This is a genomic window from Mesorhizobium sp. LCM 4576 (genome assembly GCF_001854815.1).
In the GTDB taxonomy this organism is placed as follows: Bacteria; Pseudomonadota; Alphaproteobacteria; order Rhizobiales; family Rhizobiaceae; genus Mesorhizobium; species Mesorhizobium plurifarium.
Genome location: NZ_MDDT01000043.1, coordinates 1 through 57,671 on the forward strand (window position 1 = coordinate 1; position 57,671 = coordinate 57,671).

The 57,671-nt window shown below is 60.2% G+C and carries 45 protein-coding genes and 2 pseudogenes (1 of these 47 running past the window's edge); 23 read left to right on the forward strand and 24 right to left on the reverse strand.

Annotated features, from left to right (window positions below; genetic code table 11):
• Window positions 1-424 precede the first annotated feature (424 nt).
• The gene (locus LCM4576_RS36365) at window positions 425-712 is read left to right on the forward strand and encodes a type II toxin-antitoxin system Phd/YefM family antitoxin (protein WP_131803280.1); all 288 of its coding nucleotides are present in this window, start codon (window positions 425-427) and stop codon (window positions 710-712) included.
• Between the two features lie 328 nt (window positions 713-1,040).
• Complete coding sequence (locus LCM4576_RS22860; RefSeq protein WP_131803281.1) at window positions 1,041-1,400, forward strand: hypothetical protein; 360 nt, start codon at window positions 1,041-1,043, stop codon at window positions 1,398-1,400.
• A gap of 291 nt (window positions 1,401-1,691) precedes the next feature.
• Here LCM4576_RS22860 and LCM4576_RS22865 read toward each other — a convergent pair whose 3' ends face one another.
• A complete protein-coding gene (locus tag LCM4576_RS22865) occupies window positions 1,692-5,090 on the reverse strand; it encodes a TM0106 family RecB-like putative nuclease (protein WP_071034832.1) in 3,399 nt (1,132 codons plus the stop codon).
• A gap of 540 nt (window positions 5,091-5,630) precedes the next feature.
• On the opposite strand from LCM4576_RS22865, the gene LCM4576_RS22870 reads away from it, so the two are divergent.
• The 4 genes from LCM4576_RS22870 to LCM4576_RS22885 all read left to right on the forward strand — a co-directional run bounded on the left by LCM4576_RS22870 (window position 5,631) and on the right by LCM4576_RS22885 (window position 13,260).
• Window positions 5,631-7,751, forward strand: a complete 2,121-nt coding sequence (locus LCM4576_RS22870; protein ID WP_083361473.1) for a TerB N-terminal domain-containing protein — start codon at window positions 5,631-5,633, stop codon at window positions 7,749-7,751.
• Window positions 7,748-9,067 carry an ATP-binding protein gene (locus LCM4576_RS22875; RefSeq protein ID WP_071034773.1) on the forward strand — a complete coding sequence of 440 codons (1,320 nt, stop codon included), beginning with the start codon at window positions 7,748-7,750 and terminating at the stop codon, window positions 9,065-9,067. Before LCM4576_RS22870 ends, LCM4576_RS22875 begins: the two co-directional genes overlap by 4 nt.
• The gene (locus LCM4576_RS22880) at window positions 9,039-11,270 is read left to right on the forward strand and encodes a DEAD/DEAH box helicase (protein ID WP_071034774.1); all 2,232 of its coding nucleotides are present in this window, start codon (window positions 9,039-9,041) and stop codon (window positions 11,268-11,270) included. The genes LCM4576_RS22875 and LCM4576_RS22880 overlap by 29 nt, the downstream gene beginning before the upstream one ends.
• 406 nt (window positions 11,271-11,676) lie before the next feature.
• Window positions 11,677-13,260: a hypothetical protein gene (locus tag LCM4576_RS22885; protein WP_131803282.1), complete on the forward strand. Its 1,584-nt coding sequence runs from the start codon at window positions 11,677-11,679 to the stop codon at window positions 13,258-13,260.
• A gap of 124 nt (window positions 13,261-13,384) precedes the next feature.
• Here the strand turns inward: LCM4576_RS22885 and LCM4576_RS22890 are convergent, their stop codons facing one another.
• The 6 genes from LCM4576_RS22890 to LCM4576_RS22915 form a co-directional block, all read right to left on the reverse strand.
• Complete coding sequence (locus LCM4576_RS22890) at window positions 13,385-13,930, reverse strand: hypothetical protein (RefSeq protein ID WP_071034776.1); 546 nt, start codon at window positions 13,928-13,930, stop codon at window positions 13,385-13,387.
• A gap of 135 nt (window positions 13,931-14,065) precedes the next feature.
• A complete protein-coding gene (locus tag LCM4576_RS22895; protein WP_071034777.1) occupies window positions 14,066-15,235 on the reverse strand; it encodes a hypothetical protein in 1,170 nt (389 codons plus the stop codon).
• 57 nt (window positions 15,236-15,292) lie between these two features.
• Window positions 15,293-17,314: a TniQ family protein gene (locus tag LCM4576_RS22900; RefSeq protein ID WP_157901226.1), complete on the reverse strand. Its 2,022-nt coding sequence runs from the start codon at window positions 17,312-17,314 to the stop codon at window positions 15,293-15,295.
• A gap of 2 nt (window positions 17,315-17,316) precedes the next feature.
• On the reverse strand, window positions 17,317-18,360 hold the full coding sequence (locus LCM4576_RS22905) for an ATP-binding protein (protein ID WP_071034779.1): 1,044 nt from the start codon (window positions 18,358-18,360) through the stop codon (window positions 17,317-17,319).
• The gene (locus tag LCM4576_RS22910; protein ID WP_131803283.1) at window positions 18,357-20,609 is read right to left on the reverse strand and encodes a hypothetical protein; all 2,253 of its coding nucleotides are present in this window, start codon (window positions 20,607-20,609) and stop codon (window positions 18,357-18,359) included. The genes LCM4576_RS22905 and LCM4576_RS22910 overlap by 4 nt, the downstream gene beginning before the upstream one ends.
• 56 nt (window positions 20,610-20,665) lie before the next feature.
• The gene (locus LCM4576_RS22915) at window positions 20,666-21,286 is read right to left on the reverse strand and encodes a hypothetical protein (protein ID WP_071034781.1); all 621 of its coding nucleotides are present in this window, start codon (window positions 21,284-21,286) and stop codon (window positions 20,666-20,668) included.
• Window positions 21,287-22,554: 1,268 nt separating this feature from the next.
• Here LCM4576_RS22915 and LCM4576_RS22920 point away from each other — a divergent pair.
• The 4 genes from LCM4576_RS22920 to LCM4576_RS22930 all read left to right on the forward strand — a co-directional run bounded on the left by LCM4576_RS22920 (window position 22,555) and on the right by LCM4576_RS22930 (window position 26,814).
• On the forward strand, window positions 22,555-23,250 hold the full coding sequence (locus LCM4576_RS22920) for a protein rhiA (protein ID WP_071034782.1): 696 nt from the start codon (window positions 22,555-22,557) through the stop codon (window positions 23,248-23,250).
• Window positions 23,251-23,334: 84 nt separating this feature from the next.
• Window positions 23,335-23,979 (forward strand): tail fiber protein, encoded by a 645-nt coding sequence (locus LCM4576_RS22925; RefSeq protein WP_244510884.1) that lies wholly within the window; start codon window positions 23,335-23,337, stop codon window positions 23,977-23,979.
• A gap of 77 nt (window positions 23,980-24,056) precedes the next feature.
• Complete coding sequence (locus tag LCM4576_RS37025; RefSeq protein ID WP_083361475.1) at window positions 24,057-24,503, forward strand: protein rhiC; 447 nt, start codon at window positions 24,057-24,059, stop codon at window positions 24,501-24,503.
• 898 nt (window positions 24,504-25,401) lie between these two features.
• The gene (locus LCM4576_RS22930; RefSeq protein WP_131803284.1) at window positions 25,402-26,814 is read left to right on the forward strand and encodes a BTAD domain-containing putative transcriptional regulator; all 1,413 of its coding nucleotides are present in this window, start codon (window positions 25,402-25,404) and stop codon (window positions 26,812-26,814) included.
• A gap of 581 nt (window positions 26,815-27,395) precedes the next feature.
• Here the strand turns inward: LCM4576_RS22930 and LCM4576_RS35075 are convergent.
• Window positions 27,396-27,674 carry a DUF3892 domain-containing protein gene (locus tag LCM4576_RS35075; protein ID WP_083361476.1) on the reverse strand — a complete coding sequence of 93 codons (279 nt, stop codon included), beginning with the start codon at window positions 27,672-27,674 and terminating at the stop codon, window positions 27,396-27,398.
• Between the two features lie 409 nt (window positions 27,675-28,083).
• On the opposite strand from LCM4576_RS35075, the gene LCM4576_RS36585 reads away from it, so the two are divergent.
• On the forward strand, window positions 28,084-28,221 hold the full coding sequence (locus LCM4576_RS36585; RefSeq protein ID WP_157901227.1) for a hypothetical protein: 138 nt from the start codon (window positions 28,084-28,086) through the stop codon (window positions 28,219-28,221).
• A 635-nt stretch (window positions 28,222-28,856) separates the two neighbouring features.
• Here LCM4576_RS36585 and LCM4576_RS22940 read toward each other — a convergent pair.
• Window positions 28,857-30,041 (reverse strand): Abi family protein, encoded by a 1,185-nt coding sequence (locus LCM4576_RS22940; protein ID WP_071034786.1) that lies wholly within the window; start codon window positions 30,039-30,041, stop codon window positions 28,857-28,859.
• A gap of 306 nt (window positions 30,042-30,347) precedes the next feature.
• Window positions 30,348-30,926: a nucleotidyltransferase domain-containing protein gene (locus LCM4576_RS22945; RefSeq protein WP_244510892.1), complete on the reverse strand. Its 579-nt coding sequence runs from the start codon at window positions 30,924-30,926 to the stop codon at window positions 30,348-30,350.
• 537 nt (window positions 30,927-31,463) lie between these two features.
• Between LCM4576_RS22945 and LCM4576_RS35080 the strand changes: the two genes are divergently transcribed.
• Window positions 31,464-32,072 (forward strand): type II toxin-antitoxin system PemK/MazF family toxin, encoded by a 609-nt coding sequence (locus LCM4576_RS35080; RefSeq protein ID WP_116397988.1) that lies wholly within the window; start codon window positions 31,464-31,466, stop codon window positions 32,070-32,072.
• A 398-nt stretch (window positions 32,073-32,470) separates the two neighbouring features.
• Window positions 32,471-32,860, forward strand: coding sequence for a hypothetical protein (locus LCM4576_RS22955; RefSeq protein ID WP_131803285.1), 390 nt, complete (start codon window positions 32,471-32,473; stop codon window positions 32,858-32,860).
• Between the two features lie 34 nt (window positions 32,861-32,894).
• Here LCM4576_RS22955 and LCM4576_RS22960 read toward each other — a convergent pair whose 3' ends face one another.
• Entirely contained in the window at window positions 32,895-34,853 is a 1,959-nt protein-coding gene (locus LCM4576_RS22960) for an AAA family ATPase (RefSeq protein WP_083361478.1), read from the reverse strand.
• A 626-nt stretch (window positions 34,854-35,479) separates the two neighbouring features.
• Here LCM4576_RS22960 and LCM4576_RS37255 point away from each other — a divergent pair.
• Together LCM4576_RS37255 and LCM4576_RS22965 are read left to right on the forward strand one after the other, a co-directional pair.
• A pseudogene (locus tag LCM4576_RS37255) lies at window positions 35,480-35,701 on the forward strand (IS481 family transposase); the annotation flags it as partial.
• Between the two features lie 190 nt (window positions 35,702-35,891).
• A complete protein-coding gene (locus tag LCM4576_RS22965) occupies window positions 35,892-36,128 on the forward strand; it encodes a DUF6471 domain-containing protein (protein WP_071034836.1) in 237 nt (78 codons plus the stop codon).
• Between the two features lie 18 nt (window positions 36,129-36,146).
• On the opposite strand, the gene LCM4576_RS22970 is transcribed toward LCM4576_RS22965, so the two are convergent.
• The 3 genes from LCM4576_RS22970 to LCM4576_RS22980 form a co-directional block, all read right to left on the reverse strand.
• Complete coding sequence (locus tag LCM4576_RS22970; RefSeq protein WP_071034789.1) at window positions 36,147-36,542, reverse strand: hypothetical protein; 396 nt, start codon at window positions 36,540-36,542, stop codon at window positions 36,147-36,149.
• The gene (locus LCM4576_RS22975) at window positions 36,543-37,145 is read right to left on the reverse strand and encodes a hypothetical protein (protein ID WP_071034790.1); all 603 of its coding nucleotides are present in this window, start codon (window positions 37,143-37,145) and stop codon (window positions 36,543-36,545) included.
• An 800-nt stretch (window positions 37,146-37,945) separates the two neighbouring features.
• Complete coding sequence (locus tag LCM4576_RS22980; protein WP_131803287.1) at window positions 37,946-38,419, reverse strand: hypothetical protein; 474 nt, start codon at window positions 38,417-38,419, stop codon at window positions 37,946-37,948.
• Between the two features lie 719 nt (window positions 38,420-39,138).
• Here LCM4576_RS22980 and LCM4576_RS37030 point away from each other — a divergent pair.
• Together LCM4576_RS37030 and LCM4576_RS22990 are read left to right on the forward strand one after the other, a co-directional pair.
• On the forward strand, window positions 39,139-39,354 hold the full coding sequence (locus tag LCM4576_RS37030; protein WP_071034792.1) for a hypothetical protein: 216 nt from the start codon (window positions 39,139-39,141) through the stop codon (window positions 39,352-39,354).
• Between the two features lie 145 nt (window positions 39,355-39,499).
• Entirely contained in the window at window positions 39,500-40,498 is a 999-nt protein-coding gene (locus LCM4576_RS22990; RefSeq protein WP_071034793.1) for a hypothetical protein, read from the forward strand.
• On the opposite strand, the gene LCM4576_RS37770 is transcribed toward LCM4576_RS22990, so the two are convergent.
• Window positions 40,475-41,080, reverse strand: coding sequence for a PIN domain-containing protein (locus LCM4576_RS37770; RefSeq protein WP_071034794.1), 606 nt, complete (start codon window positions 41,078-41,080; stop codon window positions 40,475-40,477). The genes LCM4576_RS22990 and LCM4576_RS37770 overlap by 24 nt on opposite strands.
• 116 nt (window positions 41,081-41,196) lie before the next feature.
• Here LCM4576_RS37770 and LCM4576_RS37775 point away from each other — a divergent pair, with 116 nt between their 5' ends.
• Window positions 41,197-41,427: a type II toxin-antitoxin system prevent-host-death family antitoxin gene (locus LCM4576_RS37775; RefSeq protein ID WP_071034795.1), complete on the forward strand. Its 231-nt coding sequence runs from the start codon at window positions 41,197-41,199 to the stop codon at window positions 41,425-41,427.
• 116 nt (window positions 41,428-41,543) lie between these two features.
• Here the strand turns inward: LCM4576_RS37775 and LCM4576_RS35970 are convergent.
• Window positions 41,544-41,702 (reverse strand): annotated as a pseudogene (locus LCM4576_RS35970) (adenosine kinase); the annotation flags it as partial.
• A gap of 576 nt (window positions 41,703-42,278) precedes the next feature.
• Here LCM4576_RS35970 and LCM4576_RS23010 point away from each other — a divergent pair.
• Window positions 42,279-42,491, forward strand: a complete 213-nt coding sequence (locus LCM4576_RS23010; RefSeq protein ID WP_071034797.1) for a cold-shock protein — start codon at window positions 42,279-42,281, stop codon at window positions 42,489-42,491.
• Between the two features lie 168 nt (window positions 42,492-42,659).
• Here the strand turns inward: LCM4576_RS23010 and LCM4576_RS23015 are convergent, their stop codons facing one another.
• Window positions 42,660-43,121 carry a MucR family transcriptional regulator gene (locus LCM4576_RS23015; protein ID WP_071034798.1) on the reverse strand — a complete coding sequence of 154 codons (462 nt, stop codon included), beginning with the start codon at window positions 43,119-43,121 and terminating at the stop codon, window positions 42,660-42,662.
• Between the two features lie 344 nt (window positions 43,122-43,465).
• Between LCM4576_RS23015 and LCM4576_RS23020 the strand changes: the two genes are divergently transcribed.
• Window positions 43,466-45,118 (forward strand): MFS transporter, encoded by a 1,653-nt coding sequence (locus LCM4576_RS23020; protein WP_071034799.1) that lies wholly within the window; start codon window positions 43,466-43,468, stop codon window positions 45,116-45,118.
• Window positions 45,119-45,407: 289 nt separating this feature from the next.
• On the opposite strand, the gene LCM4576_RS23025 is transcribed toward LCM4576_RS23020, so the two are convergent.
• The 6 genes from LCM4576_RS23025 to LCM4576_RS23050 form a co-directional block, all read right to left on the reverse strand.
• The gene (locus tag LCM4576_RS23025; RefSeq protein WP_071034837.1) at window positions 45,408-45,671 is read right to left on the reverse strand and encodes a DNA -binding domain-containing protein; all 264 of its coding nucleotides are present in this window, start codon (window positions 45,669-45,671) and stop codon (window positions 45,408-45,410) included.
• A 576-nt stretch (window positions 45,672-46,247) separates the two neighbouring features.
• Window positions 46,248-47,483 (reverse strand): O-antigen ligase, encoded by a 1,236-nt coding sequence (locus tag LCM4576_RS23030; RefSeq protein WP_244510885.1) that lies wholly within the window; start codon window positions 47,481-47,483, stop codon window positions 46,248-46,250.
• 259 nt (window positions 47,484-47,742) lie between these two features.
• Window positions 47,743-49,713 carry an asparagine synthase (glutamine-hydrolyzing) gene (asnB, locus tag LCM4576_RS23035; RefSeq protein ID WP_071034800.1) on the reverse strand — a complete coding sequence of 657 codons (1,971 nt, stop codon included), beginning with the start codon at window positions 49,711-49,713 and terminating at the stop codon, window positions 47,743-47,745.
• 87 nt (window positions 49,714-49,800) lie between these two features.
• A complete protein-coding gene (locus LCM4576_RS23040; protein ID WP_071034801.1) occupies window positions 49,801-50,595 on the reverse strand; it encodes a class I SAM-dependent methyltransferase in 795 nt (264 codons plus the stop codon).
• A 50-nt stretch (window positions 50,596-50,645) separates the two neighbouring features.
• Window positions 50,646-51,665, reverse strand: coding sequence for an NAD-dependent epimerase (locus LCM4576_RS23045; protein ID WP_198540303.1), 1,020 nt, complete (start codon window positions 51,663-51,665; stop codon window positions 50,646-50,648).
• 32 nt (window positions 51,666-51,697) lie between these two features.
• Window positions 51,698-52,975: a nucleotide sugar dehydrogenase gene (locus LCM4576_RS23050; protein WP_071034803.1), complete on the reverse strand. Its 1,278-nt coding sequence runs from the start codon at window positions 52,973-52,975 to the stop codon at window positions 51,698-51,700.
• Between the two features lie 236 nt (window positions 52,976-53,211).
• Here LCM4576_RS23050 and LCM4576_RS23055 point away from each other — a divergent pair, with 236 nt between their 5' ends.
• Both LCM4576_RS23055 and LCM4576_RS23060 read left to right on the forward strand, forming a co-directional pair.
• Window positions 53,212-54,342, forward strand: coding sequence for a glycosyltransferase family 4 protein (locus LCM4576_RS23055; protein ID WP_071034804.1), 1,131 nt, complete (start codon window positions 53,212-53,214; stop codon window positions 54,340-54,342).
• The gene (locus LCM4576_RS23060; RefSeq protein WP_071034805.1) at window positions 54,339-55,178 is read left to right on the forward strand and encodes a bifunctional 2-polyprenyl-6-hydroxyphenol methylase/3-demethylubiquinol 3-O-methyltransferase UbiG; all 840 of its coding nucleotides are present in this window, start codon (window positions 54,339-54,341) and stop codon (window positions 55,176-55,178) included. Before LCM4576_RS23055 ends, LCM4576_RS23060 begins: the two co-directional genes overlap by 4 nt.
• Here the strand turns inward: LCM4576_RS23060 and LCM4576_RS23065 are convergent.
• On the reverse strand, window positions 55,175-56,977 hold the full coding sequence (locus tag LCM4576_RS23065) for an ABC transporter ATP-binding protein (RefSeq protein ID WP_244510886.1): 1,803 nt from the start codon (window positions 56,975-56,977) through the stop codon (window positions 55,175-55,177). The genes LCM4576_RS23060 and LCM4576_RS23065 overlap by 4 nt on opposite strands.
• On the opposite strand from LCM4576_RS23065, the gene LCM4576_RS23070 reads away from it, so the two are divergent.
• On the forward strand, window positions 56,964-57,671 hold the 5' portion of the coding sequence (locus LCM4576_RS23070) for a hypothetical protein (RefSeq protein ID WP_131803288.1). Its footprint extends 315 nt past the window's final position; the window shows 708 of its 1,023 coding nt (coding positions 1-708); its start codon is at window positions 56,964-56,966; its stop codon lies off the right edge, out of view. The two genes, LCM4576_RS23065 and LCM4576_RS23070, sit on opposite strands and share 14 nt — an antisense overlap.

The window sequence follows — 57,671 nt, forward strand, 5'->3', positions numbered from 1 at the left end:
GAGGTCCATGACGGTGAGCGTCCGGCATTCCGGCGACAGCAGGAAATGCTGCCCTTTGGGTTGTTGTCTGGACTTCGCCACCGCTCAGTCCCTCCCTTGTTCGGACGGCGACTGAGCCGCGTATTTCCGAACCTCCGGACGGGACCGGGACGTGCATGACCGCCGCAGCAGGCTGCACGGCGATAAAGGCGACGGGGAATGGGATGGCGGTCATGTTCAGGCTCCAGGTTGCATGCGTACAGCGTCCGCGGCAGCCACTGGGCCACCGACGAAATCAAAGCTGTATGTGGGCCGTCCTGAACATGATCGGGCTCATACCCGGAAGCCAGGCAGGAGTCGATCGTCTCTTATGAGCGATGGTTAATTGCTTCCAATCTCGACAATTTCCTTATGTTACGTAACATACGGATAAAGGAGATGAATTATGGTTTCAGTTCCAGCCTCGGAAATTCAAAAGAACTTTGGAGAGTGGAATGACCGCGCGCTTCAAGCGCCTGTCCAGATTACAAAATACGGCAGAACGTCCACGTTCCTCGTATCAGGCCCGCTATTCAAGGCTATGTGGGCATCGTTTCGTCAAGCTCTTCCCGCCTCGGAGCTGTCGGCCACCGAGGTAGATTTGATCCTTGGATCGGAAATGGCAGCAGGCGAATCCTATAACTTGGATGACATCCCTGATTTAGAAACCGAGTTCTCAGGCCCAAAACTTTAGGCCCCTGGAATGAGAATTCCTGAAAATCCGCCTGTCGGATATGTGATCGCCTATGAATATTTGGGATGGCCGCTTGTCTGCATTGCATACCTGTTAGCGGCCCGTCAGTTGCCAGGCTGGGGATTGATGTTCGCACGGGAAGGATTCCGCTTGGCTGGGAAATGTTTTCCCGGCTTTCCTGGCCTCACTGCGGGTAGCGTCGAACGGTTTGTCGCTCAACGTGGTGGACATGTGGGACGGGACATGCCGCAGAGACCTTCAGGCATCGGTTGACGTCAGCAACCAGGCGCCGGACCCTGTCATCATAGGACGAGAAGGGGGAAGACCGATGGCTGGAAATGCCACTGCCGTTGTCGAGATATCCGAAGGGGATTTCCTTTCGTCAATGCAGCTTGCTGAAGCGATGGGCGACATGTCGTCCCTTGCAGGTATGTTCGGTGGCTACCGGAGACTTTCCAGATCATCGAACCCAGCCGTGCAAGCAGAACTCGCCCGGCTGAGAGCAGTCCTTGAAGCTGGGCAGAAAGTCGAGGAGCAGTATGGTGTTGGCAGCCTCCTCAAACTAAGCCATCCTGTAACTATTAAGTTCGCGACATTGCACGCAATCGACCCTGGTGCATTGGYCAATGCCGAGCGCTACCTGCAAGCATGCCTCAAGGGCCGAGACCAGAACCTTTTAGGCGTGTGACCCTCCAGGCGAATTCGAGAGCGTCTCCAAGGTCGCCCGTCACATACTTTTCTCCATCGGGGCCAAATACTATATATCCAATTCGTTTCGTGCCAACAACTATCGCAAAAAGTTTGCAGTCGCTCGGTACATCTTCATCTGTGACTGGGACTATTTTCGGATTTTCCGAAGAGTCGTTCTTCATTTTCAGTGCTACCCACATTCATTACTTCAATTTTCCCGTACGAGATTCGGCCGGATAGCCCAAGCGAAATGCTCAGCCTTGTCTCCTCGGTTGTTTCGCGGCCGAGGTTAAATTGGCCTCGCGAGCTCCAGATAGCGGCATAAGGCATTTGCAAGCTGTATTTGGCGTGGCGTCCGGCACTCGGCTTGGAAAAGCATTGGCGACGAAACCAGGACGCATACGCATTTCGCCCGGGATGTCGCCACATTCAAGCGGTTGAGGCTGTAAAGGAATTCCATGCCGCGCGGTGCATCGGCGGGGCTCGAGGTTGCTGTGGAATAGATGGCGATCGGCGCTTCCTGCCCCTGGAATTTGTCAACGGTCCCGACCCTCGCCCCGGGCAGGCGCTTCTGGATTTCGAAAACCTGCGCGTTGAACGGCGCAATGATGAGAATGTCGTCCAGCGTCAAAGGACGGAGATTTCCGTCGCGATCCGTCCAGGTGACGCGCGCCGCGATGACTTCGTTCACCAGACCCGCGATGGCCTCGGCCTCTTCCGGCGAATTGCTCTGGTTGCCGTCGTGCTCGACTGGCAACCACCGGAGGCCGGCTCCTGACACACGCGTGTCGCCGCCGATGAACTGGCGCTCCAGTCCTTGGCGAGGATGGAGTTCCCCCGCGTAAAAGAGCTCGGAGGTGAACCTGCAGATGTCGGGGTGTAGCCGCCACGTTTCGTCGAGGAACAGGCCGCGATCCGCCGGAATGGTTTGGGCGCCGTCTAGGATGTGATGGAGAGCGGACACGTCGCAGCCATCAGGGTGGCTGCCTTGGATTGGCTGGTCGAGCTGCTGGGGATCGCCCACGAGCACAACTGTCTTCGCTGCCTGGGAGATGGCGAGCACATTTGGAAGCGCCATCTGCGCGGCCTCGTCGACGAAGAGCACGTCGACCGCTTCATATGCGTCCGGCAGTGACCAGAGCCAGGCCGTTCCTCCTCCGACATGTACGTTCTGGCCGATCGCAGCGATGAGGTCTTCGCTCCGGYGGGCGAATGTCAACCGATGCTGTTCTTCTTCGTCATCGTCAGCCTTTTGACAGCACTGGAGATCGACCCCGAGTCCGTCCGCCTCCTCGATCACCTTGTCGAGGAGATTCCGGATGACCTTGTGGCTGTTCGCGGTGATCCCGACCGTCTTGCCCTGGCGGACGAGTGCGCAGATCATCTGCGCCGCCGTGAAAGTCTTCCCTGCACCTGGAGGTCCCTGGACGGGCAGCACGCCTTCGCCGAGATGCTCGGCCAGGCGCAGCGCGGCAGCTAGAGTGCTCTCGCCGGCTTCCCTGATGGAATGGCCGCCGATGGGAGGCGGTCGCCTCAACAGAAGATCCCGCGCGGCCCGGTATGGGCCAGGACCTTCGATCCCGTTTGCCACGACGTACTCGCTTATGCGGAGGAGCGCTTTCGCAATGACCTCAGCGCCGACGACCTTGTGGGCAAAAACTGCTTCGGGGTGTAGGCCCGCGCTATCCTGGCGCTTCTTTATATCGACGGTCCGCTCCTCGAGCGAAATTGCCGAGACTGATCCGAGCTTCTCGCCTCCGCAATTGCGAAGATCTTCGCCGCCGCGGAGGGAAGTCTCCTGCTTTGGGTAGCTGTAGCGATGGATGGGCGCCCGAGCCGTTCCGCCGGCTTCCCCGACGAACACAAGCCCCGACAGCCCCGCCMGTTCGTCGAGGAGCTCTTCGGCTGATACGGCCGCAAGGCGAAAGAGCTCCCACCAGGTCGCTTTGGCTTCCCGCCGATGCCAATCCAGCAAGTTGGCAAGCAGCCAACGCGCCTGCTGCTCTTCCGAGCGATCGGYAGGATCGTCAGGGATCCCTTGCAGAAGATGCTCGATAACGGGAGCGATGCGCRCAAGCCAGGCGGCGACGTTCTCGTTCGGGGCGCCGTCATCCCCGCGTGCGGGCCGTGGGATATCCACGCCGGCGGCGATGAAATCGGCCCGCCGATCCTCCAGCCATGAGCGGAGGGCAGCCGTCGAGAGGCAGTCATCCTCGTTGTAACCGCGCACGGCCACACGGGTTTCCTCGCTGATGGACGTGGCATCGCCGAGCTCGAGATTGGCCTGAAAATTCGTGAGCGCGCTGTTCGCCTCCGGGAGCGGCACTTGCCTTGCGAAGCCATAGAAAGGTTCAAGACGCTTGATGGAGTAGCTCTCGACGCTGGCGCGAATGGCATGGCGAACCACCGAATAGAGGTCGACGAAGAGCTCCGCGCGTAGCATCCGGTCAATTTCGTCTTCTCGCGTGCCGTACCTCCCCATCAAGCGCTTGAGGGCCGCTGGCTCATATGGCGCGTAATGGTAGATGTGCAGGTCCGGATGCATCTCCCAGCGCTCCATGACGAAATCGACGAACCGCTCGAAAGCCTGCCGTTCTTCAGCGCGGCTCAAAGCCCACTCGCCGCGATAAGCGTTTTCGCCATGATCGTCGCTGGACAGGTATCCGAAGAGATATTCGAGACCGTGCTCTCCTATGAATGGATCACCTTCGAAGTCTAGGAAGATGTCGCCGGCCGACGGTTCAGGGAGGCGCGCCAGTCCGAACCCCGGTTCGATCTCAAGCATTTCGAATTTGCGCTCTCCGGTTTCCCGCRCCTCCACCTGTACGCGCGCCTGTTCCCGAACGCGACGGTACGAGCCAAGCGACCCACGTTCGGGACGCCAGGAAAGGGGAAGGGGGAGCGCAGCGATGCCGGCCATCGTCGCGGCGCCGTGTTGYGCGAACTCGTTGATCTGGACTTTCGTGACGCTGGCGATCAGGGAGGGATGGTCGTCCTCTCGCCTCTTGTGATCGCACGCGTCATACCAGCGGCAAATGTCGCAGTGCGCGGTCGGGTCGGGATAGGTGGTCGGAGCATTCTCTTGCTCCAGCGACTGCTCGAAGCGACRCTTCGCCTGCCGATAGTAGGCTGCATAGTCGGCGAAGCGGAACGTCTGCGGCATGAAGTCAGACCAAGGCGCGACTACATGCATATGATCCGGCGCAAGACCTTGCGCGCGATCCAGCAGGTCCGAATAGAGGCAGAGCTGGAGCACCGTTCCCGCTTTGGTTTCCCGCGCGAGTTTGGTGTCGAGCACCTCGTACGACCAGGAGCCAAGGTTGCTTGGCTTCTCCACACGCCGCAGGATGTCGGCCCGACCGCCCCAACGGCCATGGCGCAACGCTCCCTGGACGATGACCTCGGTGCCCGCTGCCATCGACCGGAGGGTCGCCGCAACGGCTGCGTCAGAAACGTCGATCCCGTCGATCCGTGCTGCTTCCAATCCGCTGTCGATCAAATGCTGCACGAAGTTCCGTTCGTGGACGGCGCCGCGCTCCCGCAGAACCTCGAGCTGCGGGTCCCAATGGGAGGGCTTGGCGAGCTGTCCCTCCGCAACGGCCCGGTCAAGGACGCTTAGATGATGGCAACTCAGATGGCCTACCAAGTCACTCGCGCTAAGCCTAAGTTCGCCCGCAACCAGCTGCATAACCGTTTCCCCCATTGCTGCCGCGGAGCCTATTTCCATTCCCTGTCGTTAATAAACCCTAGCGGGAGAAACTTTCGCCACGTAACGGCGCACGGAAGCCGCAAGATAATGGGATGCGTGGTACTCGCGTGGCCGCCACGCAGCCCTATTGTCCGGCTCTCTTTGGYGGTGATGACCAAGGAAGGTGCTCTTCGTCATCGAAGTTGTTTGCCGTCGTCAGCAATCTTCATTCGAAGATTGTCCGATACCCTCAGACCATGCCATGATATCGACGTAAAATCCTGAGGGTCCGGGGGGACGACTATKGGCTGGTTCCTGATCGGCGCGGCGTTGGTTGCGTGGCTGATCTATCGGGGAAGCAAGCAAAATCTCGCGGAGGCGACACCACAGAGGTTGCGCCAACCTRCTGCGGAAAGGCTTGCTTCGAAGAACGATCGCGCTGACCCCCCGAAGCAGCCTTGGCAGGACCCTCGATCTCACCCCGACAGGCGTTTCACCGATGGAAGCAACCAGTGGGAACGGCGCCCGGTCACGGCTAGCATGCTCGCAGGCGATAGCGGCCGTCAGCCCAAGCTTCCGGCGAAATGGATAGCTTCTGGAGAAGGCGTTCGGGTGGCCGGAGTCTCAATCAACTCCGGCATGTTCTATCTCGGCGGATCCTTCGCCGGAAAACCCGGTGCAGAAAACTGCCTGGTTGATCCAACTTGTCAGGTCGGCTCCATAAGAGGTGACCCTGAAGGCAAGACGTTGCCTTATTGGCCATCATATCATTCGATCTCCCCGGGGGCGCGCCGGACCTATCTCGAATGGCTTGCAGGGGGCAGGAACGATCCTTCGATCGGCATAGGCTACATTTTCATATTCTTCTATGGCCTCGAACGTCGTCTCTTCATCGACGAGGCGAGGAACGAGGCGTCGGCGATGGCAGCGGAGGTCCGGCGCCTTCTCACGCTCCATGGCGAGAACTACTCCTTTAAGGGCTACGCGTCGAAGTTCCTGGACGTGGCGGATTTGATGGCGAACCCGGACATCTCCCGCCCGGCACTCTCGCCGGATCTGAGGAGCGGCTACGAGATGCCGCTGTCCGTAAGGCTGCATCTCGGACGAAAGCTGGGCYCCAAGCTTCCTTTCGACAGCACCGACGCGCTTCTGTGGGTATTGTCCCTTCCGGACACGCAGCTCCGCACGCCCGCATCCAGATGCTTCGAGGAACTCGCCGAACTCTGGCACGTGCGGTTCGCGTCGCGCTATCCGGACGGGCTGAAGGTCAATTCGCCGAGGACCAAGATCAAAGTCGAATACCGGGCGGCGAGCGGAGGCTTCGGGGRCAGGGTGGACCTGTCGGATAGCGAGCTCGGACCGCTTCCCGACGTCGCTGCCCTTTCCGCGCCAATCGATGGACTGAGAGACCTTCTCAACGCGTGCAGCGACGAACTAGCCGCCTACAGCCGTCTTCTTGGGAAGAAACCTGAGGCCAGGGATACCGTCGAGGCGGCTTTCCTGTTGCCCAAGGAGATCCTGACGTCCGGCTCTGGGACCGGAGCCGCGGCGCTCAAGCGCGTTGACGGTCTTTTTGGCGATCACAGGATCGCCGGGGTCAAGGTGGCGCGACTGGCGCAAGCCCTGGGAATGGAAATCCCGCCCAAGGGAAAGCTCGGCGCCGGCCTGTGCAACCAGATCGGCGCCTTGATGGACAAGCTGGATGTCGGCTTCGAGCCGGACCGCAGGTACGGCTCGCGCGGCCTGGAAGCCGACGGCTACATTCTGCTGTTCAAGGCGAAGGAAGGGGCTCCCGTGGACGGCGAGGCCTCCGCCTATGCTGCCGCCAGGGCGATGGTAGAGGTGGCGGCGCTGGCGGCCGTTTCCGACGGAAAGGTCGAGCCCAGCGAATTCGAATCGATCAAGGCGGACATCCGTTCGTTTCCCGGCGTGAGCGGCGTCGAGCGCGGCAGGCTGATGGCCTACGCCAGCACGCTTCTCAGGGACCCGGCGGCGCAGCAATCCGCCATCAAGAAACTGGGCAACATCGGTGCGGATGCCCGCGCCAGCGTTGTCCGGGCGGCCTTGTCGGCAGTCCTGGCGGATGGCCACGCGGCTCCTGACGAGGTCAAGTTCCTCGAGCGGCTGTACAAGGCGCTCGGCTACCCGGTGGACGATCTGTATTCCGCCCTCCATCGCGGGTCGGTCGCGTTGGACGAGCCCGTCGCCGTCGCTCCGGAGACGCGGGCAACCGGCGTTCCGATCCCCGCGCAGCCTCCTGCATCCCCCTCGGGCGGTGTCAGGATAGATCATGGTCGCCTGGAGCGGATCAAATCGGAGACCTCGGCCGTGTCCGAGCTTCTCGCGGGCATCTTCATCGAAGAGGAGCCGACAGCCTCTCCGCCTCAGGTCAGGGAACCTGTAGCTTCGGAAGGGAAGTTCGCCGGTCTSGATGGCGCTCATGCCACGTTACTGAGCCTTCTGGCCGAGAGCGGCGGACTTGACCGGCAGGCGTTCGAAGACGAGGCACGGAAGCTTCGGCTGTTGCCTGACGGAGCCATCGAAACGATAAACGAATGGGGCTTCGACAGGTTCGACGAACCATTAGTCGATGGCGACGAACGCGTTTCGGTCGCCGAGCATCTCAGGGACAAACTGCAACAGGTGAGGGTGGAAGCATGACGGCTTCGACGACTATCAAGACGCGCGACCGCGACGCCATTCTGCAGGCGCTCGCCGCCGGAGTGGTTCCCAAGACGGGACTTCGTCATGTGCAGGTCGGCCGTGCGGCCGAGGTGGGAGCGTTGGTCCGGGATATTGACCGCATCTGCGACGGTGGCGCGGCGATCCGTTTCGTGATCGGCGAATACGGGGCAGGCAAGACGTTCTTCCTAAACCTTGTGCGCTTGGTCGCGCTCGAGCGCAAATGCGTCACGATCCACGCCGATCTCGCGCCCGACCGCAGGATTCATGCGACGGCAGGCCAGGCGAGGGGACTCTATGCCGAAGCCGCCCGGAACATGGCGACGCGCAYGCGGCCCGACGGCGGCGCCCTGGCGAGCGTGGTCGAGYGCTTCGTGACGGACTGCATCCAGGAGGCGGGACAAGCGAGTGTACCTGTCGAGCGCATCATCGACCAGCGTCTCGCGCACCTGCAGGAACACGTCGGCGGCTATGACTACGCGACGGTGCTGAAGGCCTACTGGAAAGGAGGCGAGGAGGGCGACGAGGTCCTCAAGGCCTCGGCCCTCCGGTGGCTGCGAGGAGAGTACTCCACGAAGACAGAGGCGCGCCAGGCGCTTGGCGTCCGCAACATCATCGATGACGACAACGTCTATGATTCCCTCAAGCTGCTGGCAGCGTTCGTGAAGCTTGCAGGATACGCCGGACTGTTCGTCGTCTTCGACGAAATGGTGAACCTGTACAAGCTTCAGAGCGCCCAGGCTCGCAACCAGAATTTCGAGCAGGTCCTGYGCATGCTCAACGACGTGCTTCAGGGCAACTTCGGCGGCTTCGGTTTCGCGTTCGGCGGCACGCCGGAGTTCCTCATGGACACCCGCCGGGGCCTTTACAGCTACTCCGCCCTGCAGTCCCGCCTTTCCGAGAATGCGTTTGCGACGAACGGCCTGGTCGATCTTTCCGGTCCGGTGCTGCGCCTCAAAAGCCTCACGCCCGAGGACCTTCTGATCCTTCTTTCAAATATCCGAGYGGTGTTTGCGTCCGGCGACCCGGCCAAGAACCTCGTTCCGGACGAAGCCCTTCCAGCGTTCATGGAGCATTGCAACAAGCACGTCGGCGACGCCTACTTCAGGACGCCGCGGAACACGATAAAGGCGTTCGTGCAGTTTCTGGCAATCCTTGAGCAGAATCCTGGAACCGAATGGGCGAGCCTGGTGGGCCGCGTCGATATCGCGCCGGATGCCGAAAGCTCTTCGGCGGACGAGAGCGAGGGCGAAACCGCGGGTGGGGATGAGGATCTTGCCACCGTCAGGCTCTGAAGCGCCCTCCGGATTCGACAGGCTTCATGAAACGATCCGGCGCTGGATCTGGGAGCGTAAGTGGGAGGAACTTCGCGATGTGCAGGACAAGGCGATCGCCGCGATCCTGGGCGGCGGGAAYGACGTCCTGATCGCGGCCGCCACGGCGGCTGGGAAAACGGAAGCCGCCTTCTTGCCAATCCTGACGAAAGTGGCGGCGCGGATGGAGCCGGGAGTGTCGGTGCTCTACGTGAGCCCGCTCAAGGCGTTGATCAACGACCAGTTCCGGCGCCTGGACGACCTCTGCGAGCGAATGGAGATCGATGTCGTCCGATGGCATGGGGATGCGCCGCAAGGTGCCAAGCAGCGGACGAGACGCGATCCGCGCGGCGTGGTCCTGATAACTCCGGAATCCATTGAGGCGATGCTCCTGCGTCGTCCTGGCGATGCGAGGAGGATGCTGGGCACGTTGGACTTCATCGTCATCGATGAACTGCATGCCTTTCTGAGCGGGCCGCGCGGCCTCCACCTGGCGACCTTGCTGCGGCGGCTCGATGCCTTGTCCGTGGAACCAGCAAGGAGGATCGGGCTGTCGGCCACGATAGGCGACCTGTCCGTTGCCGCCGGCTGGCTGAACCCGGCATCGCCATCGTCCGTTTCGATCGTGGAGTCCTCGGCCGACGCTCCTGAGCTAAGGCTCCAGGTGCGGGCGTACGCGGATGGCGAGGACGCCGAAGAGATCGACGGGCTGGAGGCGGAGGAGAAGCCAGTCGCGCTCGACTTCATCGCCGACCATATGTTCGCGACGCTTCGCGGAGCGAACAACCTTGTATTCGCCGGGTCGCGTAGGCGCGTGGAAGCCCTGGCGGACAGATTGCGGACGCGATCCGAGAATGGCGGTGTTCCGAACGAGTTCTTTCCCCATCATGGCAGCCTCTCGAAGGAATTGCGCGAGGAGCTCGAAGACAGGCTGAAGCAGTCCAACCTGCCCACGACGGCGGTCGCGACGACGACGCTGGAACTCGGCATCGATATCGGATCGATCAAGTCCGTGGCCCAGGTCGGGGCGCCGCGATCCCTCGCGTCGCTTCGGCAACGTCTGGGACGCAGCGGCCGGCGGCGCGGCGTTCCTGCAATCCTTCGCATGTACGTGCGGGAACGAAATCTCGGACAGGATTCCGACCCACTCGATCATCTGAGGCTGGAGACGGTACGTGCAGTTGCCGCCGTGCGCCTGCTCGTCGCGAAGTTCGTCGAGCCACCTTCCGTCGTCGACGCCGTTGCGACGGTTGCRCTTCACCAGACGCTCGCTGTGATCGCACAGGAGGGCGGGCTGCGCGCTGATCGCCTTTTCGAGACGATATGCTCGGGCGGTCCGCTTTCCGTTTTGGGAAAGRGCGACTATGTCGATCTGCTGCGCGGCATGGCTTCGGCGGACAATCGGCTGCTGGAGCAGGCGCCTGATGGTACCGTCATGCTCGGTGAAATCGGGGAGCGGCTTACGGCTGGCCGCGACTTTTACGCCGTGTTCTCGACAGACGAGGAGTGGCGGATCGTCTGCGGCGGGCGAACGCTTGGCGCCATCCCGATCTCGAACCCGGTCGCCATCGGAGTGGTGATCGCGTTCGCGGGGCAGCGCTGGCGCATCGCATCGGTGGACGACCGCAGCAAGGTGCTCGAGGTCGAGCGGCATCGATCCGGAAAGATTCCTCAGTTCGACAACGTGATGAGCGAACCTGTCCACGACAGGCTCTCGGCCGAGATGCGAGCGGTCCTGGAAGGCGGYGACATTCCCGCTTATCTCGATGCGGCCGCCGCCGACTTTCTGCGCCAGGGAAGGGAGGCATATCTGGAGCTCGGACTGCGGCGAACCAGATTCCTGCCGGCAGGCAAGGATGCGCACGTTTTGACCTGGAGAGGCACCGAAGCCAATGCCGTTCTCGCCTTCACGATGGTTTCGGCAGGTCTTGAATGCGCGGCACACGAAGTGGGGGTGACAATTCTGGAGACTACGCCTGGAGAAGCCGAGGCGGTCCTTCGCCAGGTAGCTGAACGCCCACCGGATATTCAGTCCATTTCGGAGTTCGTCGAGAACCTCGAGACGGCGAGGTTTGACGGAATGGTCCCTGAGCGTCTGCTGAGACGGCTGTGGGCGAAAGCGCGAGGGAACATAGGCAACGAGATTGGAATGATCGCGAGGGGACTGTTGGATCAGCACGGCTGAACTCGGCCGCTCCAGAAAGAACGTCCAGAACCGATTCCTACCAATCGCTGTTGGAAGTGTGGTCATGTCCGGGATCGAGCGAGGTAACAGTGAGGAAATTGTGGGTGCTCGGCGCGAGACTACGATCACCCTGGCCGAATTGTTGTCTTGCACAGCGGACGGCAAGCGACTTGTCGCGGATCTCATCGACACAGGTTTGCCAGTCCATATCAATGATGTTGAATCAGGTCTTGCATGCCGATGCGGTTGCTCTGGTTGCGGCAGGCGCGTGGTCGCGCACAAGGGACCGCATAGGCGRCATTTCCAGCATGYGGCCGAAGCGGATAGGGCGACCTGTGGCTCCGCAGGCGAGACTGCGCTCCACAAGTTCGCCAAGCAGACACTTCAACGGGCACTCAAGTTGCGATTGGAGGAGCTGAAGGAGAGCGATGGACGGCATTCAGTTGTCGTAGTGAAAGAACAGGAATTCGAATTCGACGACGCCGTGCTTGAAAAGCGGGAAGGTGACATTGTCCCTGACGTGGTTTGCCGGAAGGGAGACCGTATTCTCTATGTCGAGTTCAAGGTTACGCACGGTTGTGGCTCGGAGAAGCTGGAGAAGCTAAGGCGCTTGGACGTGGGAGYGATTGAGATCGACCTTTCCCGTTACCGGGATTGCCCGCTGGCGGAGCTCGCCAATGCAATCCTGACTGAAGCGCCACGCCGCTGGCTTCACAATCCAAAGATTCCAGCTGCCAGGAACCGACTGGCGGAACTTGAGCGCGAGAGACTTACCGCCATCGATGGAAAGGCGCGAGAGCTGTTTGCAAAGCTACCGTCGATGCAGGGTTCGGCCGGCACGGTGGGCCGTTGGGAGGAGGCCGCAGCCCTGCGTGGCTTGGCGGACGCCGTTTCCCCGGGGCGACGGGCGATCGGATTCGCGGTGAGGGAACAGGAGTGGAAGTCCTTTGTCCTCCTGCAGTTCGGCCTGGTCGCGGGGAACGGCTTCACCGTCAAGGAAGCCTATACGGGCATCAAGAAAGAAGGCTGGGTCACGCCTCCTTTCGCATTCGTGAGCGACGAGGTCRCTGACGGACTGCGTCGCGTGGCCGGTGATATCGTGACCCCTTGGGAGGCATTGGCGGAATTCATTGAGAAGATGAAGAAGGCCGGCATGCTTATGGTGTCGGGTCCAGGTCGCAGGCTCCACGGCGGGCGGTTGCTCCGCACGATGATACGCTCCGCGATCGAGACAAGGGAACGTCCGGCTCGGCGGACAGAGGAATTGAATCAGCTCGTCGACCGAATCCTGGTGCGCGTCAGGAAGGCCCACAAGGCAAATTTCGATTTCCTCGCTTGGCTCGACTCGGACATTGGCGACGGAACAGTCCCGGCCGCCACTGTCGCCTCCGAAACTGAGGAGAGCTTCGATCTGCTGGTGGAGAGACTCTCCACCCTGAGCAAGGGCATGTCGTCGTATCCGCCTCACGTACCAGACGGCATGACGCTGGGGCTGCCGGTGCTCCACGAGGTTGCCGACAGGGAGAAGTCCCGGCGCGAATCCGAAGATCGCAGGGAACAGGAAGCGGCCGAAACGGCAAAACGAGAGGCTGACGACAGGGAGTCGAGGTTGCTCAGGCCAGCGACGGCCGCGATGGGCGCGGAGGYGGCCGGAAGATGGATGGATCTCTTCCGAGACGATCTTCACGGAGTGTCGCCTAGGGTGATGGCGCGCCGATCCGAGGCTGACTTCTGGAAAGCCGTCGATGCGCTCGACCGCTGGCGGGAAGCCGAACGGATTGAAATCGAGCGCGAAAACCTTAAGGCGGATTCGTTGGCGAAGCTTCGCAAGACCGCCCGCGCCGACTTCAAGAGGGACGACTACGCCGACCTTTGGATGCGGCAGCCCCACAAAGGCTTGAGCGGCACAAAGCCGGAAGAGTATTGCGTGGATGATGCTACGCTGGCTGCCTGCGTCGCCCTGTTGCCGGGTTCTCTTAGGCGCYGATGACGACAGTGGCCAATGCGTACGCGAACATGGGACGGCGTTGTCGATCGCGACAAGACTATTCGAACCGAGAGGCTGAGGCCGGTTCACGTTTCCAAAGCTTGCCGAGCGAGCGTTGGGCGGCCCTTCACATAGATATCTTCGCACGATGATCGCGCATTCGCCGGGCGGCTCTCTCCGCTTCAAGCCTTCTCAACAGAGCTTCCTTGCGCCTGTTGTTAGCGGCGATGTCCGCCTCGGTTTGGGTGATTGGGCGAGTAAGGTCGGCATCGTTGTAATACCGTCCCTCTTTGAATGGCGATCCCGGTGGCGCGAACTTCACCTTGTAGATGAGGAACCCCWTTAAGCTCTCGCCCGTAAGCCGCCTTATGTCGTCGGGGAGGTACACCTCCTTGTAGGYCTGCATGAAGTCGACGCCGTGCCTTTCGGCTGATGGCTCCGGCAGTTTCTTTATTGTGAGGTCGAGYTGGTCGGCTGGGACGCCGACTATGACCCGGTACGAATGCCGAGAGTTTGAGACCGTCAGCTCCCAGAAAGGCGGCAGCGCCGGATCGTAGTACTCGTTGCGGTGGAAGTGGACGATGAAGTTTGGGGTRTATCGCGTTCCCTGGCGCTCGTACGGCGCCATTGGATCGGTGTTGTCAAAGTCGTCCGAACTGTTCCGCATGCGCATGTTCGGCCTCCAGATTCTTCGAGGAAGAATCGGAATTGGCCATGCAAGCGTCAATCGAACGAGTTTCTCCGGGCTCATTTAGCCGCGTGCGCCAAAGCGGATCACTCAGACTTGCGCTAAGCGCTTGAAGCGCGGCTACCAAAGGTCCGGTTTGAACACCACTCCCTTCGGAAGTCCGGTCGCGGTGCCGTCCGAGGTGACAATGATAGCGGTTGGCTTCTCCTCGGTTGGCGCATCTTTGGAAGAAAACAGTGCACGGGCTTGGCCGACGCTTGCGCTCTCGTCGAGGATAGCGACGCGGCTCACGAGCGAGTTTTTAGTTAAGAATGTGCCCAGCGTCTCGCTCAGATCGGCAAGACCCAGGCCCGCGGCCTTCGCCAACCATCTTGCCATGTCGTCGCCCACGATAAGGGAAATGTTCCCCGCGGACTGGACGGCAACGAAATCCCGCCTCTTGCCTTTCATCGTGGACACAAGGTCGGCCACGGTCATATCTATGTCCTTCACGACATTCGGTTGGTGTGCGTAGTTCAGGATTGGTAGGCCAGCGTGCCTCGATGGTTGGGGTCTCGAGTGCCAGACACTAAGAAAGGTCGAGTGGTGGCGGACCCACTCCGATGTCGAGCGGCACCGGAAGCCGACGACGTCGACCGCATTGCGGTAGGTGTCCACCAGGMGCGGCAGATGAAAGATCGGCTCATGGTGCGCGATTCGATTGCGAAGGGCCTTTACCTCGACAAGGCTTCGCAGCACGTCTCTTCTGAAAATGTTGCCGGGAACTTTCGGGAACACCCGTCTAAGGGTTGGGTGCCAGTCGTTCTCGAACGCGCCGCCCATGCTAGCGACCCAAAAATCCAACGACAGGTTAGCAACGACATCGTTTGTGCGTATCAGTCCGAAAGACGGCAGGAACGCAAGGCCGGCGCCGCGGACCTGCCTATCGAACTCAGCCTCACTCATCCGATCCTTGAGCAGCCGCCACTTGCTTTTGTTCAAAGCACTTCCGATTTCGGTGTCTCGTCTCGAAAGGGAATCAACAAATGGCGGATGGAAAGCCCAGTTATCGGGAGCGCCGCAAAGATTGAAATGCTGGCAGATTGCATTTCTCAGGGTCACTTCCATAACGTGCAGGGGAAACTGCAGCGACTTCGCGACGCGGGCATTCCAGAGATAAATGTCCATCGCGAAATCGAAACGGAAGCCGGCCGCCGACAGGTATTTTCCGAGGCGCACCTCCGTTAGCGCTTCAGTCAGGCGATCACGAACGTCAGGTTCGTATTCATAAGGATATTGACTTTCAGCCATTTTCACTCCAAGTTGCTTTCATTAGCAGGCCCTCGTCGCCCATGTCCGTGAAAACGGTTATGCGCTTGTGGTGAGCTTCAGAGCCCCTGTGCCAGGCCTTGTGCCCGCCAGGGGTTTCGCTTTTTTGGGGATTGGTTTGTTGGTCTTCCCCAGTTTTCTAGTCAACTTCTGAACTGATGCCTTGTCGTAGGCCCAGGCGTCTGGGGTGCTGGCCTCGAACCGCTCAACGTCCTTTCTCTCGTAGAAGAAGGCACCGATAGTCTCCGGAACCAGGATCGGCATGATTCCGGCCAGCCGGAGAAGGGCACGGACCTTTTTGTGGTGCATGTTGGTCTTCTGGCAAAGTTCGCCCAGCGAGACGAAGCGCGACTTGAATGCCTCCGCGCTTTCCTGTGAGACGACCGGAATCATCCGCCTTGCGTCGGGGCTGAATTCCTCAACGAGCGTGAGGTGACCTGCCTCGATCAACCTGTTCACGACACGCTCATGTGTACCGKGGAGGAACGCCTCGGCCTCTGCCTTGGTGAGATTGGTGCGTGCTCCGCCCGAGCGCACGATCCGCGTCACCTCGTCGGCGTCGAGCAGCAACGCCATATAGTCGTTCCTCCCGGCGAGCCGTCCTTTCCAGGCGAGCTTTCCCGTGAAGATCATGTCCAGGAGGTCGGCAATGGTACAGGTGGAAGCGCGGCGCGCGCCTGTGACGTCAACCTGACGCTCCGTCGGCTCCGAAACCTCCTCGGCGCCGTCGAATAGTCGATCCCGCAATCGCTCCACATCGGCTTTCGAGAAACGGCGCTTCGCGTTCCGCCTGCTGCCTGTCCCGRCCAGCCCGACCAAGTGTCCGCGGGCGACCAGTTCCTTCAGGTGCAGCCGGGGAACGCCGAGCAACCGCTCGACTTCCGGCGCGGTGAGCGCGCCCTTCAAATCCGCGACGACGCGGCCGATCTCCTCGGACTTCACCAGGATCCGATGGTCCATCACCCCGGAATGATCGGCGGCCTCGTCGACGCCCATTCGCGTGAAAAGCCGTCGGATGCTCAAGGCATGCATTCCGGAATCGCGGGCTGCGGTCCGGACGGTGTGAACCCTGCGCTTCCCCGCGGCTTGGCCGAGGACATCAGTGCCCGGCTCGATCGGCATGGTCTCGAGCGCGAACCCGCGCACGGCGTCGCGCAGCTTGCCATAAGCCGGATCGTCAACGGTCTTCTGCAGGAGCCCGTATGCGTAGCCATACGTGTCGCGTGGTCCCCAGAAGCCTCGGGTCAAAGCTTGCCCGGCGTTGAGCCTTTCGAGGAGCGCGCGCAGGGAGTCCTCGCCGGCGCTGGCGACCTGAAATCCTTCGTCGGCAGCCAGCGCCCAGTCCGACGTCGAGAAGCGCGCGACCCGGACTTTCGGCGGGTGAAGCGACGACACGCCCAGCGCTTCGCAGAATGGAGCCGCGACGTGGAGCGGGAGGTCGTCGAGCCAGTTCGCGGGGGAACGCAGCCCGCGCAATCGGCCCTGAAGCCAAATCTGGAAAGGGGACGCGGCCGTGGCCACGGCCTGATCGGCGGCCTGCCGCAGGGCAGGGATCAGGCTTTCCATAGTGCCGCTGAAATCGAAGGGGGCGAAGGGCGTGCGAATGGGGTTTGTTGTCGCGAGGAAAACGTCATGTCGCGGACAGGAGCGGAAATGCGAAATGGTCCATTCAAGGCGAAGCCAAGGCCTGCTGGAGGCTGGCCCGTCATATCGGTCCATGTCCTCAAGGGCGCACCGCGGGCAGTACCGGAAATAGGTCCGGTTGACCGCCAGCCGCAAGAAGGACTCGCCAGCCACTTCGTACAGCTTCTCAGTCTTGCGCACGGGTGTGTATCGAAGCAGGCGCTCGGGATCCGCCCGGCCAAGGATGGCGACGTCCCGCACCGCCGAGGCGAGACCTAGGTCCAGATTTCGCTGCCGAATGCTCATGTYGCGAAGAAGGTCCTTCAGCGATCTGCCATTCAGCGCAGCGAGGCGGGACGCGAATCCGGCCGCAGGCTCCAGCTCCTCAAGCTGGTAAGCGAATCCAAGCGGCTCGAGAATCCAACCGTTCGTCCTCAAGATCACTCGTCCTCGATCAAGAAAAGGCCTGGCTCAAGGCTCTGCCAGTCGTCCACGAGGAACGGGTTCATGTGGTCGTATCCACGGGCCTGCGAATGGTCGATGTATGCATAGGCGAAGTGTTCGCGCGTAAGGGTAGATGCCTCCCTCAAGGCAGCCTGCTCGATCCCGGCGAGGACCACCTGTGCGATGCGCCCGTACCGATACCTGGCAACGTGGGCGATACGGTCTGGAAGGTCACTCCCGGTGACTGCGCGATGRCCGAGCCCCACCGCGTCGCACATGGCGGTGACAATGTTGAGGATCAGGATACGCTCCTCAGGAAGCGTGACGTCTGGAAGGTGCAAATGGCGTGACCGTCGCTCGACCTGTTCGTCGAGCCCGGCCAGCGCCGTGATGCCGGGYATTCCAGACATGAGAAAGCTCACCGGCCACGGCTTGTAGTTCATCACTCCCTTGATCGCCTTCCTGACRTTCTCCCGTTCCTTGTCCGATTCAGTCAGCTTCAGCAGATGCTGTGTCTCGTCGATGTGGATGAGCAGCTTCTTCCGCAGGTGCAATTGCTCGGGCAGGATGTCCCAGACCTCGCCCTGCTCTAATTTCCGAGTGATCTTGTATCCGGCCTGCTTCAAGATGTTCAGCCCCAGGAACTTGAGAGTCGAGGGTCCCATCAACGTATGGGTGACAACGGGGTCGATAAGGCCGTACGATCTCTGGATCGGAGCCAGGGTAGCGTTCTCTGCGAGCATGCGTTCGACGAGTACGGTCTTGCCGGCGCCGCTTTCCCCGGTGACGAACAAGACGCGCCMGTCGTCTCGTCGGCCCCTTTTTTTCGCGAGCATCATTGCCACAAAGCGGGAAAGAAGCTCCCTGGCGCCCTGGTCGCGTCCGCACGGGACATAGACGCTCTTGGCCAGTTCGAGGGCCGCTTTGACGCGCTTCTCCTCATCGGTCATGCGTTCGGAAACTGCGTCGAGAAAATCGTCGTCGGACGCAGCATCACTCCATTCCGGTTCTGGATCGATGTGTTTCGTGGCCCGCGTCATTTTCCTTCTCCACCATAGAGGTTCAAGCTTCCGCCGAACGGCTTGGGTTTCGACGCGGCGTTGCGATCCTGCGATGTGCGGGATTTCTGGTTCGAGTCGTCTCGCTTTCCCCGGCGCCTGGTCGCCGTCGCGACGAGTTCGCCCGGCTGGCCGCCGTCCGCATCTTCGGTCGCATACTGGTCAGGRCCAAGCGCAGCCTGGGCGGCGAAGCGGATCCGCTTCTCCAGCATATCCAAGGACTTCTCGGTGACGACATGGCTCGGGACCGCCGCCCTGTCCATGACGCCCCTCGAGAGGTCCAGGAGATCCCGGTGAGCGCTGATGCGGATAGGCCTTCCCAACGCCTCCTCTTGCTTCAAGACCTCGCGGACAGCGCGTTTGGCGAGCAGATGATCGGCCAGCGTCCTGCCCTTGAATTTGGGATCGACAGCAGGAACTCTCAGGAAGTGYTGGCTCTCAGGGATGCCCTCGATCCGCCCCCGGACAATCTTGGGGATCAGGACGTACACATGGCCGAGATCCTCCGGCTCGACGATGGCGTCTAYCTTCTTCTGACCGACCTTCATGTGAAGCTCAGCCAGTTCCATCGAGTTGTACGAGATGCCGACAGACTCGATCCCGTGCTTGGTGATCGACCTTTGCCTACGCGTCAGCCCGAAGGCGACGGCCAGCTGTTCATCCGAGGGGGCAGGCGGCAGCCCCTGTTTGGCAAGTTCCTCCCACTGTGCGTAGGGAGTTCGCCCCTCGAGGCCGCGATGCGGCCGCATGTGGTAGTGGTCCACGATGAACCTGATCAGGCTCCTGTAGAATTCCCCAACGGTCAGCGAGGCAAGCTCTTCCGCCGGATAGTCGCCTTGTTTGACGACGTTGGAGAAGGAGCGTCCCGCGAAATAGCGGCAGAGCCGCTTGATGATCCTGAAGAACGCTTCGATCGTGCCTCGCTTGCGCGGATCCTGCTCGGGGACGACGCGGGGGACGCTGAGTCGCGAGGCGGCCGTGTCGAATTCGCTGCGAAATACCGGGCCTCCGTCCGTGGCCAGGTTGAGTGGGCGGCCGTGCATGTGCCACGACGCCGTTGCTCCCGCAGCCTCGGCGAGCTCGCTCTTGTCGATCATGACCGACCTGAGGGCGCTCTTCGTCGCGGCGGTGGAGGGAGGGCCGAAGGCGAGGTTGAAGCCGRCGATGGCTCGCGATGCGCAGTCGATCCCCGCCGTGAGGGTCGTTCGGATGCGCGGCACCAGGCTACGCTGTTTCGGCGTCAACGATTTCCAGAAACTTGACTTGGCGACGAGCGTGTGGAGATCGACCTCCCAGTCGTCCATCTCGACACGTCCCAAAGCCTGCGTGACCTGCAATCCCTTTCCGACGGGYGTGTATTTCCGAAAAGCGTAGTCGCTCCCTTTGCGCCCGGCGTCCACCATGAACGGATCGAGCAGGTGGATCTTGCGTCGGACGGCATTGTGGCTCGCATACACCTGCTGGTGCTCGGGCAGGTTCTTGTTGATGTTGTACAAGGCAAGGTCCACGTCCTCGCAGATGTCGGCCATTCTAGGCCGCAGCAGGCTGGCGTATTTCCTGACCTCGATCACGATCACGTCGGCTGCGCGAGGGTCCAATTGGTTCCGGTTGCCGCATTCGGAGTAGTGCGGACGCAGGCTCGCCATGCGGCAGTTGCCGTTGATAAAGCGCGCCAGCCATTTCTTCAGGGCGGAAGGGCTGGGATAGTCAAAGGCCTTGCGCACCTCGCCCTTAATCCTTCGCCCAGGCCGCCTGCGTTCTCCGAACGTGTCGAGGTACCACCGATCCATAAGGTCGCGGTTTTCCTCGACGAACCGGGCGAAGTCATCAATGATACGGCGCGGGCGCCAACGCCCTTGCAGGTTCGCGGCGGCGTCCAGGAAACGGACGCACCATTCCTTCTTCCACGCAAGAGTCCTGAGTTCTTCCTCCGACAGGTCGGTCAAGTCGGAGTCGTCGAACCGCACGCGCAGGATAGCCAAGGCCTTCGAAAAGTAGCCCTCGTCGACCCGGATACGCTTCGACCGGATCAACGCGTTGATCTCCTTGTCGGACTTCACGACGAAGTAGTCTTCCGCGATTAGGTCGCCTGTCACGGGCTGGAGCACGTGCGTGTCCTTGACCTTCCTTTCGACCCTGAAGGACTGGCCATCGATGAGCAGCCGATCGTGGCGGCCGAACAGATGGGCTCTCTCGGCTCTTGTTGCCGAGGCAGGATTCAATACTTTCACGCCTTCCCCCTTTTGTTGTTTTTCTTTCGCACTATCAAGCTTCCGTGATGAATGGATTAACGGCGCCCATCGCGGGCGCCGTTGTTGACAAGGATTGCTGGATCCCCAAGCCGGACGTTGGCTGGAATCGCCAGCAGGCCCTTCTGGATCAAGGTGACGGCCGCACGCCGGCCGCGCTCGCCAAGTCCGCTTGCTTGGGCAATCTCGCGGAGCGAAGTTCGAGCTGGCAGTTTTGGCAACGCAGCGGCCACGATCGTCTGGGCTTCGAAGTCGTAGTCCGCTGCGTACGCCACGATGTCCTTGGCGTTCTCGATCTGTGTGAGGKTCAGGTCCTTCTCGGTGAGGATGCGGAACTCGTCGGCAATGCGGTCGCCGACCTGTTCGCACACGAGCCGAAGGGTCTCGCGCAGGTCTTCATCGACGTCGATCTTGTACTTCACGGCATACGCGATCCTGCCGCCCGACTGCCGCTGGATGAAGTCGATCCAGCACGTGCGTCTCTGCCCATTCTGGAAAAATTGCACCTTCTGCTGCTCGCGCAGCTCCAGCGTCTCGGGTTTTGCGAGAAGAAAGTACGCTACCGATTCTTCAAGGCCACTCTCGTACCAGACCCTCCGGCTGYGGAACGGGTCGACGACGAAGCCGACCTTGGAGTCGCGCTTCTTCGGCTGYGGCACACGATTGGCGACGCCGTCCTCAATTTCCAGGGCAGGGGCGTCCCGGCCCCGGTCACGTGAAGCGTCATCGGTATGGATAAGCCCCCGCCCGAGTTGCGGATGCTCTTCAACGGGTGGGCGAGGATAGGACCGTGCCCGATCTGGAATCCGTGGCTGTAGTTCTTCAACGCTTCGGCAAGCAGCAGGTTATGGCAACGCATTTCAGTTTCCCTTTCTTGTCGGCGTGCGCATGCCGGCGGGCGGCGAGCGCCCGCTAGCCGATGGAAGGGCGAACCAACACGGGCATCGGCGGGGACTGCGTGACCGTTAAGTCGCGAAGTCTCACGCGCGAAGCCTCGGTTTGACCGCCTCGCCGTCGCTCGATAGTGAAGGGACCGAAAAGCCGGACTTGACGCCCGGCAGAACATACCGGGGCCTCAGCCCTGAGCTTCGCGGACCTTCCGCACAGCTATCGATATGTTCATCGTCATAGTCATTCTTTCCTCTTGGGCGGGCCTGGTGAGACAGGCCCCGCGAGTGGGAGGCGGATATAGCGTCGACAAAGAAGGTGCAAACGACTTTTGGGTGCTTGCTTTCCCTTTCGATGAGCGTGGTTAACAACCTTTCAGCCAGCCAGCGTTCCGCGCGTCAACGAACGGCAAACCATGCCGCTACGAATCGAAGCCGACGAATGCCGGAATTACTTTACCCGACAGGAGGCGGCTTCTTTGCAGCGGGGCGCGACAGCTTCCGCGACGCGCGGGTGAGTTCGCCGTTGGAGCAAGGCCCCTCAAAGATGTCCCCACACCACAGTGAAAAGCGCGCTCGGCCTGCAGCGAAGGTTTCCAGCCGAGGTCCAACGGCGTCACGCCGACAGCGGCGGTCGGCCCCGCCTCTCGGYACGACGCTCCGTTGAGCGAAGGCGGATCGAACAATTCCGGCATGCGAAAGTGACAGTCGATCCTCAGGAGTCCTTCGTGTTAATCAATGCGTTGAAAATGTTTCTCGAAACGCATTAGTAATTGCGAGTATAACGCAAGTCAATTGATCCGTTAGCGGATGGAAAGGCATGTCCATAGGGCGATTTCGGCCTAGTCACATATGCGTGATACAATTGATGCAGCAAAACCGTTAGTCAAGCGCAAAATATCCCGAGTTGAAATTTGACGCCTGAAGTCGAACTTTTACGCATATTTGATTGTTCGAAAGTGGAGGATCCTAAGTACCCTGCGATGGCAATCGGACCCCAACATCGGCCAATCCGATGAAGCTCCAGGAAAGGGATATCAATGTCTATTCACATCAGTTATGCCCGAAACGAGATGTCACATGACCTGCGCGCATCTCAACAGGCGAAGGCTGCACTCGCTCAGGGCACGCAATATTCACTATTGCTTAAAAATGGTTCGGCCCAACCTTGGACCTTTTACGTCTATCAAAAGATGCCGCAGCAGGTGGCAGATGTCTTCTCGCTAGCATGGTTTTGCTCGCCGTATCAGATTCGGGTCGGTGACCAGATCAGGTTCACGTGGGAAATCGACTACAACTTCGTTTGGAGCGATACGGGCCAGTTGATCCCAGGCGTTGATTTTCAGGCGTCGGGAGCAAAGGATTGCARTCCGGCTGGAAAGAATACAACCGAGTTTTCCTTGTCGCCCGGACCTGGTCTCAGCGATCCGGTCCAAGCGCCCCCCAGCGGTTCTCTGGTTATCACTGATGCAGCCGATGTACCGAACAATAGATTTTCAGTTGGCATCGGCATGTCCGGAACCGGGACTTATTGCGTACAGGCAGGAACCAACTTGAAGCACACATTCACGCCTACGCCGAGCTATTGGGTAGCTGCGGGAACAAACCTGAAGATCGGCACGGTGCTCAACATCAACACGGTCACACAGACGAGCGAAGCGAAATTTCCGTCCGCAGTCTACAACCTCGACTGCGTGCTCCAGGGCGACAATACTTGGGAAATTTCCCCGGCTTAGTCGACCGGGCATGCTAATGCTGGCTCCGCTCAAAGTTGCGGAGCCAGCGAGGCTCGAGAGGTTCACAGGGAACCACGAGTCCACGTGCCAACCATCGCGTTTCTCAAAGCAGAAACCCAACAGCAATGGAGGGATGCCGTCATGTTTGCGGGAATTCCTATCGGTTCCGTGAGCCCTTTCGCCGGTCAAGTCCATCCCGTTACCGGCGACAGGAACACGATCTGGGYCAACGCCGCGTGCTCAAGCTCGGGATCGAAGCCAGGGACAGAAGCTGACGCCCCGCTCAGTCATATCGAAAGCCAGGGTTGGATGCTGTGTGATGGACGATATCTGAGCTTGACTGCCTATCCTGAACTCTACGCTGTTTTKGGTGCACTCTACGGCGAAAGGTCTTCAGGCGCTGAACTGGAATTTCGAATTCCTGATTACCGCGGGCTGTTCCTGCGCGGGCTCGATGCCGGCGCCGGGATGGATCCAGATGCGGACCAGCGGATCGATCCGACCGGAAACCACGTCGCAAATACCGTCGGCTCGCTGCAATGCGATGCCATGYAGGATCACACCCACTCCTATGACGTGATTCAGCCGGCTGGAGTTTCACAGCAAGGCAATGCCGCCGGAACATCCATGTCGAGCAAAGCAACGAGTTCGCCGATAACACCGGCCCRCATCGCCGACGAAACGCGCCCCAAGAACATCGCTGTCAACTACATCATCAGGTTCCGTTAGCCGCCGCGCAGGGATGTCCTCATTCCAGGAGCCGCTGTGATCCCCGTAGAACTGACTTCAATAAGAGGAGAGAAGTGATGACTTTGAAATCAAAAGCTTTCGGCTTGTTGGTGGCTCTCACCGCAGCCTATGCCGCCGTTCCGCCAACGAATGCAGAGGACTCCAGTACCAAAGCCGGGACAAAGCCCGTCACTACTGGCGTGGTCATTCGCGGCGTAACGATAGGCGGCCCTCCCGGAGCGCCGGGAACCCCGACGGGCCGAACATGCGACTTCAGCAATGAAGAGGTCGGACCCGACGGACGCATGACCGGCGCTAGCGTCAACTGCCGCCCCGACGGAAATCTAGCGAACACGATACCAGGTCTGCCCGCACGCTTCGATGCCTATTGCGTCATCAATGCGCCGGTAAAGAGCGCTCGTGTAGTCCAAGCACCTATCTCGGGCAACGCCAACCATTGCGATCTTTCCGGCATAACCCCAAAAGACGCGACAGGCCAGTTCAAGGGCTCTGTGTGGCGTTAGACCTTCGCCCAGGGAGCAATGTTCTCCACTCATGAGATGRCAACTTCGTTCAGGCCGCACCCGTGTGCCATTTGACGATGGATGCGGCCTGAATTGCCCGCGGCCGTTCTTCGTTGGGCCTGGTGGCGGCAGGGTTTGCTCAGGTGACGCGAGTAGAGACCGGAAGTCCGTTCCGCTGCCTGCCAGCATAGGGCCTTATGCGTTCGAGCCTCGAGGCCGGTTCCAACTCATCAGGATTATGGTACATCGCGGCCCAGGGCAGATCTGGGGGAATCGCGTTTTGCGCCCAACGTGGTGTAGGGGGCGCAAGCAAGCACGGCCGATTGTCCCGCTGGAGATTTTCAAAGCCTTATGCCCCCATGAAAAGCTGCTGATAGGCCACGCCATGGTCGGCGCCACTGAGCAGGCTCAATCGCGTTGTTGCGATCAATATCTTAAAGCGGTGCCTCACCGGTAGCTTCGGTATCTGAACTATCCTCAATGAAGAAATTGGCGGTCGTGCGTCGGTCTTGTGCGATGGCGACGGCGAGGGCGCACCGCATCGTGGCTTGCATGGCCKGGTTGATGGTTTGCGATTTGATGTCTCGGACCAAGGCGCAGCCGTGGACAGCTGAGGATGCCTTCATTGTCAYGGAACGGTTCGGYATGATTGAGTAGCGGCTGCCCTGCCTCGAAAGACCTCGGATTTTTGTGGTTGTCTCTTCCATTATAGTCGCTCCTTCTAATTTTTGAATGTATTATTTGAGAAGTTATGTGTACTTACAAGTCGATATATAATTGTTAACTGTACTTCCAACCGAAAGGCGTAAAAAGCGCGTAAAAAGCGAACGTGAGGCCACATGCTCGTATATGTTGCAGACTTCTACGAGGCTTATGCACCCGGCTTCAGGAGGCACGCTTGGATTTGCGACTAACACTGCTCGGTCGGTGCATGCTCAGCGGCAAACAGCAAACACAGCTTCGCCTTAGCACCCGGAAGTCCTGGGCGCTTTTCGCTTTGCTGGCGCAATGCGGAGCAAGTGGCTGTACGCGAGAACAGCTGTCCGRCAGCCTGTGGCCTCTGAGCGGCGAAGAGCAGGCACGTGCGAGCTTGCGGCAGGAATTGGCTGCTTTACGCAAACTCCTGAAAGAAGACGGTTGTCCGGATCCGTTTGAGGCCCGTCAAGGGACCTTGATGCTACGGCACGAAGTCATTGCTGTCGACAGTCGGAAGTTGGAAGATATTGCTCTTTCTGGCGACTCCGAACTTATCCGGAGCATTCCGCAATTATACAAAGGTGACTTCGCTGCGGGCTTGAGCATCCGGTCGGCACCATTTGCAGCTTGGTTGCAGGCTGAAAGAAAACGACTTTGCGATATCGCGGTCTCGGCGCTCGAGACTGTGCTGGCACACGATGAAGAGCATGGTGAGCCGGAAACCGTGCTAAAGACGGCGCGGGCTATAATCACTATGGATCCGGCGCACGAGGCAGCGCACTGCGGCGCAATGCGCAGCCTGCACTCTCTAGGGAGGAGTGCTGAGGCTCTAATGCAATTTAACCGTTTGGAAAACACCCTTCGGCAAGAGCGGAACGCTGCCCCCAGCGCCGAGACAGTCGAAGTCTACCGGCAACTGCGTCAGCATGATCGCCTCACTGTCCCCTGTAATTCGGGCGGCTTTGCCACAAACGTCTTYGGTAGACCGGAAAGGCGCATAGTCATTATTGCAGCCTTCGGCATTTCCGTCGGAACTGCTGCCGGCCAACAACTCAACGYCGAAGATATCAGCGAATTGGTGGAGCCGATGGAGGTCTTTTGCCGTGAGACGGTTCCAAGATTCGGCGGTCAGATAATCGGATGCGTAGCAGACCGGTGCCTGGCCGTGTTCGGCTACCCCGCTGCGAGTGAAGTGGAGGCCGAACGTGCGGTCCTTGCCGCAATAGATATTCGAGGCAAATATTTGCTCACCGCAAGGGGGCAAGTGGTGCGGATGTGCTGCGGCGTCGCCAGTGGCGAGGCCTTGGTTCGATCTGGGGAGGAGGGTTCACTCAGCGTTGGTCAGATATCGGGCCCGCTCATCACTCAGGCGACCACTCTAAGTTACACGGCAACCGAAATCGGTGTCCTTGTTTGCGGGGCGACGATGGCACTGCTGCGTCGCGTATTCAAGACCAGCGAAGTCTCGATCCCCGGACACAGCACCGGCGCCTTCCAAATTCGTAGCGAATTGGTTGCAGCCAACCGCTTCGACCTTGGCGAGAGACAGAACACCCGGTCTTCCTTCGTCGGCCACGGATGCGAGAGGGAAGCTTCCCGCAACACTTTAGAGTAGAGTTTTGCAAGGGGCAGGGCGCGCCTCAGATGGCGCGGATTTCGCCACACTTCCCGCTTCGCACGTTTGTGTCGACGATCTCCTTGAGGGTGTCGCGCACTTCCGAACCGTATCCTGTGTGTCGATCAGCCAGACCTGCATTTCATGGCGGTTGGTGAATCTCTGCAGATAGAGGTCCCCACACCGCCATCGTTTCTTCCAGGGGACTTCAGATCGTACTCGACCATCAAACCGACATGTCTCTTTTCTTTGGATAATCGARCATCATTAAATTGTATGATCGGCGGATAACCGCAGCCGTGCCCGGCGTGGCTTACGATCTCGGTTTGCCTCTCGGCCCCGTATATGCGCTGCCTATCATCTATGGCTTTGTCACGGGCTCGCTGTAAGCCGACCGCCTTAGATTAAGAGCCTGCTACAACCCTTCCCGATCCGAAGGCCGGGAAGGGACGAACAAAGCCCGATGAGCTTCATCCGGAGAGAGAGTGACCCCATGGCGAATCTCTAGTGGCGGGGAGTCCTCGCCACGATGAGATGTGCCTGCCCAGGAGGCTGAAATCGACTCTGCGGTTCAAAGTGCTCTAAGGGCATTCCGGAAGACTCAGAAGATTGTCAGGCAAAAAACGATCCGTCTGCGTCTTCAGATAATCCCTGCCATTGTGCTGCTTGACRGTAACCCACACAGTTTTCCCACCCTCGGATACGAAGTACGCTCTGGGATCGCGCTTCACGTTAGCGATAGCGTCTTCCTCAGACACTTTCCATCGGACACCGCCATCGACGCCACCAATGTATTGGATGCGGCGGTGTCGATCTTCATGAGTTGGATGTTTGACAATGCACAGGATTTGTCGRCTCACGGTGTGCAGCCCTTTCTTCGGCGTGCGCCACAGGACAGCTTGACGGATTCACCGCTAGGATTAGTTTGGTGATCGTTTTCAATGCCCAGCCGTCCTGTGGCTTGGTTGCGAAAAGCGGCGACGATTGTAGCGAATCGTCGCCGCAAGTCATTTGATGACAAGATCCCCGGCAAATGCAAGGCTTGCGCCACAAATATCACGCAAGAATCACAGGTGCCTTTCTTTCGTCGTCTTAACAACTTACAAGCGTTTTGCTTAGGGGTGATCGGGCTTCATCAATCCGCGGGATATGTAAGACGCTTCTCGCGAGCCATGCGGAGCAGATCCGCATCCCAAATGTTCAGCTTGGCGCGGCGGTTGTGGCGGGAATTGCAACTCAACGATTAGCGTGCAAGTGGGATTTGCCGCGGTGCTGATCGACGTCAATGATGCTGCAACTGCAAGACAAGAACACATTTTAAATCGTTTTGATGCGGACATCGCCGCGCGCATATTCTTTGGCGGAATGCTTCACGGTGGCATGCTCGGGCAAACGCTCGGTGGGTAATCGCACAGAGGTTGCTCTGTCGGTATAGAGCGTGTTTTTGAGGTCGCCGTGCKCCCCGACTTCCGCCTCTCGACCAGATCCATGATTGCGATCTTTGATCGACTTCTTGCACCTTGAGACAGGACMTTGCGACGGGGCGAAAAATTGCTTCCTCACGGTCCGAAATGGGTTTCGTCAGCTCAAACACTCTTGCCCTCGCGACGACTTGGACCAGACGACTTCGCCCCAACGAGTCGAAGGCCAAGGGTGTCAAACGCCATCCGGAACTGCCCCCTTTGGTGAACCCGAAGGTGGGGGCAGTTCTTCATGACGCACGGGCGTCCGATCTTGGTTTGTTGCCRCTTAACCGGATCGGGCAAATTCAAACTTTTCCAACACAAGAAGCCTGYGAAGTCAGGCGAGCCCGAATAGGGGCCATCGGTGCCGTCAGGGGGAGGCCTGACGCCGCGGATGAAGAACTAGTGCCTGACTGGCGCGCGCCCAACCTTCTTCGAAGGCCGCCTCGAAGCTCYGAACGAGATGTCCGATGCAGAGGAAGAAGGCGCGCCAGCTCGCTGGCTGATCCCCGGTTCAGAGCGCCCATTTTTGGYGCTGAGGGACGCACGCCCTATCCCCTGTGCGTTTCCTCCGAGCTTCTAACCAGGCCGGGTCTTTATCCGAACGTCATTCTTCAGAAGGACACCGAGGGGCTGACCCGTCGGGGTTCCGTCGGAGGTGAGTACCAGAAGTGTGGGTTTCTTCTTGCTCGGAACGTTTCTAGCGAAGAATTTCGCTCCTGCCTGCGACAGCGTGATGTCAGGAGGAACGGACTCTACCCGACGCGCGGAGGGAGCCTTGTCGATTACTTTCGCGATGGTTTCCTCTAGGTCCGCAATGCCGACTTGCGATCCTGTCGCAAGCCATTTGAGAATGTCGTCGCTTCCGACTGCGGAAAGCCTTCCCTTTACTTCTACGACAGCCCAGGCTTCGGCAGCGGCAAGCTCAGGCAGTAATTCCTTTAGCTTGGCAGCCGGGTCCGCAACCGTGACCACAGCGCGGACCATAGAGGCGACCGAGTCCGAAGCGGAAAGCCCATCCCGGGATGGCCGGTCGGAATGAACGGCGTGGAAGGTCGAATGATGCTGGACCCAAGATTTCGTGAGGCCGCAGCGCATCCCGATGACCCTGATCACGTCGGCGTGCAGATCCGAAAGGTCGATCCGGTGAAAGATCGGCTCATGATGTGCTACCCTATTCCTGAAATCCTTGATCCGCCTCACGATGTTGCAGAGGTGCCTGCGAGTATCGCTCAGATCGGCGTTCGGAAAGACTCGCCTAAGCGATAGCTGCCATGCCCTTTCGTAGGGGTAATCGAGYAGCCTCACCCAGAACTCCAGGGACATGTTCGCCAGCACGTCGTGCCTGTTCAGCTTCCCGAATGCAGGAACGTCGAGGTGAGATACCTCTTCGACCGATGCAGTGTATTCCCGATCCGTCATCTTCCGCTTGAGCAGTTGGCGCTTGCTGCGGTTCAATGCCTCTCGGATTCCCGACCCAACGGCCTCTTGTGCCGATATCCATTTCGTATCGAACGGCCAATCCTCTGGCCCGCCGGTCAACACTATGTGTTCGTGAACGGCATTTCTGAGGGTCACCTCTAGCGCGTGCAGCGGAAACTGGAATGCCTTTGCCAGTCTGGCGTTCCACAGATACCACTGCATTGTGTAGGGAAACTCAAAGCCCCCCTGTTTCAGGTACTTGCCGAGACGCGGTTCCGTAAGCGCTCGGCGTATGCCGACTTCGGCCGATCCGTAATCGAATGCGTATTGACTTTCGGCCATTGACCTTACATTCTCACCCTAATTGCGTATCCCAGTCGCCCATGGCCTTCACAGGTTACGCGCTGAGGTGAAGCTAAAGAAACCCCCGGACCTGACGTCGCGTCGGCCGGGGGTTTTGCCATTAAGCGATGTCTATTTCAATTCGAAGTCCCGAAAAGGTTTAATGATTTAGCCCTCAGTTGCGAGACTGGTGCTTAGATGTCAGCCGTACTCATTCGGCAAGATAGAACGTCAAGGCCCTGCAGGTCCGCGACCACGAGACGACCGGAAACGTAGGAAGCATCCTTCTTCTTAGTGGACCCGGTTCTAACCATCTGCGGCTGCTCCAGCCAACGCGGGAAGTTCCTCGGGCCGCCTGCCCGCTAGCACGATGGCATCCTTGACCACGCTCGCCCACCAAGGATCGTCGTCACGGGCAAGACGGCTGAGATCCTCCATGTCGAGGCCAACGACACTCGGGGTGAAGCCCAACCGCTCGGAATGAATGGCAAGGCTGTCCCGAACGACGTCGACAACCRCTGCGAGGTCGGCAGATCCCGTGACGACCCCGACATCCAGATCACTTCCCAGGCGGTCCGCTCCGCGCGCAACGCTGCCGTACACCCACAGGCTCTTGACGAACTGCTTCTTGTCACCAGGGCTATCGGTGACGGCATCGATGATGGCTGCGAACCGACGTTCCTCGGCAGCAAAGAGGTTCTCGATTGCTTTGGAGAAGTAGTGTTCGGCATTCAAGCGGTACAGTCGGTTGTACCCTGACCCCTCTGCCGACACGACGCCCGTTTCCCCGAGCGAGATAAGGCCCAGGCGGGTGCTGCTCTTCGATATTCCGGCGCGACGACCGATATCCGAACTGGAGAGGTACCCCCCATGACGGACAAGCACGCGCAAGACCCGCACGTTCGAGTCGACCCCGAAGACAAGGTCAAGTGGAWTTCTGATSGCGCTCTGTGGAACCGTTCTCGCCACGGAGGACCCCTTATTCGGATCGATCGTTTAGATATCAAAACAATCGATTTAATATTAAACCGATCGACCCGTTGTTAAACCGATTGTCGACATCGAGCAATCACAGCCAGCGACTTCTTTCGTTCTTGGCTTCCGCGAAATGACGCTCTGAAACCCGTTTCGGACGAGAGCCTCCGCAGCCAGGACTTCTCCGAGGATGCCGAGKTTCGACGGTCCGGCGAACCCGTCCAATGACATCCTTTCATTCCCCACTCCTCGATCCTTGTCCGACCGCCACCTTCGCCTGTCCTGCACCGTTCCTCACGCCGTCAACAGATGGAATTCTGGGACAGCCAAAGATCTGGAACGATCTGAATGGGCCGTGACTACGGTGTAGTCCGGTTCACATCGTGGATGGTGAAATCCTTCATTAATAGCAATTAGAACATGTGCCGACGTGCAGGAGAGAGGACAATGGCGCTACGAGGGGCGCTCCCAAATTGGGACACCAAGAAAATCTCAATCAAAAGCCCTCCGGGACCGCGTGAGGTCTACTGGATCGGAACTTTCGTCGATTCCTTGGAACCTGAATTTACTGGCTATCACCAGGGTGTCATCATCTCGGGAGCGAAAACACTAAATGAGGCAACCGAATGTGTCGTATTCGTGCCTGTCACGAGTGTCGAACCTGCAAAGGGCCCTCGAGGCAATCTTCCTCCTTACATTCATAAGCTGAGCAGCAACCCCAGCCCTAACGATACCAGAGGATCATGGGCGATCTGCAACCACGTCATGACCGTAAGACTGTCTAGGCTTGAACGCTTCTATAGCTCAGACGGTATTGATAAAAGGCTGATCACTCCTAAAGTTTCTCACGCCGACTTCGAAGCGATCTTGGACTGTATTGCCAATGGCATGGTGGTCATCCGGAACAGGTTCAAATCACTGGAATCTGCTACCCTCGCGAAGCAGCAGGAAGCGCATACCGCCGAAATCGAAAAGCTCAAAGCGGAACAGGCGGCAGCGATTGACCGCGCTGTCGAAGAGGTGCTCGATGAACTGACGAGGCCGTCCGCGGCGTGACTTGACAGCTGCGCGGCGACAAACTATCTATTTKGGGTGGCTGCGGCCCATTAACTCGAAAGAGTTTAACGAATACCCGGCAGAAATGTCGGAAAACGTACCACCTGAGGGTGGATAAAAGGGCGGTCAGTCATTGGCCGCCTTTTTTAATGTCTTTAAGAATTCACCGTCAATGGAGGGTTGACAGATCCCGCTCCGTGTCCGCCGCGTCGGTCTGACTCATTCCGTCAGGCACTGCCGCGATCGACGTTACCGTCTGCTCTGGCGCACATCTGATCCGGCCTTGACCTCGACAGCGGGGCGCCAGACTGTGGCCCCRCATCCGAGGTGGGATCGTCTCCGATCCAGACTCTCCCGGTTCTAGTCAGTTGGCCGCCGCCGGGCGGATGGTGGACGGCATGAGCGAGCTTGCGATCCAGATCAGTGCCGCCGGACTCTCGTGGGCTTTCATGCCGGAGACGCTGCACCTCGACGCGCCGAACGAGGTCGAGGGACACGTCATGCGCTGGCCCAACCTGCTCGCCGGAGGCCCGATTCCCCGCGACATGGCGCAGCGGCTGCTAACCTATCAAATGGTGTACCGTCTGGCGGAAAATGCCGACTTCGTACTTCTCGCCGTCGAGYCGGACGCGGATATGCGGCGCGTCGGGATCGCCGAGTGCGCGCTCGAGTCGATCTGGTGCGGTGTCGAGATGGTGGAGCCGCACGCCGACGGGGCGGCCGAGATCATGCGCCAGCATGTCGAACGGGTCGTCGAAACGAATCCGTGGCCGCCTGGGATGGGCTGAATTAGCACGGATGTAAGCTCACTCCTTGCGACATCTATCCTGTCCTCCTGTCGTCGCCGTCTACCAGCTTGAGCCGCGGCTGTTGTGCGATCAGCTCGACCACCTCGCTGGCATCGAGCGTCCCCTTGACGAGCAAGGCCTCGGCGACGCGATCGACCTCCAGCCGCTCGCGTTCGATGATCCGCTTCRCCCGCCGGAACTGCTCCTGCAGCATCTTGTCGACACGTGCGTGCAGGAGGCGGTCGAGCCGCAATGCGGAGAAGAGCTCCTCTTCGTCGTCAGGGGCGAGGTAAGCCAAGCCTTCGCCAAGGCCATAGGATGCCTCGAACGCCAGCGCCGAAAGCGTGGCCGTGTGGAGGTCGGAACCCCTGCCGCCGCCTCCGCCCGCCGACCGCTCTCCGAAGACCACTTCCTCGGCGGCGATGCCTCCAAGCCTTACGGCGATGCTGTCGAGCAGCTGGGCTTGGGTGCGTTCCTTGATCCCGTTATCCCTGATGAGGGCCCCGCCGCCGTTCTGGAGCAGCTCGGGATTCCGGACGATGGCGCTCTCGACCGAAACCGAAACGAGTTCGCCGCACGCAAGCGCGAGCGCGACGATGGCATGTCCGGTCTCATGGACGGCCACCCGGCGGCGCATTTCCGACGGAATGGGAACCAAAGCGGGAAGCTCGGACATAAGGTCGTTGAGCGTCATGTCGCGGCGCGCCCGCCTCGCCCGCCGTCTCGCCTGGCGGACCAGCTGCTCGAGGGAGGCACCATTCCAGCCTTCGGTTCTCTCGGCGATTTGCGAGAGGTCGGCCTTGGCAAGCAGTCCTTGCAGGTGCCAGCGCAGGATTCCTTCGCGGCCCTTCTGGTCCGGCAGGGGAATGCGGACATGCCTGTCGAGGCGGCCGGCACGGACGATCGCGGCATCGAGCCTGTGGGGATGGTTGCAGGCTCCGACCACGACGACGCCTTCGCGGCCCTCCGCGCCGTCGATGCACTCGAGCAGCGCGGCCACCACCTCCGTGCAGTACTGTCGGTTGTGGTCGTTGAACTTCTCGCGGTCGCCGACGGCGTCGATCTCGTCGATGAAGATGATCGACGGCGCATTCTTTCTTGCGTCGTCGAACGCCGCCCGCATGGCCTTCAGAAGGTCGCCGAGGTGGCCCTTCGCCTGCCAGCGACCGAGGGAACCAAGGACGAGGTGGACGTTGCAGGTGCGGGCGAGCGCGCCCGCGAACGTGGACTTGCCCGTTCCGGGCGGCCCGGACACCAGAATGCCGCGATCCACGTCCGCCCAGCCGATCCTTCCAGCACGCCAGTCTGCGAGGTCAGTCGCCAGTTCGCGGCCCCATTCGCCCGCCTCGCCGAGGCCATGGAGGTCGTCAAGTGTCGGGCCGGAAATGTCTTCGGCCGCCCTCGGCGCACTGGCCTGCACCATTAGCTTGATCGCGTGAGCGACGGACCTTCCCTGGCGCAGTGTGGCACCGATGACGGACAGGGGCATCGTGGCGATGAACTCGGCCTGTTCGGGCGTAATCTCCGTCTTGAGGCAGAGCCTCGCCCCGGCGATGACGTGCCGCGGCAGGATCGGCCCCACTTCGACCACCCCGTCAGCGGCGAGGCGGAAGTAATCCGGCATCTCCGCGCCGCTCTCCATCACCAGGACCACGCGGCGCCGCTTCGAGAGCGCCGCGGAAAGTTCCGCCTCCTTGGCCTTCGTCCAACGGTCGCCCTTCGTCAGGATCTCGGTGCCGTCGAGGCCGCCATAGATGAAGGAAGGGCCATGCGCGGCATAGTGGACGGCCTCTTCATAGATTTCCTTATCTGCGCCCGCCGGGAGCAGCAAACCTAAGACCACAGGTTTCAGCTGCCGGAATTGCGGGATGGAGCGGCATGCCCGCATGATCCCGCAGTAAGCGAGGAAGCGGGGCAAGGATTGATGCAGCTTTTTGCGGAAGGTGCTGGCGTTGCTGCTCCCGGCACACTCGATGGTTTTGTAGCGGATCATTTCGACACCTCGGCCGTGACCGTGCCGCAGGGCACGGTGATGGAAATCGGAAACTGAGGAAGAGACGGCGCGCTCAGGCGCCGATGGCCGCGCGTATGAGCGCGCGCCAGGAATGTCTCGTCGTCGTTTCGAATTTCCTGGAGGTATGGATCACGGTACTGTCCTCGGGTTCATGCGCTTGCCTTCTTGGCCGCCGCGAGGGCGTCCGAAGGATCGGTCAGCGTATGAGGTCGAGGCGCTGGTGCGGGGTCATGGGCGAGAACGTATAGTGAACGACGCCTTGGCGGTCAAGCGGACGAGGAAAGGCGGATGGGACGCGCTGCAGCAAGCCCGATACGCTAGTCCCCCGATAGCTAGCTGTGAGCTTCAGCTTTCAGGAGGTTATCCATTCGGCACCGACCGAAAATGCTGAGGTTGTCGAAGCTCCAGTGATTCTCGGAGAACCGAACGAACATCCACAAGAATGCCCATCTGACGCCTGCGGGCCCCCCGTATGTCCGCGCCGCGCATCGGCTTTGGAAAGGCGGCCTTCAACAACGTCGCGGGCCATGTCCTCTCGAGTGGCGAAGGTGGTGGAGAGATGGATCGAGTGGGGCAAACCGAAGCCGCAGTGGCGGATGCTCGCAGCGCAGCGCCGGCAGCGCCTGACCGCCAAGCACATTATGCAAACCGATGTATCCGAGGCGACGGTGAGCCGGGTGCTGGCACCGCGCCGCCTGTCACGGCTGAAAAGACCTGGAACCGGCCGAGCCGGTGCTCCGCTGTGAGCGCGAGCATCATGGCGAGCTCATCCATCTCGATATCAAGAAGCTCGGCCGGATCGGCTCTGTGGGGGCACCGCGTCACCCGGCAGCATTCTGGCGTGGCTCCCTCGTCGGACATGCACATAACCTCTACCAGCGAGAGGGGGCTGYTATGGAAAGGAGGAAGCGTTGAGACACATCAAATTCAATAATATTGAGCATCAAATAAAGAAGATTGTTTCTTCCCGGCAAGGACATATATCATCGTTTATAAGGTTTCTCCGGAGAAGCGATGATGGCTGACAATCCACCTATGGCTTACTATGAAGAACAGGCGAAAAACATATTGAAAGGCGAATTAAAGCGGCGTGGCATTACATACGCTGCACTCGCTGAGAGGCTGAAGGAGCGCGGAGCGCAAGACAGCGAGCGCAATCTGGCAAACAAGATAAGCCGTGGCAGCTTCACCGCCGCGTTCTTCCTGATGTGCATGGACGTGATTGGCGTCCGCCAAGTCAGCTTGGAGACCTAGCTTTCTGCCGAGAAGCCCTTAGCGGGCAGGTGAAGGCCTCTCTTGTGCATGGACAGAGTGYAAGGCAGGCGCAGAATATTGGTTCATGCCAGCAATCAGCGCTCGGTACGTTGTGACGCGGATCGGCTCATTACCGCCCTTTGCCAGTTCGCCCCGAGCCAGTTCCAACGCGCCATTCCTGATTGTCGTGGAGCACTTCGCCGCGATCCACTCGCCAACTCGCTCCACATTGTACTCCTCAATCCATGTAGCCTCTGCCCATTTGGCAAGGAAGGCGCCCAAGGCGTTGAGAAATAGCTCAGGCGTAGCTTCCGCTGCTGCGGAAAGCTCCGCACGCTCAGAGGGTCGGAACGAGCCGAACAGGTACATCAACTTCATCTGTCGGCCTTCCGGGTGGTTTTTGTTCATAGCCATCTATCCCTCCAGTGCCCCTAGGTCCTTGAGAGGATTGTCGAATCTAAGGTCAGACTCAATCAACTCTCTAAATAATTCCTCTACAGCGTCGCAATTGCTCTGAGTTGGCCGGACGCTGAGATCCCGACAGTAGCGCCCCGAATTRCAGTTGACAAACCAGTGCAGCTTTCCATCCTTGACGTCAAGAAATAGCTCGCCAGCGATACGCGCCTTGCCGCCGCCAACCAGGGTCGGGTGACCGAGCTTTTTCTCCTCGGACGGATGGGTGGGGAATCCGCGCCGGCGCGGATATCCCTCCTTCAACCCATCGACACCGATCATGCTGGGGTCGATCATGATCTCCTCGTATGCAATGAGGATATCACCGCTTTCCGTCATTGYCCAAATAAACGAAGAGCACTGCGCGACGTTCCGGAAAAGAGAAGACTGAGCCAATTCGCGATAGTTTCGCAGCTRCTCGCCAACAGCTTTGTCCAGCGATGTCAGTGACTTAGGCTGCACTCCGGTTTCCCAGTCCCGAGGGGTGCCTTGAGGACCACGGAGGGCGCCAAAGCGATCTTCATGGCTCAGCGGGACATTCAGGGCTGCGTTCTGATTCATCATGATGGTTGCTGTAGCCTAACTGTGACGGCTAAACAACTACTCGGTACTAATTTTTAATCCCCAGTATTGCCTTCTTTCATGGCGCTTCTGTACTCCACGTTCCGCACCTGATCTTAGCCCGTCGCAGGGCGAAAACGATGGCAAACATCATCGTTTATGGTGAGTTATGCGCCGGAAATCTGCAAACGCTGCCATGCCCCCGACCTGCCTAACAACGAACGACAGAGGCGGYGTCCGATGTCTGACGTTGCCGGATGTCGAGCAGCTGTGGCGGAGGCGTTGGAACAAGGAGCAATTCAGTCTTTGATGGACAACGCACATTTTGTGCCCGACCGAGCATGCCCTCGCAGGTGCGGTACAAATTTTTGTGCATTGCAGCATGCCGAGATCTCGTTATGGTCAAGCCGTCGGCCTTTCTCCTCCCAGACGGATGCCGGCGTTGAATTCAGCGCACATCCTCCCGCGCTGTTTTCGATATCGGCCCGCTGTCACCTCCTCCCGGCAGCGGGCCTTTCTTCGCATCGTGGCCAATCCGGGGCATCGGTGCATGGCGGAGTTGTAGTACGGCACCATTTTGCTGCAGCAGGCTGGTGAGCCAGGGGAGCGGCGCGCTGACATGGCTTCCAGCGCAGGCTTCGCCGCCCTTTGTTGGCGCCGCCGAAGAACACTCCGCCGGTTCGGCTTTCAGATGTGCGCATCTACCTGATTGYACGACGCGGGGACAGGTGATGCGGTACCACGATGYGAACGGCTTAGCCGAAACGATGTTGTCGTGGGAGGGCGAGCCTTTCGAGACCCGGCTATTCTTTCACGAGGATAGCCTCTGCCTTGGCCTGCATCTGCACGGTCGTGCTGTAATATGGCCAGATGTACGGTCCACCAGCGCCTTGGTTCAGGTCTTGGTTGATCGCCTCATAGCCAGCGATATAAGGCGGCGATGACTGGTTCGTCACGAGCAGTTGAAGGGCTGTGATGGGCTGYTTGCCCGGCTCACCGTTTTTCCAGATCATGTAGATGAACTTGCCGCCTGCGCCTTGTTTCAAATCTTGGCCCGTCCAGCTCCAGCCAGAAGGCGGATTAGCCTGCGCTTGGCCGTAGGCAACGAAGTTGATTGACGTTACTGGATTGCTGTCGCCTAAAATGTAGCCAATGTAGATGTATTTTCCGCCTACGCCCGTGTTTGTGTCGACCGGCAAGAAATCCCACGGCGGCTGGTATTTTGGGCCGGGATTGTCGTCGACCTGGTTTGTCAACTGTTGAATTGGTGTAGCCATCTCGATTCTCCAATACAGATAGAGGGCGGACTGGTCGCGTGGTGAGCCGACTGCGAGCGCTCACGCCTTGATCAGCAGAAATCGTGCCAGAAAAAAGCCGGGATAGTACAATGTGCGAAGCTCAAAACCGTGTCCGATGTCCGACATTGTTTTCCATTGAGAAAGAGTTTCGTTTGTTGTCTCCCGGGCAGCGCTAGGCAACCGGAAGCAGTCGGCGGCGATCTTCCATTTGCTATAAGCAGCTGCCTTTGGATCGGCTTGCCCGCCCGCCGGCTCGCGCGGCGTGCCAGATGGTAGATCGCCCCCGAGGACCTCTGCGCTTGTCCCCGTTCCCGAAGCCGTTTTGCGGCGCGCGGCGATCCATGAGGCTGGCCACGCGGTAGTCGGGCTAGAGCTCGACGTCGGAGATCGATCCATGTGGAAACCAAGGATACCTTCAATCCATCCGGAGCCGAGGAGCAACAAGGTGGCAGCGCCAGGTTACGCCGGCCTTTCTTGCCGAGAGGACCGGGAAGCAGTTCCTTGACCGGACCGCGCCCGGGCTTGCCGGATTGCGCGGAAGAAGCCGTGCTTGGGCAGAGTGCTGGCGGCGGCGGAGGGAAAGGATCCGACCTTCATGAAGCCACCAGGCTGACGCTGCAGTTCGAGGCGTCCTATGGATTGGGGAGCGGGCTGACGCACCTTTCGAGACGTACCGATCGGGAGCTGCTCGTCGCTACATGGACCGCGATCTCAGGAGGCGGGTGGAAGGAGTCCTGGGCGCTGAGTTCGACCGCGCCAAGCGGCTTATCGAGGCCAAGCGAGCGAAGCTCGTCAATATCGCGGGCGCTTTGCTCGAGAGAAGGAAGCTGATGGCCGAAGAAGTGCGTGCACTTGCTGRCAAGACGCTGCGATCAAGGAAGGCGGCGGGAGACAGTACGCGTCGGACTGCCTGATGAGCAGTTGCGGAACTGGGAAAACATTTCCCGACATTCTCCTCCATTCTTAAACGAATATGCCGTACGCGACGGCATCTGAAACGTGAGTCAGGATCTGGCCGATGTCGCCGCTGTCTCAGCAAATGCTTGGGAGGTAGTATTGATGGACGGTTCGAATGCCCTKAACGAAACCGCACAGGAAATTGAAAAGGTCGTGCTGCCGAAGGACGTCGCCGCATCGGGGCAGGGGAAGCGCAATAGCCGTCAGTCAAGTTCGGCGAAACCGAACGAGCAGACGATCGATTACGACAGCCTGGGGATCGCAACCGCTGCCGTGCCTCTGTTCGAAGAGGCGCGGGAGATGTTCGCCTCGCTAGGCCGCAAGCGTACTGACGAGGTATTCGCCTGCGGGGAGATGCTCGCGAAAGTGCGCGACAAATCGCCGAGCCAGGAGGCGTTCGAGAAGTGGTCAAAACGTGCGTGCCGCCTGACGAGGCGAGGGGCTGGCAACTACATAGCTGTTCACAACAACTTGCGTCCGCATCGGAAGGTGATGGTCGAATGCAGCATGCCTGCGGCGGCTATGTACACTCTAGCCACCGCCAGCCAGGAAGTCGTCGTTTCCGTGGTTGCGGACCTCAAGGCGGGGGAGCGGCCGACCGTTCGCGAGATCAAGTCCCTGGTTTCCGGCGAAACTCACGCCGGGCAACCGGACCCGGCCGACATTGGCGGCTCCGACGGCCTGAGAGCTCTGGCGCGCGCGAAAGTCCAAAACGCGGTCCCAATTCTCGTCGAGCGGCTCCGCGGCATGCTCAGCGACATCCGGGTGGCGCTCGAGACGCATTTCGATGGCAAAAACGTCGCCAAGGGCGCGCTGGTCGCGAAACTGGAGCACCCGGCGCGCCGGGCGCGCGCTGAACTGCAGAGCCTGGCCGTGTTTGTAGAACCGAATTCCGGAGACAGCGCCGATTGGAGAGTGCATCCCGCCACCTTCCCGCAAGGGAGCCAGTGGGGGAAGGTTTCCATGGTCCTCTACCGGCTCGGCGGCCGCGAGGATTGGCCCGAAGCCAACGAACTGGGCCCTTGGCTGGTCAAGGACGTCGTTCCTGCGCTTGAGTTTGCCGTTGGGGCAAAGCCCTCAAAAGGCATCTCGACAGAGTGATGGCGAAGCGTTCGCCCTATGGCGGGGGCGGGYAGTTGCCGCGAAACGGTGCACCGGTTGTGGCCGACGGTGCCCGCTTTTCGGAAGGACRCTCCACTCGAGTGATGCGGGATCGAAAAGTCCTGGGAGCGGGAAATGACGGTTGATCCTCAAAAAGTCCTTGGTGTTCATCGTGGCGACGACGGCACGGTGCACGATGGCGGACGCCGCGATCGCCAGGTCTTGGTGCATTCTCGCGTCCTTGGCTTGGGGCGATTTCGTCCACAGGTCTTTTAGACTGKGGACGAGCGTCATTCGGGCGTAGAGCTTCGAGGTCTCGGCATCCATGGGGAGGAACGCCATGTCCGACACCAGAAGGCGGTCGAGCCAGGACTGCAGTTCAAGGGATCTGGCGACGTTCCGTGTCTGAAGCAGCGTAATGCCTCGCTGAATTTCGATCACGCAACCAAACGGGATCGCGAGCGAGGTGTCCGTTTCCGCTATCCAGCGAACGACGCTGGGATGTGGTCTTTTCTTGATGAGTTCGCTTACTACGTTCGTGTCAAGGACATAAATTCTCGGGAGTGGGCTCACCGCTGGCATCCTGCTATTGTGTCAGTGCGATTGTGCGGCGCGAACGTAGGCGAGAGGCGCCGGCAAATCGTTAAGCGTAGTCGCCGTGTGCGGGGGAAGGATTCGGCATGGGCAAAAGTCCCGGAATGAAAGGCTTGAAACCTGCGGGGACCGAACCGAACGCCTGGTCGGTCGCCGATGCGCAGGAGAGGTTCGCGGAACTACTGGATGCCGCGGCCAACCATGGCCCGCAGACTATCGTCGACCACAACCGAAGCTTCCAACTGTCTGTTACAAGAAGCCGCTGGTCGCCCGAGGCGAAGGAATTGCTCCTGAGCGGAGGGCGTGCAGGGGCTGGTGGGAAAGCGGGCAAATAGTGACGAACGGTTGGCCTGTTCCCGAAACCGTCACCCCGCGGCTATGGTTTTGAAGCGTGCCGGCCCAGCGAGCCAGCTGCCGTCCTGTTCTGGCATGGTGTCGAAATCCGTCCAGCGGTCATCGACACTTCGCGCCCCGCCGCATGCGCGTCTCGCGGTCTGCCGGATCGCTTCTTCGGCGTGCGGCGGATCCCAAAGATACCCCTCGAAATAGATGACCCTGGCTCCGGCGGCCTTGTCGGCCTCGACATCTCCGGCCTGAGCTCGACGCAAGATACCCGAATGTGCTAAATTGGTCGCTGCCATACGAGATCATCGGGGTGGGCGTGTTCGACGAGCCGCCACGGGAATGCGGCGAAGATTAGATCTTGCAGGCGTAAACAGGGTTACGCGTGCGGACGTGATGGCAGATGAGGGTGGGCGGTTCGTAGTTCGTGATGGCCCCCAATTTTCATCGGCTTCCCACACGACTGCGCCTCTCAGCGCTGCCGCGAGGCGACAAACCTGCGCGTGGTCGGAGCACAGTGGCAATCCGCTGGTGCCTGGTTCGCCCCTGGTCTCTGGTGCCGAGGCATCGCCCMGGAGGCGATGCAGGCCTCTGCTGGGCTCTCGCCCATCCGCACCACGCTGTCGCCCTCGATGTCCGCGCGCCCGAGCACACGCTGGGCGAGCGGGCAAGGCTTCGCAGAAAACGGAACAGCGGTCGTGACCGTTCAGTGCTCCTATCCGCCGTTGATCTTCCTGGTCGATCCAAGGTCTTGCGATTTGTCCTTTTTGCTGCGCCTATCCCCAAGTCAGAATGTTAACTGGCTTGGGCGAACCAACGCTGCAACCGATACGAAGGAGAATTCATGGCCACTGGCACTGTAAAATGGTTCAACAGCACGAAGGGTTTCGGATTTATCCAGCCCGATGGAGGTGGCGCTGATGTGTTCGTTCACATTTCCGCCGTGGAGCGTGCGGGTCTTTCGACTCTCGTTGATGGGCAAAAGGTCAAATACGAGATCGAGCAGGACCGCCGCACCGGGAAATCCTCAGCCGGCAGTCTCAGCAAAGCAAGCTGACTGGCTCTTGCGCATGTGTACGAGCCGATCGCGATCGATGTCCCCGCAGACGAACTCCCGCGGGGACATCGATCGGCAGAAGCCCTGCGCAAATTGTTGCAAGCTGCGGAACACAGAGCGAAAAGGCGGGGAGACCCCCTCCTTTCAAATCAGCACGCCGAACAACGATCAGCCTGCGCCGTTTTTGCGGGACCTCTTCGCAGGGGCAGCCTGCTTTGTCTGACCAGGCTTTCGCCCGAGTCCCATAGTCTTGGCCAGAGCCGAGCGGGCCGCGGCATAATTCGGCGCAACCATCGGGTAGTCTGCGGGCAGGCCCCACTTGGTGCGGTATTCGTCAGGCGTGAGGCCATGGTGGGTCGCGAGATGCCGCTTCAGCGACTTGAACCTCTTTCCGTCCTCCAGGCTGATGATGTAGTCGGGCGTGACCGATTTCTTGATGGGAACGGCAGGCGGGCGGGCTTCGGGCTTCGCGACCGGGGCGCCGAGCGTGCCCTTCAACGCGGCGTGCACCTGGTCGATCAGGCCCGGAAGCTCGCCAACGGGGACCGGATTGTTCGACACGTACGCCGACACGACGTCCGCGGTAAGCTCTATGAGAGCGGCAGTATTGTTCTCGGCTTCTTCTGTCACTGAATGCTCCTGATTTGATGACGTATGCAAAGGTGCGCTTCATTAATGAAAGCGGGCGCAGAACGCAATGACAGTTGTGTAAGGTCTCTCCTCAATACCGCCTTCTCAAACCGACACCCAAGCTATACGCGCTTGCCGCCGCTTAGACTTGTAGCAGAACGGTGCATTGGCCCCTACGGCCCTCGATGGTATTCCGGCAGAACGTTCGGTTTTAGCTTTGGAGCAGCCACACGAAATTACTTCGGTTCGGCACTTATAATGCCCTGATCCTGCCACTCTCCAGAGGCAATTGCGCCAAAGAGAAGTCTCCAACTAACCGTGCACGAACAGAGAGGGTTCGCCAAATGAGCAGGGTGGCGCGCGCGGACGCGGCTTCGGTTTCGTCGGCGACGTTCGCGCCGCTGGAAAGCCCCACCTTTCGGGCGATCTGGCTTGCCGCACAGCTGTCCGGTCTGGGCTGGCTGGTTCAGACGGTTGCGGTCAGCTGGCTGATGGCGACCATTTCGACCTCGGACGTGATGGTCGCCCTGGTGCAGGCCTCCACGACGCTGCCCGTCTTCCTATTGTCGATCTTCGCCGGGGCCATTGCCGACAATTTCAGCCGCCGCAACGTGATGGCGCTCGGCTGGTGCGTGATAGCGTTGTCGTCGATCACGCTGACCGCTCTTGTCGGGCTGGGATTTTACAATCCGTGGCTGATCCTCGCCTTCAGCTGCCTGGCCGGATGCGGCGCTGCCTTCACCGATCCGGCCTGGCACGCCTCGGTTGGCGAYATCCTGCGAAAGCGCGAAGTTCCGGCCGCCGTCACGCTGATCTCAGTCGGCTACAATGCCATGCGAAGCATCGGCCCGGCGCTCGGCGGCGTCGTTGTCGCCTCCTTCGGACCGCTGACGGCTTTTGCCCTGGCGACGCTGACCTATCTGGCGATGCTGTGGGCCATAGGACTGTACAAGTGGAGCGGTCGCTCTTCGCCTCTTCCCCGTGAGCCATTGACCACCGCCATTCACGATGGGGCCCGCTTCACGGCGCTGTCAGGTGAGATCAAGGCGGCAATCGCGCGTGGAACCCTGTTCGGACTGACGAGCATTTCCATCCTCGCGCTACTGCCTCTCGTTGCCCGGGACCAACTCGGGGGAGGGGCGATCGCCTATGGTGTCCTGATGGCCGGATTTGGCGCGGGCGCCTTGTGCGCGGGCATTTCCAACAACGCGCTGAGACGGACGCTGTCACAGGAGAGGCTGACGACGCTCGCCTGCATCGCCTGCGCCGCCTGCTGCCTGGCGCTTGCGTTCACGCCTTCGGTGGTGGTGGCAAGTATCGCATTAATGCTTGGCGGGGCAGGCTGGGTCGTCACCTGGACGGGACTTGACGTGACCGTGCAACTGTCGAGCCCGCGGTGGGTGGTTGGCCGCACGCTCTCGATCTATTCTGCCCTCTCGTCGGGAGGCGTCGCGGCCGGAAGCTGGCTGTGGGGCGTGGTGGCTGAAAGCTATTCGCTCGCCCTGGCGCTGGAGGTCTCTGCGGGAACTCTCTTGTTGGTCGCCGCCACCGGATTGCTGCTCCCGATCCGTCAATGGAAAGAGGCCGACCAGGATTCCCTTGGCTTCGAAACGCCAGCGCTCGCCCTCGACTTGAAGTCGAGAAGCGGCCCGATCGTCGTCAAGATCGAGTACGCCATACCGGAGATCGATGTCGAAGCCTTCCTCAATCTGATGCAGGAACGCCGCCGGGTGCAGAGCCGCGCCGGCGCCCGGCACTGGAACCTCCAGCGCGACCTTCAGGATCCCTCGCATTGGACGGAGACATTCCGCACGCCGACCTGGATGGACTACCTCCGCCTCAACCACCGCCTGACCGCGGAGGACAAGGAGGTGGACCAGCGCCTCATCGAACTGCATGCGGGAGAGYTGCCGCCCCGCACGAGGCTTGCAATCGAGYGGCCGACCGGGGCGCCGCGCAGGCGGGAGCAGTCGGGGAGCTTCTTTTTCCGACGGTGATCTCGTCTCGATTTGGTAATCGCTGCCTGCGCGAAGCGCAGGCATCATGATGGCGGCAAAGGCCGGCGCGAAGTTCGATGGAGATAGAGCGCGGCTGGGGGATCGCTATCCACAGCTCTACAAGCCGAACAGTGGTGCCAACGACGCGCACGCTGCGGTCCCGCGCCGAAGCGCCGCCGGGCGCTCCGCCTTGCCGTCGTCATGTCGCTCAAGTTTTAGACAGATCATCGAATCACAACGGGCAGACCAGTCAATCGGCTGTCCATTCAATTCGATTCTGCGGGGGTGTTCAGCTGGCAAACAGATCCTTGTAGCCGGTCGTGACCATCCAGTTCGCTCGGTCTAGGTGGCTGCGGGCCGCGTTACGGGCGCGTTCCGGTTCTCGCTCCAGATCGATGCCTAGGATTAGATCGGCCATTTCCTCGTAACTGGCGTTGTCGGCGGCGGCATCCAGAAAGCGCATATAGATCGTGAAATGCTCTTTGTCGTAGGCGGTAACGCTGTCCGACCAGGGGACTTCCGAGGCGAGTGGTATTTTATCGGTTGCTGGCATGGTCTCTCCGCTTTCAAGCCTCGGAAGTTGCATTGTCGAGACATGTTCCGGGTGGGAATGCTCGAGACGGAACTCGTGTCCTTGTATGGATAACCAAGAGGGCCGGTCCACAAAAAGAGGCAATCACATGACGGCCTTATATTGGGACCAAAGCCCAGGGTCGGGAAGCTATGGCACTGTCCGTTCTGCCGCAAGACCCGCAGGGCGCTAGGGAATGTTTTCCCGAGTTGGCGCGGTCTGAATTCTCGACCGCTCGCCTAGGCACTTCTGCGATAAGCCGGCCACGCGCAGCCGTGTTTTCGCTTGAGCCGCGCGGCAAGCTTCCTTAGCGAGATCTAAAGTTCCAATCAACGTTTGGTCAAATGCTGCGGCCCAATCCGGCGCTCGGAACAGYCAAATAGCCAGGATGACCCCACTGCTGATAAGGAAAGCGCGATTTGAGGAGCAAGCCTACCTTCATGACAAGCTGCTTGCTGCATCTGGCGACGTGAAGTCTTTTCCCACTTGGCGAAACACGGGCCTTAAAAAACGAAGCAATGGTACTCGGGCGAAAGGCGAAGTTCGATTTTGCCGGACTCACGGGCTTTCTGGCGGACCAACAGCGACTATTTCTGGGCAGCCGGCGCGATGGTTATGACCCGCTGACTGACAATGCGAGCTTTTCCCGGTCGGGGACACCGTTTCTCCGCACGCCAAGTATGTTCCGGAAACCAGAAAAACCATCRGGGTCGAATCCAGGATGTCGTGGCCGACCAGAATGCCGCCAAGGCCGCCGATCAGGTAGGTAACCACTGCGACGGTGACCATCGTCGCACCGAAGCGCTCCGATGGGTCCGCGCTTCGTCGCAAGACCCTTGCGGCGTGGCAGGCTGCTATGGCGAAAACCGCTGCAAGGGCGAGGGCGCCCATCAGCCCGGCCTCTACCAGCGCGGTCAAAAAGCCATTGTGAAAGTGATTGAAACCTTGGTCTATTCCAAATCGGTCTTTGAATCCTTGTCTTATCAGCGCCCGACTGGCGGAGACGCCGTGGCCGAGGAATGGTGTCTCACGAAATGCGTTGACGCCTACGTCCCAGAGTCCAACCCGGAGCCCGAGTGGAGTCGAGTGGTCGCCTTTGGTGACGAGGGCGTCCCAGTCCTTGAACAGGACGGCGGTGCGGTCGACGATGATAGGAAAGGTGATTGCCACGGTCAGGAGGCCGGAAGCGACCGCGATCGTCAGCGATCTTCTCATATTTCCTCGCGTCAATTTGTTCCGATTGACTAGAAGGACGGCGACGGTGGCAACCAATAAGGCAACCCATATCAAACGAGAGCCCGAGTAGAGGATTGCCAGGACGCCCGCGAGAGCGGCAGCAATCAAGGGCATCCGGTCTTTTTCTATTCCCGACAAAGCGCCCGCAACGCACGTCATCGCTGCGAGGCAAGTCACCGTCGCAAAGACGATCGGATTTCCAGCGCCGCCTTCGGCCCTGAGCATTCCGATCCAATAATATTGGATGATGGCCAGCACCAACGCGCCGGCGCATGCAGCGGCGCTGGCGCGCACTGCAATGCGCGCCAGGGTGAGTTTGTCCGTGATGCTCCACGTCGAATAGGAAATCGGAAAGAACAGCAGGGTGGCCAGCGACAGCAGTAGCGGCAGGTCAGCCCTCAGCATACCACCGGCAATCGACCCCAGCACCATGGCTGCGCAGTAGATATAGATGRCTGCCGTTATCCCAAGCATCGGGCGATCGAAATTGAAGCGTCGCCGCTTGGTCGCGAGCAGCACCACTGACCAGAGTGCGCCGCCATGGAAGACGAAACTCACGACCGATCCCAGGACGGGCGGTGAAAAGAAGCAGGCAGCCGAAAAGCAGATATTGATGTTCGCGGGCGTAAATCGGCGCCGGAGCGTCGCAAACGGGATTAGAGCCTGCCTTGGGAGTTGGTGGGCGGTCCGCAGATCGTTCAAAATGGTTCCCGTCTGGTATTGCAGCCTCTTCGCATTGGACGGTATAGCGGCTGAGCAGAGTGCTCGATAGATCGATAATGCGGTCGACGCTCCGGTGATTGTTCCTCGTTGTCGGTTATGCCGCGGCAGCGGGCGAGCACATCTGCTGGGCTTCCCGCCAGGATTGAAACATCAAAACATCCCAAAGCAGATACTGGTTATTGCGCTGGCCCGAAAGGTGCTCGGACCAGGCGCGCCGGACGGAATCGGGACGGAAGAGCCCGTCTTCCCGAAGCCGGCGTTCGTCGAGAAGCGCTTCGGCCCAGTCGCGAAGCGCGCCACGCAGCCAGGCGTCGATCGGGACCCCGAACCCCATCTTGGGACGCTCGACGAGTTCGCGCGAGACATGTTTGTAAAGAAGTTGCCTCAGTGGCCACTTCGTTTGGCTCTCAGCGCGCAGGACGGAAAGCGGCAATGACAGCGCGAAGCTTACGAGGCGGTGGTCGAGGAACGGCACTCGGGTCTCGAGACTGACCGCCATAGCCGCGCGATCGACCTTGACCAAAATGTCGTCCGGCAAATAGCTCATCATGTCGAGATACATCATCTGCTCGACGTTGCCCGACAGAACTGGAAGCGGTTCGAGTCCTGTCAGCATGGTAGGGGGCTCGATCCCGCCCGGAAGGAGTTCAGCGGGTTCCCAATGCGAGCAGAGACGACGATAGACGTCGTTCATGCTTCCCAGCGAAAAGACTGACGCCGCCTTATGGATCTTGTCGCCGACGCGCGCGCGGCGGAGGCGTTGCGGCAACAGGGGCATGATGCCAGCGGCTACATTGTTGTAGAGACCGGGCGACGGCAGAGTCGCCAGCCCCGCTGACATGYGGCGCAAGCCGATCGGGATGCGCGAAAGCTTGTTCCAGAACGCATCGGCGAGCGCATATCGGGTGTATCCCGAAAACAGCTCGTCTCCGCCGTCGCCCGACAGCGCAACGGTGACGCTGCCGCGCGCGAGCTTGGAGACGAGGAAAGTCGGAATCTGCGACGAGTCCGAGAAGGGCTCRCAATAGATGCCAGGCAGCTGCGGCACGACATCGAGCGCGTCCCGCTCGCTTAGATAGAGTTCCGTATGATCGGTGCCGAGCTGGCGGGCCACCTGCTCGGCGTGGTGGGCTTCGTTATAGCCAGCTTCGGAAAATCCGATCGTGAACGTGCGTACCGGCCGCGGGCTGATCGACTGCATGACCGCCACGATCGCAGAGGAATCGATGCCGCCCGAGAGGAAGGCGCCGACCGGTACGTCGGCGATCATCTGTCCTTCGAGCGAGCGGCGAAGATGGCGCTCGAGCTCATCGACCGCCTCTTCGGGGCTTCCCTGAAACGGGTCCTGCCGGCCCTGTTCCGCAATCTCCTTCGGGCTCCAATAGCGCTCGACGCGCGGCTCCCGCATGCTTTCGGAAAGGACCAGAAAGTGACCCGGTCTCAATTTCCTGATGCCCCGATAAATGCTGTAGGGCGCGGGGATGTAGTTGTGGCGCATCAACAGCATCAGCGCGTTCCGGTCGATTTCCGGGCGCCAATTTGGCAGCGGATGAAACGCCTTGAGTTCCGAGGCGAACGCGAACGCATTGCCAATGCGGCCGTAGTACAACGGCTTCTCTCCCAGGCGGTCGCGCCCAARCACGAGCGTTCTCTCCCGCCGGTCCCAAAGGCCGAACGCGAACATGCCGACGGACAATTCGAGGGCCTCCCTCAGGCCCAGCACTTCGATCGCGGCCAGAAAGACCTCAGTGTCGGAATGCCCGCGCCAGGCTTGATGGCCATGCTTCCGATCGAGGAGCGCGCGCATGTCGGCGTGATTGTAGATTTCACCGTTGAAGACAATGACAAAGCGGCCGCCGTGCGAAGCCATCGGCTGCGCGCCGGCGGACGACAGATCGACGATTGCCAGCCGGCGCTGGCTGAGAGCGACGCCGGCCTCGGCGTCGGTCCAGACGCCGTCGCCATCCGGTCCGCGATGCCGGATCATGTCCGCCATGCGGCGTGCGTTGAAGGCGCCGCTGCTCGTCGCGGCCGCTCCTCCGACAATCCCGACAATACCGCACATTCAGCGACAACGCTCCATCATGGCCACGCGCGAGTCTTCACCTTCAATCCTCTGTGCGCCGAACGCAGCCGGAAGAAGTCGCAGCGGTCAGCAATGCGTCCTTTCGAAACACCATTCGCCACAACCCGTGCCGAAAAGGCCGACGCCGGCATTCACGTTGAACCGCTCTTTCGTTCGGAAACCGAGGCTTTCGACCACGGCCTCCAGCTCCGCAGCCGATGCTGACTGGTAAGGATATCCGCCAAGCCAGTCGTCGACGTCCGCCAGGAATTCCATGCCGCGCCGTTCCCGGTAATTGCGGACGAAGGAGAACGCGTCCCGATGGCGTAGCGTCCTCGCAAGCATGTAAGCGGAGACGAAGAGCGCTTTCACTGGCGGCCGCAACCATCGCTGGGAGGAATAAAGCCTCTTTTCGGCCGTCCAGAATCCGCAAAGAGGCGTTTTCAGGTAGATCGCGATGGCGAGGCAGCCGCCGGGGGCGACAAACTCAGCGGCGTTGCGAATGGCCGCCCACATGTCGCCCGTATGGTGCAGAACGCCCCAGGAATACACGACGTCGAACGTCTCGGACGGAAGGGAGTCCTTGTCGAGAACGTCACCCCGCCTGACGCGCCAGTTCCCGTCCGGCRCAAACCGGGTGAGGACGGCATTCGCCGTTTCGACGCAACCGATATCGTAATCGAGCGCCAAGACTTTCCGCGCACCCAGTCGGAGAGCCRCCGCCGAATGCAGGCCTGATCCGCAACCTATGTCGAGAAAAGTCCGGCCTTTGATGTCGCCAACAAGATGGCGCAGATCCTCGCAGGCATGATCCAGGTGCTCTTCCTCGAACCGCGCAGCCAGCTCGGACCAGTTCCGGCCGAAATCATAGCGCGCTTCCATTGGCGCTCCCCCTTGGCCATGCTGCTCGCAGATCGAAGACCCGCTCCCGGTCATACCTGATAGAATTCCCGATACCATTCCACGAAACGCGGAACGCCGACCTCAACCGACACTTTAGGCCTGAAGCCGGTCGCCTCCTCAAGCGAGCTGACGTCGGCGTATGTCGCCGGAACGTCGCCAGGCTGCAGCGGCATGAGGTTGCGGATTGCCTTTCTGCCCAGCGCGTCCTCGAGCACTTCGATCAATCTGTTCAGCTGAACGGGCGAGTTCCCTCCGATATTGTGGATCCTGAAAGGCGCGCTGCTGGTCGCTGGATCGGGCGCCGCACTTCTCCATTCCGGATTGGCTGTTGCGGGACATTGCATCACGCGGACTAGGCCTTCGACGATATCGTCGATATAGGTGAAGTCACGCTGCATGCTGCCGTGGTTGAAGACGTCGATCGGTTCGCCCGCGAGTATAGCCCTGGTGAAGATGAACAGGGCCATGTCGGGCCGCCCCCATGGGCCGTAGACGGTGAAGAAGCGCAGTCCCGTCGTCGGCGTTCCAAACAGATGGCTGTAGGTGTGCGCCATAAGCTCGTTGGCCTTCTTGCTTGCCGCATAGAGGCTGAGCGGATGGTCGGCTGAATCGTGAACGGAGAACGGCATTCGGGTGCTGCCGCCGTAGATCGAACTGGACGAGGCATAGACCAGATGGCCAACCGAGGCGTGYCGGCATCCTTCGAGGATGTTGAGAAAGCCGTTGAGATTGCTTTCCGCATAGRCGTGCGGATTGGTCAGCGAATAGCGCACGCCGGCCTGCGCTGCGAGATTGACGACGATCCCCGGCGCGGTTGACAAAAACAGCGCCGAAATACGGTCGCGCTCCGTGAGATCGACATGCTCGAACCGAAAGTTGGGAAACCCGTTCAGCCGATCCAGTCGCGCCCGCTTCAGGTTGACATCGTAGTACTCGTTCATGGAGTCCAGTCCGACGACCTGCCGGCCATCGGAGAGCAGTCTCTGACAGAGATGGAAACCTATGAATCCGGCTGCGCCGGTGACCAGAATCGGCCTGCTTGATGTCAAAACATTTCCTCGAGGTTCAATTCAGATCGAGCTCACAGGCTCCAGTACCTTATGTTTTCGGGGATCTCCGCGGGCTTGATCGCTGACTTGACGTCGAACAGCGTTCCGCCTGGCCTGATCATGTCGAAGATACGGGATTTTTCCCGTGAATAATGTTTGTGAGGTACCGCCAGGACAAGAGCATTCAGATCGGTCATGTCCTCGATCGGCAGGATTGTTTCGCCATAGTCGCGGCGGGCGGTCTCGGCATCGGCGAGAGGGTCGTGGACCTTGGGGGCAAGGCCGAACTGCCGCAGCTCCCTCACCATGTCGAAAACCCGGCTGTTACRCAAATCCGGAACATCCTCCTTGAAGGTCAGCCCGAGAATGCCGACGGAAGCACCTTTCACGGGCATGTCCGAACGGATGAGCTGCTTGACGACCTGCTGGGCGAYGAAGGCCCCCATGCCGTCATTGATGCGGCGWCCGGCGAGGATGATTTGAGGATGGTAGCCCTCGGCCTCCGCCTTGGCGGTCAGGTAATAGGGGTCAACGCTGATGCAGTGCCCTCCCACGAAGCCGGGCTTGAAGGGAAGGAAGTTCCATTTTGTCGACGCGGCATCAAGGACGTCCTGCGTCCGAATCTGAAGCCGCTCGAAGATCATGRCAAGCTCGTTCATCAGCGCGATGTTTAGGTCGCGCTGCGTGTTTTCGATTACTTTCGCCGCCTCGGCCACCTTGATCGACGGGGCCCTGTAGACGCCGGCGTCGACGATTCGGCCGTAAGCGGCCGCCACGCGCTCCAGCGTCTCGGGATTTTCTCCGGAGACGACTTTGATGATCCGTTGCAACGAGTGCTCCCGGTCGCCCGGATTCGCCCGTTCGGGTGAATAGCCAAGCGCGAAGTCGTCGGGGTGCCGCAGACCGGAAGCTCGTTCGATGATCGGTCCACAGAAGTCTTCCGTCACGCCCGGGTACACCGTCGATTCGAACACGACGACCGCACCTTTGCTTACCGTTTCGCCGACGATTTCGGATGCCAGCGCTAAAGGGGCAAGATCGGGGGCCCGGTTGACGTCGATCGGGGTCGGCACGGCGACAACGAAGAAAGTGGCTCCTTTCAACGCCTCGCGGTCGGTCGTCAGCACAATCGAGGAGTTCCTGAGCGACGATGCGTCAACCTCCCCAGTCCGGTCGACGCCGTCGCGTAGCTCGCTAATCCGACGCTCGCTGATATCGAAGGCAACCGTGCCCGGAAAAACCTTCCCGAAGGCGACGGCCACCGGAAGGCCGACGTAGCCGAGGCCGATTACAGCAATGCGTTCGGACATGCACCGACTTCCTTGGCTCGCTTATGCTCGATGCGCTTGTATGGCAGGCTGTGAGCGAATTCAACGAGTCGCGGTGATGAATACAGAAGTCTCCACCTAAAACTCGAAGGACAACATTGCTTTCAGCCCTGAACGTCTTGATCGATGCTGTGGAAAACCCGCGGCAGAATTGGTTTGCAGGGCCAGAGGACTTACAAGGGCGAGTCAGCCGGCAATCAGCCTGGGAAGATCGATGCATGAACCGTTTCCTGGTCATCGTGAGCGAACCAAAGTCTCTTGCAACTACTCGCGGACATCTTCTTCTTGCGCTGCRCACTGCCGGCTATCAGGTCCATGCTGCAGCGCCCTTTGACGCGACTACCGTTCGCTGGCTGGGTGAAAACGGCATCCACTATCACCGTCTGCCCATGGCACGCGCGGCCGTAGACCCTTTTGGCGATGCGATCCTGGCGCTGCGGCTCTACAGGATGATGCGGTCGCTTCGGCCCCGGGTGGTGCTGGCATGTGCGATCAAGCCAATTGTCTACGGTATTCCCGCGGCCTTGGCCGCAAGGGTTCCTCGTCGGCACGCACTGATCACCGGTCTCGGTTACGCGTTCACGGACCGACATAGGTCGCTGCACTGGAAGGTCGTCAATGCAGTGGCGCGACTTCTTTATGCCGCCAGCCTGCGCGTCGCCACCACAGCGACGWTCCAGAACGAGGATGACAGGGATGATTTCCGCCGCCAGGGGCTGCTTGGGCGGACGCCGGCCAATGTCGTCAACGGGTCAGGAGTCGACCTGGATCGCTTCAAGGTGGCGCCGCTGCCGGATGAGCCGCGCTTCCTTATGATTGCCCGTCTGCTTCGCGACAAGGGCCTTGCGGAATACCTAGGTGCCGCGCGGCAGGTGAGGGCGGCCCGGCCGGAGGCTCGCTTCGACCTCGTCGGCGATAGAGACCCGAATCCTGCGGGATTTCCGGTTTCGGAGGTGGAGGCGGCCGTGGCGGACGRCACGGTCCGCTATCATGGAGYTGTGGACGACGTCCGCGACGCCATCGCGAACTCACGTGTCTWCGTGCTCCCCTCCTATCGGGAGGGAACTTCCCGCTCGGTGTTGGAGGCAATGGCAATGGGCCGCCCGGTGATCACGACCGACGCGCCGGGYTGCCGTGCGCCAATTGTTCCCGGCGTAAATGGCCTCCTCGTGCCAGTGGGCGCTACGACACCTCTGGCGGAAGCCATGATCCACCTGATCGACAACCCGGACCAGACCCAAAGCATGGCGCAGAGCAGTCGGTCACTCGCCGAACTGCGCTACGATGTTCACAAAGTCACGGCCCATATGATGGAAATCATCGAATCCGGACAACAGGCTGCAGAATGACGTACACAGAAAATTCCACGCCCGCCCGCTACGAATTCGGTGCCAACTGGGCCTCTTTCGTCGACAGGCACTATTCCGCTGAACGCCGCCAGGCAGCGGCGGACAAGCTTCTGGCCTTCCTCGGCAAGGAGAGYCTCGAAGGAATGGATTTTCTCGWCATAGGCAGCGGAAGCGGGTTGYACTCGCTTGCAGCCTTCGACGCAAAGGCGGGCCGGATCCATTCCTTCGACTTCGACCCTCTCTCAGTCAGCACAACCAGCAAGCTCCGCCAACTAGCCGGTGAGCCAGCGAACTGGACGGTCGAACGGGGCGACGTGCTCGACGGGGGGTATCTTGAGAAGCTCGGCACCTGGAGCCTTGTCTATTCATGGGGCGTGCTTCACCACACGGGCGCGATGTGGCAAGCCGTAGAAAACGCCGCCCGCAGGGTAGCGCCCGGCGGCCTCTTCTTTATCGCGCTGTATTCTTCGAACGTCGTCCGTCCATCGGCTGAATTCTGGCTCGACGTGAAGCGTCGGTACAACGCCGCGAACTCGAGCCAAAGGCGATGGATGGAATGCTGGTACATCTGGCGCTTTGGCCTCGGCGGCAATCCGTTCCGGCTGCCCGGCCTTCTCAAGCAGATCTACGAGAAGAAAAAAGGCCGCGGAATGAGCTACATGACCGATGTCCGGGACTGGCTCGGCGGCTGGCCGATGGAATTCGCCGACGATCGGGCAGTGGTCCATTTCCTGATGGACAGGTTCGAATTCGAACTCGTCAGAATGTCCACGGGCGAGGCTTGCACGGAGTTTCTTTTCCAGAGTCCGAAGGCGGCCCTGTCCAAGCAGGACTAGTTGATCTGCCCGTTGGTTCTACTCCATATGYTCGGCCGCCCGTCCTCGATCGTGACGATTTCGTCGCAATTCTCCACGGTCGTGAGGCGATGGGCAATGATCAACACCGTGAGCTCGGCGGGCAGTTGCCTGATCGCGTCCATGACCGCCGCCTCGGTCTCGGTGTCGAGCGCGCTGGTGGCCTCGTCGAAGACGAGCACGGTCGCCTGCTTGTAGAGCGCCCGCGCGATGCCGATCCGTTGCCGCTGGCCGCCCGACAGCCGGACCCCACGCTCGCCGACCCTGGTTTCGTAGCCCTGCGGCAAACTGTCGATGAAATCTGACAGGGCCGCCTGCTGCGCCGCATTGCGCACGCGGTCCAGATCGATCATGGCGGGATCTATGCCAAAAGCGATATTCTCGGCGATCGAGGCGTCCGCAAGAAAGATGCTCTGCGGCACATGGGCGACCTGTTGCCGCCAGGCGCGCCGGGTGGGCCCGTCCAGCCGCTGTCCGTCGATTTCGATCGTGCCGCTGGTTGGCTCGAGCAACCCCATCACAAGGTCCACCGTCGTGCTCTTTCCGCTGCCGGTCTTGCCAATGAAGCCGACCTTGGTCCCCTTGGCGATCGTCAGGTTGAAGCGCTCGAGTATGGGCGCCTGCTCAGGGGCGTAGCTGAACGACACGTCGCGCAGCAGAATCGCCCGATGGAATGGAAGCCGCTTGGCGGCGGYTGGATGGTTCCAGTCGGCCGGGAGCGGCGCCTCCAGGGCATCAAGCACGACCTCGGCCCCGGCAAGGTTGCTGAGTATGAGGGCCCAATTGCCGTAAACAAGCTGCATCGATGGAAGCAGACGCTGCGCGCCGAGAACGAACGTCCCGAGCATGGGAAGCACCTGGCCGGCATTGTTCGAACGAGTGATCAGGAAATAGGCAAGCACCGCGATGATCACCATTCCCGCGGCTTCGATCGCGTAGCGGGGAGCGCCTGCCGCCAGCGCGTTAGTGGCATTTGCGCGCTGCAGGTGCATGTCGAGTTTGCTGTAACGGGAGAGAAAGTAGGGCTGGGTGTCGTTGATGATGACGTCGCRAATGCCGCCAAGGCCCTCCTGAACCGAGCGGATGCCCTCGGCCTGCACGCTCGCAATGATCCTCGCGTTCCTCTTGAGATGTTTTCGGATGACGAGCGACATGGCGAGGTAGACCGCCCCAAACCCCGCGAAGATGACGAAGGTGATGAAAGAACTCAGGGCAAATAGYGCGGCGACAATGAAGGCTCCGATGATGATTCCGCTGATCGACTGCAACAGAGGCAGCATCACGCCGGCGGTGACGGCCTGGACCTGCCGCAGCGCGGCAAGCACGGAACTGGAGTTGCGCGAAACGTGATAGCTATAGGGCTGGTGCAGCACGCGCTTGTAGACTTGCACCCCCAGTTCGTGTCCGAGCGAGAAGACATAGGAATTGGTGGCCCAGGTCAGGAAAATGCGGACGGCTCCCGCCGTGAGTGCGACCACCGAAAACAAAAGTGTTAGGCCAAGAAGGCTGTCCGAAGCATCGGTCAGTCGAAAGCCCGCCAGCTGCCGGGCGAGGAAGGACTGGCCGCCGATTGCCTCGGGATTGGCGATGCGGGCGAGGAACGGCAGCAAGGCTCCAAGTGTCGCCGCCTCCGCGAGAGCGCCGCAGGTCATCAGGCCCAAAAGCCCGAAAAACTGTCGTTTCCGGCGATTCGAAACCTGCTGCCACAAGCGCCGAAGCGTATCGGTGGTGCTACCGGGGTTGCGTGTTCCGTTTGGTGCCAAAGCCGTGTCCGCGTTCACGAATGCCCAATGCTCACGTTCAGCCGCCCGCGACAAGCCGCATGTGGTGCCGATTGACAATTTAATCACAGACGGTCGAAGCTCGGCGGTCCACAACTTCGATCTGCAAATGAGTCTGCGGCTGCGCCCGCGCGGTGGCCTAAGCATGGATAGCGCCCTAAAAATGCGGCAAGGAACGTCACCTATCCGTCTAACGGCGGGACCGTTGCGATCGCTGGGATTGTTATCGGCTGGCCTCGGGACGGTGTTCTTGCTGTTCGTTTCGGCCTACCCACTTGGATTGATCAGCGCCTATCCGGCACCACCGCAGGCCGCAACCGAAGGCCCCCTCGGATTCGAGGAGAAAGTCGCAGACGTCGATGACCTTTACCGCGATCCGGAGGAGCCCGTGCAGGCCTATCTCCAGCGCCTCACAAAGGCGGTGGCAGGCGGCATGGTGCACTACTGGACGCAAGGCGACGAGTGGACCCTCGCAGACACCCGCTACACAAGGATAGGGCTTTTCGACAATTACCTGCTCTGGATGCAGAGCTTCCTTCCTCAGTATCGGCAAAACCTCCAGAATTATGAATTCGTGACTCCCCACAAGGCGCTTGCCCGCGGCTACGGCTTCTGCTCCCAGGTTTCGAAGATTGTGTATTCCGTCCTGGCAGATCAAGGGATAGAAGCCACGATATACACGGTGCCTGAGCAC

Excerpts from the sequence above, each read along its gene's own strand:
- LCM4576_RS22965 (WP_071034836.1), top strand. The coding sequence starts at position 35,892 with ATGGCTGACAATCCACCTATGGCTTACTATGAAGAACAGGCGAAAAAC.
- LCM4576_RS37775 (WP_071034795.1), top strand. The coding sequence starts at position 41,197 with ATGAAAGGCTTGAAACCTGCGGGGACCGAACCGAACGCCTGGTCGGTC.
- LCM4576_RS36365 (WP_131803280.1), top strand. The coding sequence starts at position 425 with ATGGTTTCAGTTCCAGCCTCGGAAATTCAAAAGAACTTTGGAGAGTGG.
- LCM4576_RS23025 (WP_071034837.1), bottom strand. The coding sequence starts at position 45,671 with ATGCCAGCAACCGATAAAATACCACTCGCCTCGGAAGTCCCCTGGTCG.
- LCM4576_RS35080 (WP_116397988.1), top strand. The coding sequence starts at position 31,464 with ATGGCGCTACGAGGGGCGCTCCCAAATTGGGACACCAAGAAAATCTCA.
- LCM4576_RS37025 (WP_083361475.1), top strand. The coding sequence starts at position 24,057 with ATGACTTTGAAATCAAAAGCTTTCGGCTTGTTGGTGGCTCTCACCGCA.
- LCM4576_RS23010 (WP_071034797.1), top strand. The coding sequence starts at position 42,279 with ATGGCCACTGGCACTGTAAAATGGTTCAACAGCACGAAGGGTTTCGGA.